The sequence below is a fragment of the Streptomyces sp. NPDC005775 genome (genome assembly GCF_042871565.1).
Taxonomy (GTDB): Bacteria; Actinomycetota; Actinomycetes; order Streptomycetales; family Streptomycetaceae; genus Streptomyces.
On record NZ_JBIAIU010000007.1, the window covers coordinates 367,346 to 422,473 of the forward strand.

Genomic DNA, 55,128 nt, shown 5'->3' on the forward strand with positions numbered 1-55,128 from the left:
TAATACGGGCCCCCCCCCCGGTTCTGGGGGGGTCGCCCCGGGTGCCCCGTCGTTACTGGCGGGGGCCCGGCCCCCGGCCGGGGGGCGGGGCCCGGGACCCCGTCATGTACGGACGTGTCAGCCGGGGATCACGCACTCGAACGCGTGGAGGTACGGGTTGACCGGCCGGATCTCACCGATGGTCAGCCCGGCGTCGGTCAGGCGGTCGACCAGGCTCTGCCGGGTGTGCTTGGCACCGCCGACGTTCAGGAGCAGCAGCAGGTCCATGGCGGTGGTGAACCGCATCGACGGGGTGTCGTCGACGAGGTTCTCGATGACGACGACCCGGGCCCCGGGACGGGCCGCCGCGATGACGGCCCCCAGCGCCCGGCGGGTGCTGTCGTCGTCCCACTCCAGGATGTTCTTGATGATGTAGAGGTCGGCCGCCACCGGAATGCCCTCACGGCAGTCACCGGCCACGATGCTCGCCCGGCCGGCGAGCGAACCGCCGTCCCGCAGCCGTTCGTCGGCCCGTGCCACCACACCGGGCAGGTCCATCAGGGTGCCGCTGACCGACGGGTGCTTGTCCAGCAGGCTCGCCAGTACGTGTCCCTGACCGCCGCCGATGTCGGCGACGACCGACACCCCGGTCAGGTCGAGCAGGGCGGCGACATCCAGTGCGGACTGCGTGCTGGACGTCGTCATGGCCCGGTTGAACACCTGGGCCGACTCGTGGGCGTCCTGGTGGAGGTAGTCGAAGAACTCCTTGCCGAACACGTCCTCGAAGACGTTGCCGCCCGAACGCACCGCGTCGTCCAGACGGGGCCAGACCTCCCACGTCCACGGCTCCGTGCACCACAGCGAGATGTCCCGCAGGCTGTTCGGGTCGTCCTCGCGCAGCAGCCGCGACATGTCGGTGTGGGCGAAGGCGCCGTCGGCGGTCTCGGTGAAGATGCCGTAGCAGGACAGGGCGCGCAGCAGCCGTCGCAGCGGCCCCGGTTCGGTCTTCACCACAGCGGCGAGTTCCTCCGCGGTGGCAGGCGTCTCACCCAGTGCGTCGGCGACTCCGAGCCGGGCGGCGGCGCGCACGGCCGCGGAACGGGCCGCTCCGAACACGATCTCGCGCAGCCGCATGGCCGGCTGAGGAGTCGGAACGGGCTGGACGGGAGTGGGGGAGGGGGTGGTGCTCACGGTGGTCATACCGTCTCGCTTCTCCTCGTGCGGGGGAACACCGGTCAGCACATCCCGGCCGGTGCGGAGGTGGTGCAGACATTGCCGGTGAAGCGGTTGCCCGTGCCGGTGTCCTGGTTGGCCAGGTCCGCCGGCTGGTTGCCCAGGACCGTGTTGTCGCTGACGGTGTTGTCGGTGTTCTTCGCCCCTACGAAGCTCTTGAAGAGCACGACGCCGCCCGAGAGCGGGGTGGCGCCCACGTTGTCGCGGATCACGTTGGACCGCACCTCGGTGGACTCGGTGCCGGTGAGGACGATCCCGGAACCCTGGATCGCGGGCAGCCGCTCGGTCGCGGCGCAGAACTTGTTGTTCTCGGTGATCCTGTTGGACCGGATGGTCATGGCACCGGCCTGCGGCTTGCCCTCGTCGCCCACGACGAACACACCGCTGCAGTTGGCGGTGAAGGTGTTGTTGTTCACCGTCAGGTTCCGTACGCGCCGGGCGGTGAAGCCGATCCGGTTGTCGGTGAGGGTGTTGCCGCGGACCCGGGTGCCGCCGGTGTCGGTGGCGCCGCCCTCCTCGTCGACGCTGTTGGCGACGAAGATGCCCGCGTCACCGTTGGAACGGGCGGTGTTGTGGCGGATGTCGGAGCGGGTGGACCGCTGCTCCGCGATGCCCCAGACGCCGTTGGACCGGGACGTCACGGAGCGGACCTCCAGTCCGTCCGTCCAGGACGCCCAGACGCCGCTCCGGGTGAAGCCGGACACGGTCAGGGACCTGATGGACACGGCGTCCACGGTGTTTTGGGCCGTGCCCAGTACGCAGATCCCGTTGCCGGCCTTCGCGCAGGCGTTCTCCGTGCGGTCCCCGCTCGCGCCCGGCTTGATGACGGTACGGTCCCCGAAGCCGCGCAGGGTCAGTCCGGGCGTGGTGATCAGCACGCTCTCGCGGTAGGTGCCGGGCCGGACGACGATGGTGTCACCGGGCTGCGCGGCGTCCACCGCTGCCTGGATCGACTGGCCCGGACGCACCACGTGGCCGCCCGCGGCGGCGGCCGGGACGGACGGCGCGACGACGCCCAGTCCGGCGGCCGAGGCGGCTGCGATGCTCACGAGGCATTTGATGTGTCGTTTCCTCATGAGCCGAAGCTATGGGCGATCACACCTCGATGCCACGCATGGTGCCCGGTTGGACACGGGCCGTGCCCGAATGGCGCACGCCGTCGTGGAGGCCCCGCGTCCGCCGCGGACGCGGGGCCGTGCACTCGGGTGATTCGCCCCGGGCCGGCCCGTGTCAGTCGGCGGCCGGGCGGGGGGCGACGACGGAGCGGGCCCACCGGTAGTCGGCCTTGCCGCTGGGGGAGCGCTGGATCTCCGGGGCGATCACCAGGTGCCGCGGGATCTTGTAGCCGGCGAGCCGGGTGCGGCAGTGTGCCTGGACGTCGTCGAGCGAGGGAGCGTCGGCGCCCTCGCGCACCTGCACCACGGCGGCGACCCGGTTGCCCCAGCGCTCGTCGGGAGTGCCCGCGACCAGTGCGTCGTACACGTCCGGATGGGACTTGAGCGCCTGCTCGACCTCCTCCGGGTACACCTTCTCGCCGCCGGTGTTGATGCACTGCGAGCCCCGGCCCAGCACCGTGACGATGCCCTCGTCGTCCACCGTCGCCATGTCGCCGAGCAGCACCCAGCGCTCGTCGCCCTTGCGGAAGAACGTTTCGGCGGTCTTGGCCGCGTCGTTGTAGTAGCCGAGCGGTACGTGACCGCGCTGGGCGATCCGGCCCGGCTCGCCCGGCGCCACCGGTTCGTACGTCGCCGGGTCGACGACCGCCGTACGGGCGTTGACCCGCAGCCGGAAGCCGTTCCGCGGGCCGGAGTCGGCGGTCGCGGTGCCGTTGAAGCCGGACTCGGAGGAGCCGAAGTTGTTCAGCAGCATCACATGGGGCACCAGTGCCTGGAACTCCGCCCGCACCGAGTCGGACATGATCGCGCCCGAGCTGGAGACGGAGAACATCGACGAACAGTCGGTGCCCTTCAGCGGCCCGTTCAGCGCGTCGATCAGCGGCCGCAGCATCGCGTCGCCCACCAGCGACACGCTCGTGACCTTCTCCTTCTCGATGGTGCGGAGCACCTCGTGCGGCACGTACTTGCGATGGACGACGACTCGCTGTCCGAAGTTGAAGCCGATGAACGCGGTCAGCGTCGAGGTGCCGTGCATCAGCGGGGGAGTGGGGAAGAAGGTGATGCCCTCCCCACCGGCCGCCACCCGCTCGGCCAGCTCCTGCGGGGTCTTCACCGCCTCGCCCGTCGGCGCTCCGCCGCCCAGGCCGGAGAAGAACAGGTCCTCCTGGCGCCACATCACCCCTTTGGGCATGCCCGTGGTGCCGCCCGTGTAGATGATGAACTGGTCGTCGGCCGAGCGGGGCGCGAAACCGCGCCCCGGGTCCCCGGCCGCCTCCGCCGAGGCGAACGCGACGGCGTCCGGGCCGGGTGTGCCGTCCGCCGGCGGCCCCACCCGCACGAGATGGCGGAGCTTCGGCGCCCGGGGGGCGGCGGCCGCGACACGCTCGTCGAACTCCGCGTCGAAGACCAGAGCCGTCAGATCCGCGTCACGGTAGAGGTAGACCAACTCCTCCTCCACGTAGCGGTAGTTGACGTTGACCGGGACGATGCGCGCCTTCACGCAGGCCAGCACGGTCTGGAGGTACTCGACGCCGTTGTAGAGGTGCAGGCCGAGGTGCTCGCCGGGGCCGATGCCCGCCTCGATGAGGTGGTGCGCGATACGGTTGGCCGCGGTGTCGAGCTCCGCGTACGTGAGCCTGCGCTCGGCCCCTGTTCCGGGATGGTCGAGGTAGACGAGCGCCTCCCGTTCCGGGACGGCGTCGACCACCGATTCGAACAGGTCGGCAAGGTTGTACTCCACCGTTCCTCCTGACCCCGGTTGCTGAGTGGCCCGGCGGTCATTAGAGCGCCGACCGGCACAAGTGGGAAGGGGGCCCGGGAGGAAAACTGACTGACTGTCAGAAAACTATTGAACTGCCTCCCCGCTTACTGCAACCTGTTCTAGCCTTGAGACGGGAGACAGACCATGGGCGGTACGGAACACCTCACCGTGCAGCGCGAAGGCGCCACACTGGTGCTCACCCTGAACCGGCCCGAGAGCAAGAACGCGCTCTCGCTGCCGATGCTGGTCGGCCTGTACGACGGCTGGCTGGCCGCCGACGAGGACGAGGAGATCCGCTCCGTCGTCCTCACCGGAGCAGGCGGCTGCTTCTGCGCCGGCATGGACCTCAAGGCCCTGGCCGGCAAGGGAATGGAGGGCGAGCGGTACCGGGACCGGATGACGGCCGACCCCGACCTGCACTGGAAGGCCATGCTCCGCCACCACCGGCCCCGGAAGCCGGTCATCGCCGCCGTCGAGGGTCACTGCGTGGCGGGCGGCACCGAGATCCTGCAGGGCACCGACATCCGCATCGCCGGCGAGAGCGCCACCTTCGGACTCTTCGAGGTCCGCCGCGGCCTCTTCCCCATCGGCGGCTCCACCGTACGGCTGCCGCGCCAGATCGCCCGCACGCACGCACTCGAGATGCTGCTCACCGGCCGCCCCTACACCGCCGGCGAAGCCGCCCGGATCGGGCTGATCGGCCGGGTCGTGCCCGACGGCGCCGCACTGGACGCGGCGCTCGCCGTCGCCGAGCAGATCAACGCCTGCGGCCCGCTCGCCGTCGAGGAGGTCAAGGCGTCCGTGTACGAGACCGCGGAGATGACCGAGACCGACGGCCTCGCCGCCGAACTGAAGCGCGGCTGGCCCGTCTTCGCCACCGCCGACGCCAAGGAGGGCGCCCGCGCCTTCGCCGAGAAGCGCCCTCCCGTCTACCGGCGGGCCTGACCGACGAGACACTGCCCAACCAAGGAGGCAACCGTGCCCGACGTCCTCAGCGCACCGCTGGTGGTCGAATTCCCCTTCACCCGCTCCCTCGGCCCCGTACAGAGCGCCTTCCTCACCGGACTGCGCGAACGCACCGTCCTCGGCGTCCGGACGGGCGACGGCAAGGTCCTGGTCCCGCCCGTCGAGTACGACCCCGTCACCGCCGAGGAGATCGGCGACCTGGTCGAGGTCGCGGCCACCGGAACGGTCACCACCTGGGCCTGGAACCCGCACCCCCGCCGCGACCAGCCGCTCGACACCCCCTTCGCCTGGGTGCTCGTCCGTCTCGACGGCGCCGACACCGCGCTCCTGCACGTCCTCGACGCACCGGGCCCCGAAGCCGTCAGCACCGGCATGCGCGTCCGCGTCCGCTGGGCCGAGGCCCGAACCGGTGCCATCACGGACATCGCCTGCTTCGAACCGTACGAGGGTGAACCGGGCGGATGCGCCCCGCACGAAGGCGAGTTCGCGGACCCGGTGACCGGCATCGTCACCCCCGCACGCCTGGACTACACCTACTCGCCGGGCCGCGCGCAGAGCGCCTACCTCGAAGCGCTCGCCGGCCGGCGAGTCGTCGGGGAACGCTGCCCGTCCTGCCGCAAGGTGTACGTCCCGCCCCGCGGCGCCTGCCCCACCTGCGGCGTCGCCACCGACGAACGGGTCGAGGTCGGGCCCCGCGGCACGGTCACCACCTTCTGCGTCGTCAACATCAAGGCGAAGAACCTCGACATCGAGGTGCCCTACGTCTACGCGCACATCGCCCTCGACGGCGCCGACCTCGCCCTGCACGCCCGGATCGGCGGCATCCCCTACGACCAGGTGCGGATGGGACTGCGCGTCGAGCCCGTATGGGCCGAGGGCAGCCGCCACCCCGACCACTACCGGCCCACCGGCGAGCCGGACGCCGACTACGACGCGTACAAGGAGCTGGTCTAGATGCGAGACGTAGCGATCGTCGCCTTCGCGCAGACCGACCACCTGCGGCGCACCGACGAACTGTCCGAAGTCGAGATGCTGATGCCCGTCCTGCACCAGGTCCTCGACGCCACCGGCCTCAGGACCAGCGACATCGGCTTCACCTGCTCCGGCTCCAGCGACTACCTCGCCGGCCGCGCCTTCTCCTTCACCATGGCGCTGGACGGGGTGGGCGCGCACCCGCCGATCTCCGAGTCCCATGTCGAGATGGACGGTGCCTGGGCCCTGTACGAGGCCTGGGTGAAGATCCAGACCGGTGAGGCGGACACCGCGCTCGTCTACGCGTACGGGAAGTCCTCGCCCGGCCAGGTGCGTGACGTCCTCACCCGGCAGCTCGACCCGTACTACACCGCACCGCTGTGGCCCGACTCCGTCGCGCTCGCCGCACTCCAGGCCCAGGCGCTCATCGACGCGGGCGATACCGACGAGACCGCGCTCGCGGCCGTCGCCGCCCGCAGCCGCGCGGACGCGTCCGACAACCCGCACGCGCAGCTCGACGGCGCGGTCCCTGCCGGTGACTACCTCGTCCAGCCGCTGCGGACCGGCGACTGCCCGCCCATCGGCGACGGCGCCGCCGCCGTGATCCTCGCCGCAGGCGACACCGCGCGGGCCCTGTGCGCACGGCCCGCCTGGATCCGGGGCATCGACCACCGCATCGAGGCCCACGGTCTCGGAGTGCGCGAGCTGACCGAATCGCCGTCGACCCGGCTCGCCGCCGAACGGGCCGGGGTCTTCGAACGCCCCGTCGACACCGCCGAACTGCACGCACCGTTCACCTCGCAGGAAGTGGTGCTGCGCAAGGCCCTCGGTCTCGGCGACGACGTCCGGGTCAACCCGTCCGGCGGCGCACTGGCCGCCAATCCGCTCATGGCCGCCGGGCTGATCCGCCTCGGTGAGGCCGCCGCCCGCATCCACCGCGGCGAGTCCGACCGGGCACTCGCCCATGCCACGTCAGGGCCCTGCCTCCAGCAGAACCTCGTCGCCGTACTCGAAGGGGAGAGCGCCCATGCCTAAGGAGCCCGTGGCCGTCGTCGGCATCGGCCAGACCAAGCACGTCTCCGCCCGCCGCGACGTCTCCCTCGCCGGCCTCGTCCGCGAAGCCGCCGTGGCCGCCCTCCAGGACGCCGGCCTGACCTGGGCGGACATCGACGCCGTCGTCATCGGCAAGGCGCCCGACTTCTTCGAGGGCGTGATGATGCCGGAGCTCTACCTCGCCGACGCCCTGGGCGCGGTCGGAAAACCGATGCTCCGGGTCCACACCGCCGGTTCGGTCGGCGGCTCCACCGCGCTCGTCGCCGCGAACCTCGTCGCGGCCCGCGTGCACCGGACCGTCCTCACCCTCGCCTTCGAGAAGCAGTCGGAGTCCAACGCGATGTGGGGCCTCTCGCTCCCCATCCCGTTCCAGCAGCCGCTGCTGGCCGGCGCGGGCGGCTTCTTCGCTCCGCACGTGCGCGCCTACATGCGCCGGACCGGGGCGCCGGACACCGTCGGCTCGCTCGTCGCGTACAAGGACCGGCGCAACGCGCTCAAGAACCCGTACGCCCACATCCACGACCGGGACATCACCCTGGAGAAGATCCAGGCCGCGCCCATGCTCTGGGATCCCATCCGCTACTCGGAGACGTGCCCGTCCTCCGACGGGGCCTGCGCGATGATCCTCACCGACCGCACGGGAGCCGACCGTTCACCGCATCCGCCCGCCTGGGTGCACGGCGGAGCGATGCGCAGCGAACCGACCCTCTTCGCCGGCAAGGACTTCGTCTCGCCGCAGGCCGGCAAGGACTGCGCCGCCGACGTGTACCGGCAGGCCGGGATCAGTGACCCGCGCCGGGAGATCGACGCCGTCGAGATGTACGTGCCGTTCTCCTGGTACGAACCCATGTGGCTGGAGAACCTCGGCTTCGCGGACGAGGGCGAGGGCTGGAAACTGACCGAGGCCGGAGTCACCGAACTCGACGGTGACCTGCCCGTGAACCCCTCGGGCGGCGTGCTCTCCACCAATCCCATCGGCGCCTCAGGAATGATCCGTTTCGCCGAGGCCGCCCTCCAGGTGCGGGGACGGGCGGGCGAACACCAGGTGGACGGGGCCCGGCGGGCGCTCGGCCACGCCTACGGCGGCGGGGCGCAGTTCTTCTCCATGTGGCTCGTCGGTTCCGAACCGCCCACGGGCTGACCCGCGAGTCCCCCGGACAGGCCGCACCACCGGCCGTGTACCGCGACCTGTTCGGGAACGCCCGCGATGGCTAGGCTCAGTCCCGGCCGCAATGACGAGCGCAAGGAGCGTACGTGGCGCGCAGAATGAGACCCCAGCCGCCCTTCGCCCGCTGGGACAGGCCGGAACTCGACCTCGGCAACGCTCGGTGGCGGTCCGGCAGCCAGGGCGTCGGCGACGTCCAGATCGCCTTCGTCGAGGGGTTCATCGCGATGCGCAACGCCGGGCGCCCGGGCAACCCGCCGCTGGTCTTCGCCCCTGCGCAATGGCGCACGTTCGTCGTGAACGCCCAGCACGGAAAGTTCGACCCGAGCTGACGGCCGCCCACCGGATCGCGGCAGCCCGGCCGGACCGGTCGCCGGGAGCGGTGCGGGGGTCGCCGTCTTGTCAGACGAGCGCCGGTGCGGGAGCGGGCAGGTAGGGAACGATGTTGCGCCAGGCACGTTCGATGTAAGCCTCCTTCTCGCCGACCGGGGCGACATAGTGCAGTGCACTTTCGGCGGCGTCGTTGCCCTCGAGGCGGGCGATGATCCAGGCGGCAAGGTAGTGCGAGGCCAGGCAGCCACCTGCTGTGGCGATGTTGTCCTTGGCGTAGAAGGGCTGGTTGAGCACCTCGACGCCGGCGGCGACCACCCAGGGCTTGGTGATCAGGTCGGTGCAGGCGGGGATGTGGTCGAGCAGGCCGAGCTTGGCCAGCACGAGCGCGCCGGAGCACTGCGCCGCGATGAGCTGGCGCGAGGGGTCCAGGCCGCTCAGGATGTTCATGATCGCCGGGTCTTCGACGACCTCGCGGGTAGCGATGCCACTGCCGATGATGACGGCGTCAGCGGCGCACGCCTCCTCAAGAGTGGCCATCTGTTCGATGACCGCCCCGTTCATCGACGTCACCTTGGGGCCGGGGGTGGCGATGGTGACGCGCCAGTCGTCGGACTTGATCCGGTTGAGTACACCGAACGCGATCAGGGAGTCGAGCTCGTTGTAGCCCTCGAAGGTGAGGATGGCGATGTGCACGGCGGCTGTCCTTCCGTATGAACGGGCGTGGGTCCAGACGGTAAGGACCCGCGAACAGGACAGTCAAAGAATTGTCATGGATACACTTCGATGCATGGCACCCTCGCGGTACAAGGAACTGGTCGACGTGCTCGCATCCGACATCCGGACGGGGCGGCTCGCCGCGGGCGCGCGGCTGCCGACACACCGCGGGCTCGCCGCTCGTGAGGGCATCGCCGTGGTGACCGCAACCCGGGTGTACGCCGAATTGGAGACGATGGGCCTGGTGAGCCGGGAACAGGGCCGTGGCACGTTCGTACGTGACATCGCGGTGCCCGCCGGTCACGGCATCGATCAGCAGGTCGTCGCCACGGATGCCGTGGACCTCAACTTCAACTATCCGTCGCTGCCCGGCCAAGCCGACCTCCTGCGGCAGGCCCTGCGAGAGGTGGCCACCTCGGGGGACCTCGACACGCTGCTGCGCTACCAGCCACACCGAGGGCGTCCCCAGGACAGAGCCTCGGTCGCACGTCACCTGAGGCGCCGGGGAATCACCACTGACGCGGATCGGGTTCTCATCGCCAACGGCGCCCAGCACGGCCTGGCCATCACCGTCATGGCCGCGCTCGACGCCGGCGACGTCGTCGCGGTCGACGCACTGACCTATCCCGGTTTCAAGGTGCTCGCGCACGCCTTTCACCTCGACCTCGCGCCCATACCGGCGACCGCCGACGGACCAAATCTCGATGCCCTCGAGAAGCTGTGCGCGACCCGTCCTGTGCGCGCGATCTACACCATGCCCACCTTGCACAACCCGCTGGGCTGGGTCATGCCGGCAACCGACCGGAACCGCCTGATCAAGATCGCCCGACAGTACGGCCCCCTCATCATCGAAGACGCCTCCTACGCCTTCCTGGTCGAGGACCCTCCTCCGCCTCTGGCCGCAACCGCGCCGGACATCACCGTCTACGTCTCAGGGCTGTCCAAGAGCATCGCCACCGGCCTGCGGGTCGGCTTCGTCGTCGCCCCGCCCTCCGTGGTGCCCTCGCTCGAACGCGCGATCCGTGCGACCACTTGGAACACCCCCGCCCTCACCACCGCGATCGCCTGTCGCTGGCTCGACGACGGCACGGTGGACCACCTGGAAGCGCGGAAACGGGACGACGCCAAGGCCCGCCAGTCACTCGCCGGACAAGAGCTGACGGGCCTGCCACTCATCGGCCACCCCTCGTCCTACTTCACATGGCTGCCACTGCCCGACGACGCACGCGCCGATCGCCTGACCGCGACCCTTGCGCGCCGGAACGTCTCGGTCACCACGGCGGAGCCGTTCACCACCTCGACGCACACACCGCAGGCGATCCGCCTCGCTCTGGGCTCGACCGATCTGGACAGTCTCCGTTCGACGCTGCGCACAGTGCGACGAGTCGTCGTCGAGGACGCCTGCACCTGAACCTCCTCGACCGGCCCGCACCGACGTCTGCGTACGAAAGCCGCTCGGCGCCGACGGAACGGTCGGCCTGCGACCCACGACCGATGAGGAAATCACCGCAGCGGCCTTCTCCGGTGATTTCCCGCAGGCCGGCCACGGTCAAAAGCTGGTGTCACATGACGAGCGGCAACGCGCGGTCGGTGGGTAGCGTGGTGGGTGTGACAGGTGAGAGCGATCTTCGCGTCCTGCTGAGCGGCCTGCGCCCCGAGCTGAACCCGGGGCGCTACGTCTACGTGACCACGTCCGACGGGGCCGTACCCGACAGTGCCCGCCCCGTCGTCACGGTCCGTGAGGCCGAAGGTCTCACGCTGGTGCTCCCGCAGGCCGAAGCCGCGGCGGCCGGGCTGCCGTACTCCTACGTGGCCGGCTGGATCACTCTCCGTGTGCATTCGGCCCTGGAGGCCGTCGGTCTGACCGCCGCAGTCTCGCTCGCCCTCACCGATGCGGGGATCAGCTGCAACGTGGTGGCCGGGTTCCACCACGACCACCTCTTCGTCCCGTACGACCGGGCTGCCGAGGCCGTCGCCGTGCTGGAGACGCTGGCGGCGGAGTCGGGTACGGGGTGACCGGGGGCGCTGCGACGGGGCGGAGCCGCGATGACCTGCCCGGGCCCGGCTCGGCGAGGCGGGCCCGGACACGTAACATGTCTCCATGTCCTTCCTCCGCCGCCGTAGCGCCGCCACACCCGCGGGCCCCGACTTCGACGTCCTGGCCATGGACCCGGGCGACTGGCCCGGAAACCTCGGCGCCGGCCTGCTGCCCGCCCCCGACGGCAGCTGCCAGGGTGTGTTCCTGCGCTACGACCTGTTCGGCGGCCGCGGCCCCGCGATGATCATCGGCAACCTCCCGGAGGGCTCGCCCGCCCGCGAGACCGAGGAGGGCCAGGTCCCCTTCGAGGTGGCCCAGCTGCTGCTCGCGCTGGAGAACGACGAGCCGGTCGAGGTCACCGGAACCGAGGACATGCCCGTGATGCAGGGGGACAACCTGCTGATCGTCCGCCGTGTGAAGCTCTCCGAGAGCCGTATCTCCTGCGTGCAGTTCGACCGCAGCGACGGTGTCCTCGTCACCATCGCCAGCTGGGACCGGCCGATCACCGACGATCTGTACACCCTCCTGAAGCCGCTGCCCGCCGAGCTCTTCCAGCAGGGCTGAGCCGGCCCCGGCCGCCGTACGGCTGCGCCACTTCCGTCCAAGTACACGCTGTCTCTGTCCAAGAGGCCGCTTTGTCATGCGTCTTGTCCGGGCAGTCGTCGGACCTCTAGCGTCGTCCGGCATGACATCCGGGATGACGCGACGTACCACTGTGAAGACGGCGATCGGTGCAACGGGGGCCCTTGCGTGGGGAGTTCCCGTCCTTTCCGGCACGGCAGCCGCCACCGGCACCTCCGATGAATCAGGGAAGGGCAAGCGGAGGGCGGAGCTGCCGAACCCGGAGCTCCACTACCGTGCGCCCGCCGCCGGCTGGGAGCGTGAGTCGCTGCCCATCGGCGGCGGGGCCCTGGGCGCGAGTGTCCATGGAACGCTCGCCTCCGAACTCCTCACCCTCAACGAGAAGACGCTGTGGACGGGCGGCCCCGGCTCGGCCCAGGGGTATGACTTCGGCAACTGGACCACCCCCAGGCCCGGCGCGCTCGCCGCGGTGCAGAACCGCCTCGACAGCGAAGAAACCCTCGGCGCCGACGCCGTGGCCGCCGAACTCGGACAGGCGCGCCGCGGCTACGGCGCCTACCAGGTCTTCGGGGAACTTCACCTGGACGTCCCCGGCGCCCCTCCCGCGCCCGACGCCTCCTACCGGCGCGCCCTGGACCTGCGTACCGCCCTCGCGTCCGTGGCCTACACGCATGAAGGGGTTGCCCACGCCAGGGAGTTCTTCGTCTCCCACCCCGGATCCGTCATCGCGGGACGGCTGACGGCGGACCGCCCGGGGCAGGTGTCCTTCACCCTGCGGTACACCTCGCCGCGCAACGACTTCACCGCCGCCGCCACCGCGGACCGGCTCACCGTCCGGGGCGCCCTCAAGGACAACGGCCTGCGCTTCGAGGCCCAGATCCGCGTACGGACCTCAGGTGGCAAGGTCACCGCCGGGGCCGACGGCAGTCTCACCGTCACCGGCGCCGACCGCGCCTGGTTCTTCCTCGCGGCGGGTACCGACTACGCGGACACCTACCCCGCCTACCGGGGCGAGGACCCGCACCGGAAGGTCGCGGCCGCCGTGGACGCCGCTGCGGCCAGGTCGTACGAGAGCGTCCGCGAGGCCCACGTGAAGGACCACCGCGCCCTCTTCGACCGGGTCGCGCTCGACATCGGCCAGGAGCTCCCCGACCTGCCCACCGACCAGCTGCTGAGCGCCTACACCGGCGGCGCGAGCGCAGCGGACCGGGCTCTGGAGGCGCTGTTCTTCCAGTACGGCCGCTACCTGCTCATCGCCTCCTCACGGGCCGGCTCGCTGCCGGCCAACCTCCAGGGCGTGTGGAACAACTCGACCAACCCGCCGTGGTCCGCCGACTACCACAGCAACATCAACCTCCAGATGAACTACTGGCTGGCCGAGGTCACCAACCTCGCCGAGACCACCGCCCCGTACGACCGCTACATCGAGTCGATGCGCGAGCCCGGCCGCAGGACGGCGAAGGAGATGTTCGGGACCGCGGGCTGGGTCGTGCACAACGAGACGAACCCGTACGGCTTCACCGGTGTCCACGACTGGTCCACCGCCTTCTGGTTCCCCGAGGCCGCCGCCTGGCTCACCCAGCAGATGTACGAGCACTACCGCTTCAGCGGCTCCACCGGCTACCTGCGCTCCACCGCCTACCCGGCGATGAAGGAGGCCGCCGAATTCTGGCTGGCCAACCTGCGCACCGACCCGCGCGACGGACTGCTCGTCGTCACCCCCAGTTACTCGCCCGAGCACGGAGACTTCACCGCCGGGGCCGCGATGTCCCAGCAGATCGTCCACGACCTGCTCACGAGCACCCTGGAGGCCGCCCGCACCCTCGGCGACGCACCGGCTTTCCGCAGCCGTCTCGAAAAGGCTCTCGACGGCCTGGACCCCGGGCTGCGCGTCGGGTCCTGGGGGCAGCTCCAGGAGTGGAAGACCGACCGGGACGACCCGGCCGACACGCATCGCCACGTCTCGCACCTCTTCGGCCTCCACCCCGGCCGGCAGATCGAGGCGGGGAGCACCTGGGCCGAGGCCGCCGAGGTCTCTCTGGAGGCCCGTGGCGACGGCGGCACCGGCTGGTCCAAGGCATGGAAGATCAACTTCTGGGCGCGACTGCGGGACGGCAGCCACGCCCACAAGATGCTCGCGGAACAACTGAAGAACTCCACCCTCCCCAACCTCTGGGACACCCACCCGCCGTTCCAGATCGACGGGAACTTCGGCGCCGCCTCGGGAATCGCGGAGATGCTCCTGCAGAGCCAGCACGACGCCGTCGAGATCCTTCCCGCCCTCCCCGCCGCCTGGCCGGACGGATCCGTGCGCGGACTGCGCGCTCGCGGCGGATTCACCGTCGACATCGCATGGGCCGCCGGGAAGGCCCGCCGTGTCGTGCTCACGGCGGGCCGCACCCGTGAAGTGACCGTACGCGGCTCGCTGTTCACGAGCGGCGAGAAGGTCATCAGGGCCCGCGCGGGACGGCGCTACACGCTGACCCCCGAGAGCTGAGCGAACAACGAGGTCACCTGCGCCGCAGATGTGCCGCGCCCCGTGGGACCGCCCAGGTGCCACGGGGCCGCGGTGCCCCGCCGCAGGTCCTCCTCGCGGTAGCGCCGGCAGCCCCGGTGCCAGATCAGAATGCCCGCGATCCAGTGCTTCAGCTCCTGGACGTAGCCGGCGAGGGTCTCCCTCGCCTCGGCGTCCAGGTCGAAGTCGTCATAGAGCACCGGAAGTTCGTGCTCGGCGACATGCAGGAACTGGCGCAGACGGGACTTCATCAAGTCGTACAGGATCTCCATCGCGGTCGGATAGTCCACTCCGAAGAAGTTCTGTACGACCAGGACACCGTTGTGCACCTCACCCTCGTACTCGATCTCCTTCTGGTACGAGAACAGGTCGTTGAGCAGCGCGGCGTAGTCGGCGGCCGCGTTCTCCAGGGAGCGCAGCGGGCCGCTCTCGTAGATCTCCGGCGGCACCTTCCTGCCGTGCCCCAGTCGGCACAGGCTCATCGTCAGGTCCGAGCCGAACGTCATGCGCCGCATCTCGACGTAGTCCACCGGGTCCGGAATCCTGTTCTGCGCCTGGTTCGCCAGCTCCCAGAGCCAGCTCGCCGTCATGTCCTCGACGGCCTTGCGGAACGCACGCCTGCCGGCGTCGTCCATCGGCGCGGAGGTGAGCTCCCAGAGATCGCCCAGCCCGCGCTCCAGCGCGTTGACGGGCTCGGGCGTCGCGCTCCCGTCCAGCGGCATGAAGAGCGACAGACGCTCGTTGGCCAGGCGGGCCCCCGCCAGGTCACGGGTCCGCCCGTGCACCACCGGGAACCAGTCGTCGCCGTAGGTCCCCCATGCCAGCCACCGTGAGGACAGGTCCAGCCCGTCCGGGGTGGCGTCCGGATGGATCCCGGCCGCGCAGAGCGGCAGATCGATCGCCCGCAGCCGTTCCTCGTCCCAGATGTGCGAGCCCGGCACCCCCGGCTGGGCCTGGAGGATCCCCATCCGGTCGGCCCACACGACCAGCCGCTCCCGGGCCCCCTCCAGGTGCGGACTGAGCGTCGTGCCGAACGGCAGGTCGAAGTCGGGCAGCAGGGACGGGCCGACGTGCTGGTGGGGCAGGTGGGTGTGGCTGCGGAGCCTGGCGGATTCCGACCGGGGGGTGAAGCGGATGGAGGCGGCGGCCATACCGAAGCCCGGCGCGGCCTGCCCGGCACCGCCGTCGTTCATGTAGCGGCTGGAGCGCATGTGCCACTCATGGCCGCCGGACTGCCAGTCCTGCAGCCCCTTGACGTACGCGAGCACCGCCGCCGTCTGCGCGGCGTCCAGACCCTTCCCCGCGCAGAGCGGGCCCAGTTCGGTCAGCGCGGTGTTCTCGAACTGCTGAAGCCTGGACGTCAGCAGATCGTTCACCGCCTCGGCGGCCTCCTGCGTCGAGCAGTCGAGGAAGCGCTCAAGGACCAGGACGCCGTTGCTGTTCTCGCCCTCGTCCTCGACCTCCCGCTGGTACGAGAACAGGTCGTTGCGCAGATGGACGCCGTCGGAGAACGCGTCGCGCAGCACCCGCAGCGCCCGTTCACCGGCCACCGCCTCGGGGACCTCGGCGCCCGCCGCGTACTCCACCAGTCCCGCCGACCACGGGGCCCCGCCGACCTTGCGGCGCATCTCGATGTACTCGACGGGGTTGGCGATGCGGCCCTCGTTGATGTTGGCGAGTTCCCACAAGGACTCGTTCAGCAGGTTCTTCGTCGCCTCGGCGAACCGCACGCGCCAGGCGTCCGACATGCCGGGTACCGTCCGCGCCCACAGATCGGCCAGCCCCGCCTCGACGGGGTTCTCCGGCTCAGGCGTCACAGCGCCCCGCTCCATCGGCATGAACGCGGGCAGCCGGTCCAGGTAGCGCTTGCCGCCCTCGCGGTCGGGGGTGCGCTTGAACAGTTCCAGGAAGTGGTCGTCGAAGAAGAAGACCCACACGTACCAGTCGGTGACCAGGGACAACGCCTCGGCCGAGCAGTCGGGGTGTGTGTAGGCGCACAGCAGCGCGTAGTCGTGGGAGTCGAGGTCCTTCTCCTCCCAGATGCCGGACCCCTCCAGCATCCCCATGGTCCGCGCCCACGTCTTCGTGTGCTGCCGCGCCTCCTCGTCGTGCGGGTTGAGGCGCGCCGGATACGGAACATAGAAGTCCGGCAGGGTGAAGGGCTGTGCCATGTGCGTCCGTGCCTTTCGACGAGCCTCCGCGTGAGCGTCACGCGGTTCGGTGGTGTCCGCGCCAGCACTACCCTTCGGCCGTTCGAGGCACGCACAGCCGCCATTAGTCACACAAGAAGTCCGCTCGTTCGAGGGATGCCGCCGGTCGTGCGGGCCGGCGCGTCCCTGCGTAAAAGTCAGGTAACGCGCCACCGCCAGAATCCCGTTGCTCCTTTCCGTCCGCAGGTCAGAGCACCTGCCAGTGGTCTGGTCCACTGGCTCGACCCGCGGTGCCCACCACACCCTTGACGTGCCATCACCTCAGGTCACAGAGTGTGCGCGCACAGCCGAACAGAGATCGGAACGCGAAGACGTCTCGATACGCACGGCTCGGGAAACGCCCAGCTCCAAGAAGGGTTGTCATGACGTCCAAGCAGAGGACCGGACGCGCACTCGCGCTGACCACCGCCGGCGCGCTGAGTGTCGCGCTGCTCAGCCCCGCGGCACACGCCGGCGCGGACGGGGTGCGGCCGGAGTGCCCGCGCGGTCTCGACTGCGACTGGGTCCCGGCCGCCTACCAGCAGACCGGCGACCCGGCTGACAAGGAGACGTACGGCAACTACGACACAGCGGACAGGCCGAACAGCAACAAGATCAAATTCATCGTCCTCCACGACACCGAGGAGGACTTCGACACCACGCTGAAGATCTTCCAGAACCCGCTGAAGCAGACCTCGGCCCACTACGTGGTGCGCTCCGCCGACGGCCATGTCACGCAGATGGTGAAGAACAAGGACGTCGCCTGGCAGGCCGGAAACTGGTACCTCAACACCCACTCGATCGGCATCGAGCAGGAGGGTGTCGCCACCGAGGGCGCCACGTGGTACACCCCCGAGATGTACCGCTCCACCGCGAAGCTCGTTCGTCATCTCGCCGCCAAGTACGACATCCCGCTGGACCGCCAGCACATCATCGGCCATGACGGGGTGCCGCCCACCAGCGCCGCCGGCACCAAGAACATGCACTGGGATCCGGGAACCTACTGGGACTGGAACCGCTTCATGGCGCTCCTGGGCCGCCCCACCGTGCCGACGGCCCACAAGGGCAGCGAACTTGTCACCGTCAGCCCGCGGTTCAAGGACAACCAGCAGGCATTCCGTGACTGCGAGAAGGGCGTCGACCTGCCCGTGCAGGGCTCCAGCGCCGTGCCGCTGCACACGGAACCCTCCGAGGACGCCCCGCTCTTCTCCGACCCGGGTCTGCACACGGACGGATCGCCCGGCACCAACTGCGCCGCCGACTGGGGCAGCAAGATCAGCGCGACCCAGCAGGCCGTCGTCGCCGACCACGCACCCGGCTGGACGGCGATCTGGTGGTACGGGAAGAAGGCCTGGTTCAGCACTCCGGCCCGTACCCGCACCACCACCCCCACGTCCGGCTACGTCGTCAGGCCGAAGGACGGCAAGGCGGAGGTGCCGGTGTACGGGGTGGCGTACCCGGAGAAGTCCGAGTACCCCGCCGGATTCGCGGACCAGCGAGTGGGCACGCCCCTGCAGTACACCATCAAGGCGGGCCAGTCCTACCCCGGCGGCGGGCAGGCTCCCACCGGCTTCTTCTACGCGCCGACGATCGACGCCTCGTACCCCCTGGACCACGCGTACTTCCAGGGCAAGGAGAAGTATGTGACGGTCCAGATCGGCCACCGCATCGCCTTCGTGAAGGCATCCGACGTGGACATCGTCCGCACACACTGACCCGGCCGGGCCCGGCCCGGCGCCGGAGCGTGTCCGCGGGGCAGCACGACAGCGCGCTGCGGTCCGGTGTGTCGGCACCGGACCCGCAGCGCGCATCCCCCGTCGGTCAGGTCAGCGAGTGCCGACCGCGGCTCGAACAGCACTCCGCGCCATGGCGCAGTCGTCATGCAGGCGACGCAGCAGCAGCCGCTGCTCCTCACCCGACGACAGGGCACCCGGACGGTCCTGGCCCGTCCTGGCCGGTGCGGTGGTGTCCCGCATGGCCCGCTGCAGGGCCGTCTCGTACGTACGGATCTCCCGTGTGAGCACGAGCATCAGATTGACGAGGAACGCGTCCCGCGCCGCGGGACCCGCGACCTGGGCCAGCTGGCTGATCTGACGCCGCGCCACGGGCGCGTCCCCCAGGACCGCCCAGAGTGTCGCCAGGTCGTAGCCCGGCAGGTACCAGCCGGCGTGCTCCCAGTCGACCAGAACCGGACCGGTGGGCGACAGCAGGATGTTGGAGAGCAACGCGTCACCGTGACAGAACTGTCCCATGCCCTGACGGCCACCGGCGTGGGCGAGCCCGTGCAGCAGCTTCTGCAGGTCGCCGAGATCGCGGTCGGTGAACAGACCGAGCTCGTGATAGCGCGCGATGCGCGCCGCGTAGTCCAGCGGGGCGTCGAACAGACCGGCCGGCGGCCGCCAGGCGTTGACACGGCTGACCGCACCGAGCACCGCCCGCAGGTCGGCCCGGGGGGGTGCCTCCGACGGGTGCCTGGTCAGTGCCGCCACCCGGCCGGGCATCCGCTCGATGACGAGGGTGCAGTTCTCCGGGTCCGCTGCGATGAGCCGGGGCACGCGGACCGGGGGGCGGTGCCGGACGAACGCCCGGTATGCCGCTATTTCGTGGCGGAACCGCTCCGACCACGCGGGGGAGTGGTCCAGTAAGCACTTGGCGACCGCGGTCGCGCGGCCGGTGGAACCGACGAGGAGTACCGAACGGCCGCTGCGCCGAAGGACCTGCACCGGATTGAACTCCGGACAGATCCGGTGCACCGAGGCGATCGCCATCCTCAGCTGCGCGCCCTGCGGACCGGACAGGTCCAGTCTTCCACTGAGCGAGGGGGCGCCCGGCCCTGCCGCGCGCCGGGGCCGGCCGATGCCGGACGCGGGGGCGGCGGCGCGGGGGTCGAGGTACGGTCCGCCACCCACGCCCAGAGGACGCAGCGGCCGGGGCGGGGCGGACACGGAGGACGATGCTGTGTACATGGGCGATACAGATCCCTTCGTGCGCCGACAAGTTGCGTGCGCCGCCCCGGCCGGCGGCCGATCGGCACCCTGGGGAGTACCTAGGGCTGCCGGGCGGGGTGGCGCATTCCTACCTGACACCGGGATGCCCATGGCAGAGAACGTGGCGACCCCTGGCGAAGGCTGGCGAATAGTCGCAGGGCATCTGACAGGGGGTTACTGTCAACACAGCCGAGAACCTGGGGGCTTGACGTGACCGGAGAACCCAACACCCGCCTTTCCGACCTGTTCGGCCTTGCCGGCTGGTCCAAGGGTGAACTCGCGAGAATGGTGAACAGGCAGGCGGCGGCCATGGGCCATCCGCAACTGGCCACCGACACCTCGCGTGTGAGGCGCTGGATCGACATGGGGGAGTCCCCGCGCGATCCCGTGCCCAAGGTGCTGGCAGCCCTGTTCACCGAGCGGCTCGGTCGTGTCGTGACCATCGAGGACCTCGGGTTCGGCCGGCGCGGGCGTGTGGGGAAACGGCGAGAGACCGGGACGGAACACAATCCCGAACAACTCCCGTGGGCGCCCGAGCGGACGGCAGCGGTCCTCACCGAATTCACGGGAATGGACCTCATGCTCAACCGACGCGGCTTGGTGAGCGCGGGTGCCGCGCTTGCCGCAGGCTCCACGATCGCCGGCCCCATGCACGACTGGCTGCACACCGACCCCGTACTGGCGGCCGACGCCCCACGCATCGACGACCCCGTGCACGCGGACCCGGCCGGCTACGACCGGTACGAGGCCGCGCCCATCGGCTCGGAGGAGATCGAGGCGCTGGAACGCTCCGTGGAGGTGTTCCGCGCCTGGGACGCCTCCCGGGGCGGCGGCCTCCAGCGCAAGGCCGTGGTGGGCCAGCTGAACGAGGTGGGCGGCATGCTCGCCTACCGCCACCCCGACCACCTGCAGCGCCGCCTGTGGGGCGTTGCCGCCAACCTCGCCGTACTCGCGGGCTGGATGTCCCACGACATCGGCCTCGAACCCACGGCGCAGAAGTACTTCGTCATCGCCGCGCACGCCGCACGCGAGGGCGGGGACCGGCCGCGGGCGGGCGAGGCGCTCTCCCGGGCGGCGCGCCAGATGGTGCACCTGGGCCGTCCCGACGACGCGCTCGACCTCATGAGACTCGCGAAGTCCGGCTCGGGCGACATGGTCCTGCCGCGCACCCAGGCGATGCTCCACACCATCGAGGCCTGGGCGCAGGCATCCATGGGCAGGGGGCAGGCCATGCGGCGCACCCTCGGCCGGGCCGAGGAGCTCTTCATCTCCGACAAGGGCGATGTGCCACCGCCCAGTTGGATGCAGATGTTCGACGAGGCCGATCTCCACGGCATGCAGGCCCTGGCGTTCCGCACGCTCGCCGAGCACGAGCCCTCGGCGGCCGTCATCGCCCAGCGCCACGCGAAGCAGGCACTGGAACTGCGGGTCAACGGGCGCCAGAGGTCGAAGATCTTCGACTACATCTCGCTCGCCTCGGCCTGCTTCATCGCCGACGACCCGGAGCAGGCCGACCGTTACGCACGGCTCGCCCTGGTGACGATGGGGGAGACCTCCTCGCACCGCACCTGGGACCGGCTGCGCGAAATGTACCGGCTGACGGGCCAGTTCGCGGGTTACGCGAAGATCGAGGACCTGCGTGAGGAGATCCAGCTCTCGTTGCCGCAGAGCACCGTCATCAAGAGGCCCAGGAGTTCAGAGATCTGATCCCTGGGCGCCCACGAAGAACGCGGTGCCCGCAGGAACAGAAGAACGCGGTGCCGCAGGAACAGGAGCGAGAAAGGCGCCGCGTGCGGAAGGCGCCGGCCCTTGCACCCCGTCGGCTACGTCCCGATACGGGCGATCATGACGCACGCGTCGTCCAGTCGCTCGGCGCCGCCGAACTCCTCGACGACGATCCGTACGCATTCCTGTGCCGTACGGGCCTCTGCGAAACGCGGTGCGAGTCCGAGCAGCGTTTCCGTGCCCGGGCGGAGACCGGCGTGCGTTCCCCCGGTGCCCCGGGCCAGCCCGTCGGTGTGCAGTACCAGCACGTCACCGGGCAGCAGGGGTACTTCGTCCTGCTCGTACGCGACCCCGGACGCCGCTCCGAGGAGAACCCCGTCCGGCGGGGGGAGCGGGCGTCCGGCTCCGTTGCGGAAGAGCAGTGGTGCCGGGTGTCCAGCCTGCGACCACTCCAGTCTGCGGGCGACGGGATCGAACCGGCAGCACACCGCGCTGCCGAGGGCGGGCTGGATCGATGTCTCCAGTAACTGGTTGAGGTGCCCCATCAGGGCGCCGGGCTCGATCCCGGCCACCGCCATGCCGCGCAGCGCACCCAGGATCATCGCCATGGCGGAGGTCGCCTGGATCCCGTGGCCGGTCAGATCGCCGACCGTGAGCAGCGTGCGGCCGTCCGGCAGCTCCATCGCGTCGTACCAGCCGCCGCCGATCAGGGCGCTCGAATCCGACGGCAGGTAGTGCGCCGCGATGTCGAGTGACCCGGGCCCGTGGTCCGGGAGGCTCAGCGAGCCCCGCCACGGGGGAAGTACCGCCTCCTGCAGTTCCACGGCCATCCGGCGTTCGGTCCTGGCGATGTGCTGCTGGCGGCGGAGTGAGTCCTGGGTCCGGTCTACCGCCTGCTGGCTGCGGCGCAGCGCGCTGACGTCGCGCAGGACCGCCCACATGGAAGCGGTGCAACCGTCCGTGTCGAGGACGGGTTCGCCCATCATGTGCAGGGTCCGAACCTGCCCGTCCTTGCGCAGGATGCGGAACTCGCCGTCTATCGGCTTGCCGTCGACCAGGCAGTCGGTCACCAGCGTGGTGAGCAGGGGCTGGTCCTCGGGCAGGAGTACGGAGGGGAGGTCGTCCAGTGACAGCGGGCCGGCCTCGGTGGCGCGCCCGAAGATCTGCAGCAGTTCGTCGGACCAGCTCACCTCGTCGGTCAGCAGATTCCACTCTGCGCTGCCCACCCGGCCGATCAGCGAACCCGGCTGTTCCCCGGCCGGCACGTCGCGGCCGGCGAGCCCAGCCGCGTCGGCAGCCGACTGGTCCGCGGCTTCCGGGGGCAGCCCCTGCCTGAGCTGTCCCAGATGTGCGCCGAGGTCGTCGAGCTGATGCACCGCGAGGTCGCACAGCGCACGCTGCCAGCGCGACTGGGGGTCGTCCTCGTCGACGAGGACGGTGTCGCGCCGCACCGCGTCCACGTCGCCGCGCAGCCGGTGCGTCCGGTTGATCAACGCGTCGACGGCATCGCGCTCGGGCGGCTGGGGGGCGGGGCGGTCCGCAGGCGGGTGGGGCGGCATGTCGTACTCCGATACAGGCGCGGTACAACCAGGTCTGAGGGTGGACCGGATACGACTGTCGCACAGCCGACAGGAGCCCGTAAGTGGTTTGGCGACACTCGATGCGTTCTTGCATCCGGCATATGCCAGCGGCTGTTCGGGGCCCGGTTCCGTCGAACACTCTTGCTGTCTGCGGGCGTTGATGCAAGTCATCCGGCGCTCGACGACGGCTGTGCGCCTGTGCGCGCCGCTTTCGCGCGGTGGGAACGGGTGGCGCCGGGGCATATGCGGGCGGAGCCCCGGCCAGGGGCCGGGGCTCCGTGAGGGCGGCTCTCTCCGAGGCCTCAGCAGAGGGCGATGCGGCCGTACGAGCCCATCTTCCACTTCCATTCGAGGGTCTCGCCGGGGGTGGTGGTCCAGCAGCTCCGGTCGGGACCGTTGTTGATCACCAGCTGGATGTGCATGTTCCGGCCGCAGTTGTTGGTCGTCCAGGCGGTCTTGTTCTGCTTGATGACCTCGCGCGCCACGCAGGCGGGTGCGGTGTCCCCGGCGGCGGCCGCCGGGCCGGCCGCGGTCAGTGAACAGGCGGCGATCATGGCGGTGGCCGCGAGGGCGGTCAGGGGGTTCTTCAGGCGCATGGCTCACGTTCCTCAGGAAGTCGGCTGCAATGCCGGGCACTGCGATCAACGAGCGTCGGGGCCCCGCGTGACGGGCGCCGCAGCGTGCTCGGAAGCCCGGTGCGGAGAGTGCCGACAGGCCGGGAATGCCCCCGGGGATGGTCGTGTTACATGACCAGAACGAAAACGAATCCCGTTCCCATCAAGGGTTCGGGATCGGTACAGGAGTCCGGAGGTGCCCATGGCCCGCAGTGAGGCCCGCCCCGTCGTCACCCTCCGCTCGACCGCCGGAACCGGTCAGAGCTATGTGACGCGCAAGAGCCGTCGCAACAACCCCGACCGTCTGGTCCTGCGCAAGTACGACCCCGTGGCCGGTCTGCACGTGCCGTTCCGCGAGGAGCGCTGAGCGCCGCCCCGGCCGATGCCGGGCGGCCCGAGCCGTCCGCCCGTTCTCGTAGTAGGGAAGGAACGCCCATGAAGTCCCGAATCCACCCCGTCTCCCGTCCGGTGGTCTTCCGTGACCGCGCCGCGGGGGCTGCCTTCCTCACCCGTTCCACCGCGGATTCCGATCAGCGGGTGACGTGGCAGGACGGCCGCAGCTACCCCGTCATCGACGTGGAGACCTCGTCGGCGAGCCACCCGTTCTACACGGGCCGCCAGCAGGTGCTGGACACGGCAGGCCGGATCGAACAGTTCAACCGTCGCTACGGCACCGAGGCGCCCGCCGGTGCGTGACGCCGCGGCCACCCCCGGGCCCACCTCCGGGCCCGGCCGTCCGTGCCCTGGATCACAGTCCGGGGTGCGGATTCCCGGGAACACGGCACGGTGATTTATCGTTCACCTATATGTGGATGACGCGCTGAGCGCCCACACCCGAGCCGCCCCGGCTGGATTCCCCCGATCCGGCCGGGGCTTCCCCTTGTCCGGGCGCGGAGAGCGAGCGCTACGCCCGGGCCGGTGCTTGGACGCCCCGCCGTCCCGCGGCTTCGACGAAAAGCGCCGCGGCTGCCAGTCCCGCAGCCGCCACGGCACCCGACGCGGGCCACAGACGCACCGTCAGCGCGGCGAGGGCCGCGCCCGCCACGACGGCGAGCAGCCGGCCGGCCACCCAGCCGTCACCGCGGCGCCACGATCCCAGGGCCAGCCGTCCGACGAGGGACGTCAGCGTCCCGGTGAAGTAGTTCGTCGGCGTGGCCCGGACGCGGCCCTGGATGCCCATCGCGAGCCCCATGACCACCAGGAGGCCCAGCCGGTCGGCGTCCGACGCGATCAAACCGCATGCCCACAGCACCGCACCCCCCGTGAGCAGCGCCACCTCGGTCAGCAGCATGACGGGCAGTCGCCACCACATCCGCTCTCCCGCCACCGCGCCCCACGCCACCCCGCATCCGTACGAGATCAGCGCGGTGGCCACGCGCAGCGCGACCCCCTCCTCACCGGCCCCCGCGGCCGCGGCGCCCAGCAGGACCAGATTGCCCGTCATCACACCGGCGAAGACCTGGCCGACACAGATGAAGACGAAGGCGTCCGCCGCCCCGGAGGCCGCCGACAGCAGCAACAGGGCCGTGTGGGGGCGGGGGCCGTCCGAGGGGGCGCGGCCCGCCGGTTCGGTGGATGCGGTGGGAGTCGGCACGTCAGCATCCTCGTCGCCGACCGGCCGTCCGGCGACGAACCGGGTACGGCGTGGCGGAGGCGGCGCGCGCGCCCGGGACCGCGCGGCACTCAGTCCAGGCCGCGCGCCCGCCTGAAGCGTGCCAGCCCGTCGGCCAGTTCCACGATCGGCTCCGGATAGTCCGGGCGGTCGCGCTCCGGCACCCGGAGCTTCCACGGCTCGTGCACGGCGGGTCCGGACACCGCGGCCAGCTCCGGCACCCAGCGGCGTACGTAGCGGCCGTCCGGGTCGTACCGTTTGCCCTGGGTCACGGGGTTGAGTACCCGGTTCGGGCGGCTGTCCGTGCCGGTCCCGGCCACCCACTGCCAGTTCAGCTGATTGTTGGCGACATCGCCGTCGACCAGCAGGTCCAGGAAGTGCTGTGCGCCGATGCGCCAGTCCACGTACAGCGTCTTGGCCAGGAAGCTCGCGGTGAGCAGCCGCCCGCGGTTGTGCATCCAGCCCTCGTGGCGCAGCTGGCGCATCGCCGCGTCGACCACGGGGTAGCCGGTGCGCCCCTGACGCCAGGCCTCGATGTCCTGCGCCGCGTCCGCCTCGGACCGCCAGTGGTCGTGCCGGGTGCGGTAGTCCTGCCTGGACGCGGCGGGCCGGGCCGCGAGGACCTGGTGATGGAACTCGCGCCAGCACAGCTGCCGGACGAAGGCCTCAGCCCCGGCCCCGCCGACGGCGCGGGCCCGGTGGACCAGTTCGACGGGGGACAGGGTGCCGAAGTGCAGATGCGGCGAGAGCCGGGACGTCGCGTCGCCGGCCAGGTCGTCGTGCCCTTCCTCGTACGCGGCGAGCCCGTGGCGCTGCCACGCGGTGAGCTGTCTGCGGGCGTGCCGCTCGCCGCCCTCGGCCAGGCCCTCCGACACCCCCGGCACCGCGCCGCGGGCGGGCACCTTCTCGGACCCCGCGCCGTGCGGGACCCGGACCGTCCGGGGCGCGGCGAAAGCCTCCCGTACCCGCTGCTCCGACCAGCGCCTGAAGTACGGGGTGAACACGGCGAAGTAGTCCGAAGCCGCCGGAGTCACAGCACCGGGTGCGACAGCGGTGACCACGCCGTCGTGGACGTGCAGCCGCCGACCGCCGGACTCCAGCGCCTTGCGGAGCCGCTCCTCACGACGACGGGCGAAGGCGCTGGCGCCGGCCGCGAGATGGACGTCCGAGGCGCCGGTCTCCGAGACGATCCGGCCCACCTCCTCGACGGCATCCCCCGAGCGGATCACCAGGCGGCCGCCCCGCTCACGCAGCCCGCCGTCGAGATCCCGCAGGCAGTCGGCGAGGAAGGCCAGCCGGTTCGGGGCGCCGAATCCGGCCTCCTCGATCGCGCTGTCCCGGACGAACAGCGGCACGATCTCGTCCGAGGAGGCAAGCGCCGCCCGCAGGGGCGGATGGTCGTGCAGCCGGAGGTCGGCAGTGAACAGGACGACCGATACGGTCATGGCACAACTCCTACGGGGGCAGAGGCCGGGAACGAGTCATGCAGCCGTCCCCTGACTGCCCGGGGTCCGGGCGGTCAGGGCGACACCGCGGCGCTCGCCGGTTCGGGTGACGCCGAGCCTGCCGCCGTACGGGCGATGTTGCGGGCCATCCCGCCGAAGACGATGGAGTGGAAGGGCCACACACTCCACCAGTACGCGTGACCGAGCAGCCCACGCGGATGGAACAGGGCCCGCTGACGGTACCGCGCCCCGCCCCGGCCGTCGGGCTCCACACACATCTCCAGCCACGCCAGACCCGGCAGCCGCATCTCGGCCCGCAGCCGCAGCAGGCGGCCCGGCTCGATCTCCTCGACCCGCCAGAAGTCGAGTGAATCGCCCACCCGCAGCCGGTCGGAATCCCGCCGGCCGCGTCGCAGACCCACCCCGCCCACCAGCCGGTCGAGCCACCCGCGCACCGCCCACGCGAGCGGGAACGAATACCAGCCGTGCTCGCCTCCGATCCCCTCGACGACCCGCCACAGAGCTTCGGGGGACGCGTCGGCCTCGCGCCGGCGCACATCCGCGTACAGGCTGCCGCCGGCCCAGTCGGGGTCGGTGGGCAGGGGGTCGCTCGGCACCCCGGGTACCGACGCGGACGACCACCTGGTCGTGACCCCGGCCTCCCGGACCCTCTGCAGCGCCAGCCGCAGCGCCTTGCCGAGGCCGAACGGCTGCCCGGGCCCGTCGGGGACGTACTGGGCGATGTCGTGCTCCCGGCACACGACCTCGTACCGCAGCGATTCCGCGAGCGGGCGGGCGATCGACCGCGGCACGGGTGTGACCAGCCCGATCCAGTGGCTGGACAGCCGGGGGGTCAGCATGGGAACGGGCAGGATCAGCCGGTGCGGAAGGTTCGCGATCTCCGCGTACCGCTGCATCATGTCGCGGTAGGTGACGACGTCGGGCCCGCCGATGTCGAAGGTGCGGTTCACCTCCGGCTCCATCCGGGCGCTGCCCACCAGATAGCGCAGCACGTCCCGGACCGCGATCGGCTGGATCCGTGTGGACACCCAGCTGGGCGTCACCATGACGGGCAGCCGCTCCGTGAGATAGCGCAGCATTTCGAAGGAGGCCGAGCCGGATCCGATGATGACGGCGGCCCTCAGCGCGGTGGTCGGGACGCCGGAAGCCAGCAGGATCCTGCCGACCTCGGCCCGCGACCGCAGATGCGGTGACAGCTCCCGTTCGGGTACGTCGGACGGGGTGAGACCGCCGAGGTACACGATCCGGCTCACCCCCGCGGCGCCCGCCTGCTCGCCGAAGACGGTGGCGGCCCGGCGGTCCGTCTCCTCGAAGCCGCCGCCGGCCGTCAGGGCGTGCACCAGGTAGTAGGCCACGTCGATGCCCCGCATCGCGGGCGCGAGGGACCGGGCGTCGGTGACGTCGCCGCGGACGATCTCCACCTCGTCGGCCCATGGGTAGTCCCGCAGCTTCTCCGGGGTGCGGGCCAGGCAGCGCACCCGGTGTCCCGACGCCAGCAGTTCGGGGACCAGCCGCCCCCCGATGTAACCGGTGGCGCCGGTGACCAGGCAGTGCGGAGGCCGGCTTCCGCGGTCGCTCCTCATGAGATCTCCGCATCGGTTTCGTCGTGGCGTTCCGGCCGGGCCGTTCGCCGCCGGCCGTCGCGACCAGTCTGGCCCGCGTCCGCCCGGGCCGCATCACGCCGGGGCGGCGGCGCCAGGTGTGGTGCGGCGGGTCGGGGGCATCTGTCGCCCATGGACGCAGAGGTGAGAAGAGACGCGCACGACAAAGGACGTCACCGGGCATGGGGCCGTGTACTGCTCCAGGTCGCCATCCTGGTGACGGCCTTCCTGGCCATGGTCGCATTCTCCGTCGTGCTGGCGAAGGTGACCCTCACACCGTCGCCCGCCTCGCGGGACCTCGTCACGTCGAACCTCCGCCCGGGACGCTCGCTGCGGCAGTACGCCGAGGACTACACCTTCCTCGCCGCCTGTAAGCAGGCCGGTGGCAACCTGGTGCTGGGGATGCCGTTCGGTGTCCTGCTGCCCTTCCTCGTACCGAGGCGGCTGCGCATGATCCGCATGGTGCTGCTGACCGTCCTCGTCATCGTCGTGGTCGAACTGGTGCAGGGAGCGCTGGTCCCCGGACGTGCCTTCGACATCGATGACGTCATCCTCAACACGGCGGGTGCGCTGCTCGGTTATCTGCTGCTGGGGCGGCGCCTGAGCCACCGCTATCACGTGCTCGCGGCCGGACCTGAGCGTGAGGCCACGCCGGCCCCGCCCCAGCGGGCGAAGCCCGCCCGGCCCCGGACGGAGCGGCGGACCGAAGGGGCGACAGCGGCCTGGACGCGGGTGCGCCAAGGGGTACGGACGGGCCTGGCCCGCAAGCGCGCCCCCAAGGGCTGAACCGGCTGCGGGTCCGGCGCCAGGATCACCACCGGGCCCCGGCCGGGCACCCGATCGGCCCGTGGCCGATTGCAGGGGACCCGGGCGGGATCCAGCGTGAGGTGACGCCGCACAGTCCCGCGAGCGTACGGATCACCCGCCGAAGGGGAGCGACATGGCCGACGCGCAGTGGAGTCCGGGGCGCAGGGCAGGGGACGCGGAGGAATTCCTGCCCGTGCTGGACCTCGTCGAGCCGGTCCGACAGCGCCGGCTCACGATCCTGTTCCGTCTCCTGCTGCTGATCCCGCACTTCGTCGTGCTGTTCCTCCTGGAGATCGCGGCGTTCTTCACCGTCGTGTTCGGCTGGTTCGCCGCTCTCGTCCTCGGACGGCTGCCCGAACCCGTCTTCCGTTTCCTCGCGGCGACCCTGGCCTACCGCACGAGGGTCGCCGCGAGCGGCATGCTCCTCGTCGACAGCTATCCGCCGTTCACGCTGGCCCAGCCGCCGGACTTCCCGGTCCGGATCGACGTCCGTCCGACGCGCCTCAGCCGGCCGGCCGTCTTCTTCCGGCTGATCCTGGTGATCCCCGCCGCCGTCGTACAGAGCCTCGCCACGTCCGGTTGGTGGGCCCTGGCGATCGTGTGGTGGCTCATCACGCTGATCCTCGGACGCATGCCCCGCCCGCTCTTCGAAGCCACGGCGGCCACCCTCCGCTACGAGATGCGCGTGTCCGCCTACGTGACGATGCTCAGCCCCGCCTACCCCAAGGGCTTCTTCGGCGAGGACGCCCTCTCCGTACCCGAACGACAGGGGCGCTCCGCGACCCGGCCCCTGGTCATGAGCACCGCGGGCAAGGCGCTGCTGGTCCTCTTCCTCGTCCTGGGACTCGCCGGCAGCATCACGACGTCCGTGACCCGCTCGTCGTCCGACGACACCGATTACGGGATGCGCGCGTAAAGGACTCGTGCGAACCGCCACCCGACCGGCATGATCGTCCGATGAAATGGACAGCACCCGAAGCCACCCGTACCGATGGTTCGCTCGTCGCGGCAGAGCGGGAGATGCTCACCGGATACCTCGGATGGTTCCGCGCCACCCTCCTCCAGAAGTGCGTCGGCCTGACGGGCGAGCAGCTCGCCGAGCGGACCACGCCCCCGTCGAACCTCTCGCTCCTCGGGCTCCTGCGCCACATGGCCAAGGTCGAACGGACCTGGTTCCGGCAGCGGTTCGCCGGTGAGGACCTCGCGCCGATGTACGACCCGCAGAAGGGCAAGGACGCGGACTTCGAGGACCTCGATCCGTCCCGGGCGGCCGAGGACTACGCCCGGCTGATCGAGGAGTGCCGCCTGGCGGACGAGATCATCGCCCGAGCGTCGTTCGACGACACGTTCGTCCACAACGGCGAGGTCTTCTCGCTGCGCCTGGTCCACGTCCACATGATCGGCGAGTACGCACGCCACATCGGCCACGCCGATCTGGTGCGCGAGCGGCTGGACGGCGTCACCGGGGCCTGAGGCGGGCCGCGGACGGTGACGGGACGTCCGTGGGAGCCGACACGTCGGCGGGCCGGGTCTTTCGGCAGCAGGCGGTGTGGAAGCCATGATGAGCGTACGCGGCCGACGAGAGCCGCGGCCGGATGCCGACGACAGGACAGCTGCCATGCCGCTTCAGGGTGAGTACGAGCCGAGCCCCCACGCCCAGGTTCGTGAACAGGTCGAGCAGTACGAGAGTTCGGGCGGGAAGGAGGGCGGGACCATGCGGGGCATGCCCGTCATCATCCTGACGACGCTGGGTGCGAAGAGCGGGAAGATCCGCAAGACACCCCTGATGCGGGTCGAGCACGACGGCTCGTACGCCGTGGTCGCCTCACTGGGCGGGGCTCCCAGCCACCCCGTCTGGTACCACAACCTCACCGCGGACCCGCGCGCCGAATTGCAGGACGGTGCGAAGCGCTGGGACATGACCGCCCGTGAGGTGACCGGGGACGAGAAGGCGCTCTGGTGGGAGCGCGCCGTCGAGGCGTTCCCCGACTACGCCGACTACCAGGAGAAGACCGACCGGCAGATCCCCGTCCTCGTACTGGAACCCGTGGCCGCCGGCCACTGAGCGGCACGGCCATGGGCGGACGGGCCGGCTGCGGCCGGCCCGTCCGCCCGCGCGGAGCCGAACCGCGCGGGCGGACGGGGACATCACGGTCACAGGCCGGTGGTCGCGTACGGGCGCGGGCAGGGCGACGGGATACTCTCCAGCACGGCTCCTGAGGCGTGGGGCCGAGCGGAAGGATGCACAACCAGATGACAGACAACTCCGAGCTGGTCGCGTTCGTCCGGGCGCGCCTCGACGAGGAAGAAGAGGTCGCACGCGCGGCCGGCGGCGACGGGTGGCGATGCCCGGCCGAAGTACCCGGCGAGATCCATGACCGGACCGGTGCCATCGCGTTCACCCTGAGGACACACGGCTACGACCACCACATCGCCCTGCAGGATCCCGCGCGGACCCTCCGGCGCATCGAGACCAGCAGGGTGCTCCTCGACGAGTACGCGGAGGTCGCCGCCCTGGACGTCGACCGCCCCCAGCGCGACTTCGCCTCGGGCCGGGCCTTCGGCCTGGGCTTCGTGGTCCGGCAGATGGCCGCGGAACACGCGGGCCATCCCGGCTACCAGGTGAAGTGGCTGCCCCGTTTCACGCAGTAGGCGCACCAGCACCGTGCCGGGGGAGACGGCTCCGCCTCCCGCGGCACGCTGAGCGCCCCAAGGGCCCGAGACCGCCGACCCGGCCCTCGTACTGCCGCCACGGGCTGCCGCCGGGCGGACACCGCCAGTGGTCAGAGCGGGTTCGTGCCGCCATCGCCCTTGGTGGACACCTGATCGCTCCGTTCCTGGAGCCGGCGCGCCTTGTCCTCGAGGCGCCGCCGCTCCTGCGGATCGGAGGAACGTTCGGCCGCCTCCTTCATCTCCGCCGCCTTGGCGCGAATACGCTCGGCGCGACCGCCGGTTTCATCCGCAACACTCATGATCACTCCTGGGTCTCGGGGGAGAGCCGACCCCACCAGCGAATCAGCGTGCCCCCACACCTGCATCTCGAACGGTCACGCGCCGCTACGGGACGCGGCGCGCAACCCGGCCGCATCGCTTCAGTTTCCGCCGCGGCGTGCCGATCTGCTCCTTCAGAGGGTTGTACTCATCGACGACGGCACAGGAGCGCACCATGGATGCTCGCTTGAACTTCTTCGGCAACGCGTCAGGGGCCAAGTTCTTGCGGTACATCAACTCGGCGGACAAGGTGGTCGTGGGTTCGACCCTGCCGGCCGCCACGCAGGAGCTGGTGAAGCTCCGGGCGAGTCAGATCAACGGCTGCGGGTTCTGCACCGACATGCACACCAAGGACGCCGCGCACGCCGGGGAGACGGCGATCCGTCTCCACCTGGTTGCGGCCTGGCGGGAGGCGACGGTGTTCACCGATGCCGAGCGCGCCGCACTGGAGCTGGCCGAGCAGGGCACCCGCATCGCGGACGCGGCCGGAGGCGTCACCGACGATGCCTGGGCGAACGCGGCCACGTACTACGACGAGGACCAGCTGGCCGCCCTGGTGATGCTCATCGCCCTCATCAATGCCTACAACCGTGTGAACGTCATCGTCCAGCAGCCCGCGGGCGACTACCAGCCCGGCCAGTTCGGATAGCCGCGCAGCGGTCGCTGCGTGAACCCGCCCGGCAGGTACGCCCGACCGCTGCGGCATCATGTGGTCGGTGATCACCATTCATCTGAAGTACGAGATCGACCCCGACCGCATCGAGGACTTCGAGGAGTACGGCCGGCGCTGGGTCGGCCTCGTCAACCGGTTCGGCGGCACCCACCACGGCTACTTCCTGCCCAGCGAGGGTGACAGCGACATCGCGTACGCGCTCTTCTCGTTCCCCGGCTTCGCGCAGTACGAGCGCTACCGGTCCGACAGCGCCACCGACCCCGAGTGCCAGGCCGCGTTCGAGCTGGCGCGCCGCACGGGATGCATCCGGCGGTACGAGCGCCGCTTCCTGCGCCCTCTCGACACCGGGACGACAGGATCTTCCGAGTGAGAGCGAAATGACCGCCGCGACGGCGCGGGTGACCGCGGTGAGCAGCGAGGGGACGTACTCCTTCAGTAAGCCGAACCGGGCGGGCATCACGCTGGTCGAGGGCCTCGGCGTCGAGGACGACGTCCATGCCGGGGAGACCATCAGGCACCAGTTCCGCATGACGTACGAACCCGAGCTGCTCAATCTGCGCCAGGTGCACCTCATGCACGAGGAGCTCTTCGACTCACTCGCGGGAAAGGGTTATGCCGTCGCCGCGGGCGAGCTGGGAGAGAACATCTCCACCCGGGGGATCGACCTGCTCGGACTGCCCACAGGCGCGCTGTTGCACCTGGGCGAGGAAGCGATCGTGGAAGTCACAGGTCTGCGCAACCCGTGCTCGAAGATCAACACCTTCCGGCCGGGTCTGCTGAACGAGATGTTCGAGATCGATGTCGCGACCGGGGACTTCACCTTCAGGTCCGGGATCATGGGTGTGGTCCGGCGCGGAGGCAGGGTGCGACCCGGCGACGCGATCGGTGTGGTCCTGCCCGGCGGTCCGCACCGGCCTCTGGAGCGCGTCTAGCGGGTGCGAGGCCTGGTGAGCCGACCGGTTCGGCGAGGCACGGTGCTACTTGCCCAGCTTCTCGGCGACGGCGGCCCGCCGGGCGAACATCTCGTCCTTGGACGCCGCCATCTCACGCAGGGCCGCCTTTCGCTCCCGCTGGGCAAGCCGGTCCAGATACAGGTGACCGCGCAGGTGGTCGGTCTCGTGCTGAAGGCATCGCGCGAAGTACCCCCGGCCCTCGATCACCACCGGTTCACCGTTCCTGTCCCGGCCGTGGACGACGGCACGGTCGAGGCGGGGCACCACCCGGTAGGGACCGGGAACGGACAGGCACCCTTCGGATTCCTCGACCAGGCGGCGCTCCCCGGCCGGTACGTCCACCAGGACCGGGTTGGCGAGGTGCCCGACGTGGCGTACTCCCCACTCGTCCGTGATGTCCCACACGAACAACCGCAGGTCCACGTCGACCTGGTTGGCGGCCAGCCCCGCACCTTCCGCCACCTGGTTGGTGGCGAACATGTCGTCGATGAGCTGCGACAGTTCCGGCGTGCCGAACCGGGTGACCTCCCGGCACCGACGCCGCAGGATCTCCTCCCCGACGACGGTGATGCGGCGCACCGCACCGCGCTCGGCCTCGGGTGCGAACCGCGGATACGCATCCACGGGCTCTCCCAGCACACGCACCCGGCGGTCCTGCGCGGTGTTGTCGAACCGACCCGTCATGGAGCACTCACGCCTTCCACACATTCCTCGGACGGCCGAGGCCGGCGTTGGCGCGGCTTGACCGAATGCTTTGCAAAGTAGCACTCTTTGCAAAATGAGCGACGAGAACCGCCAACTCCCCTGTGTGGACCCCCTGGCGCACCGCGCCCGCGCGCGTCTCCCCGATCACCCGGTGCGTCTGGCTCTCCTGGACCTGCTCGCCGAGGTCGGCACGGTCACGTCCACCCAGGCCGCCGCCCGTCTCGGCCACAGCTCCGGCCTGTGCTCGTTCCATCTGCGCCAACTCGCTCGGCACGGCCTCATCGAGGAGGCACCGCACGACGGCGGCCGGGCGCGGCCGTGGCAGCTGCGATGGGCGCCCGCGGTGGGGTCGGACGGGCGGGACGGGCCGGATGCGAAAGCGGCGGAGGAGTTCGCCGTGCAGGCCCGCGGACTGGAGGACGAGAGCTACCGGCACTGGCTGGCCCATCGGGCACAGGCGCCGAGCGAGTGGCAGCAGGACGAGTCGTTCAGCGCCGTGGTCCACCTCACCCCGGCGGAGACGGCCGAACTCGGCGCGTCCATCCGCCGCCTGTTGGCCGGCTACCGCGACCGGGACCAGGGGCCCGCCACCCGTCCGGCCGGGACGGTGGCCGTGGCAGCGATCACCCGGCTATTCCCTCTCCTCGGCCAATGAGGCCGGGCGCCGTGGCACGCAACTGTGAGATCCGGCCCGCAGTTCCTGACCGGCGACACGCTACGAGAGGCCGCGACGACTGTCCCGCGCCGGCGCGACGGCCAAAACCGACTCGCACGCGGCAGGCGCCTCAGCGGGTGCTGCTCCCCGGCGGGCGGCGGCGCATCAGCTCCGAGAGCGTACGCCGCGGTGGCCGGGCGGTGATGTCACCGCCGCGGGACTGCCCGGTCAGCTGCACGTGCAGGGTGGCGGGAGCGCCCGGACCGGACTCGGGACGAATCCTGATCTCGCCGCTGCCGCGCACCAGACCGTCCGTGTCGACGACGATCCCCGGCCTGGTCACCAGAATGAGGTTTCCCCCGACCCGCCGCCGGCGAGAGCGATCCGCGTGACGTCAGGCGAACAGCCGACTGAGGTGGGAAGCGCGACGTTCGACCCGGTCAGGGGCGGAGGCCGGTCACGTGCGGACGTCTGACCACGGTTCAGGTGCGAGGGCCACAAGGTCGTACTGCGGGCACGGCGTCGTGATGCATTGCTTGGGTGCGGGCACACAGACGTAGCCGACGGGCGCGGTGACGGCGGCGCACGGGGCCGCCTGTGACGGGATGGAGCCTTCCGCGGCGTTCGCCGGACCGGCCAGGGCGAGGGGCAGGGCGGTCAACGCGACGGTCGAAGCGGCGCGTAGCAGGTGATTGATCACGAGGACAGGCTAAGGGCTGTCCCGCAATTCCTGGCGGGCGCGCGACGACAGCTACGGCACCTCGCCGCGTTGTCGGAACGCCCGAATACATCCAGTATTCGGGCGTTCCTCCGCCTTGCGATGCACCGCATCTGACGCCGCGCGCTGATCCACCAGGAATTGCGGGACAGCCCTTAGCCGCGGTTCAGCCCGTACGGCAGTCCACGGCCGCCCGAGTCACCCGCCTGGGCGGACGGTTTCCCCACGGAGAGGTGCGCTGCGGCACGGCTGCTCCTTCCGCCATATATCCGTCCCCCAGGTGTGCCGTTCCGTAGCGGGCCGGGTTCAAATGCTGCCGAATCGAGCAGGTGAGGGATATGAGTTCACTCTCGCGCACCACCCCGGAACCGTTCGCACCGTCGCACCGGCCGTGGGGAGGGCCGGCAGCCCAAAGGGCTCGCAGACTCCGCAGGTGTGTGGTCGTCCCGGTGGCGATAGCTTCGATCGCCCTGGCGGCAGGCGGTTGCGGCGGTACGCCGGCTTCGGCCGGACCGTCCGGGGCGACCGGTTCGGTGCCGGACGCTTCCGCTCGGGACAGTGAAAGCCCCTCAGGAGGGGGCCCCACTTCCCCTGCCACGGGTACGGGCGGCGCCGGTGAACCTGCAGACCAGGACGAGGCCGGCAGCGCTGCCGCCAGTGCCAGTGCCAGTGCCAGTGCCAGTCCCGGCTCCGGAGCCGTTTCGGGTGCCCGGCGCTGCACCGCCGACAGCCTGACCATGCGCCTTGGCCGTGCCGACGCCGGGGCGGGTCAGATCTACTACCGGCTCACCTTCGTGAACAAGTCGTCCACCGCGTGTGCGTTGCGGGGCTTCCCGGGTGTTTCCCTGATCAAGCGCGACGGCAGCATGATCGGCGTCCCCGCCGAGCGGGACGGCGCGATGCGGGAGCAGGCGGTGATCGACCCCGGCAGGACGGCAGAGGTCACCCTGCACACCCTGAACCAGGGCATCAAGGACTCGGGCTGCTGGAGCCCGCCCGACTACCTCCGGGTCTATCCACCCGGTTCCAAGGATGCCCTGACCCTGCGCACCTCACTGCTCCACATCTGCGGCGACCGCTTCACGACCACGGCGGTGGGCGGCTGACAACGTAGGAGCCGGGCACGTGGGCGCCTCGCGGAAGGACCGACATGGACGCCATCGCGACCACACAGCAGGGCCGGGTCCGGGGCCGCGTCCAAGACGGGGTCGCCGCATTCCTCGGCATTCCCTACGCCGCCGCGCCCTTCGGCGTCCACCGCTTTCGCGCGCCTGCGCCCGTCGAGCGCTGGGAGGGCCTGCGCGACGCGCTCGACTACGGGCCGACCGCGCCACAGCGCCCCTACCGGCCGCCTCTCGATCAGTTGCTCCCTGACGTGGACATCCCGGGGGAGGAGTGCCTCAACCTCAACATCTGGACGCCGGACACCGGTGGCGGGCCGCTGCCGGTGATGGTGTGGATCCACGGTGGATCCCTGCGGAACGGCTCGGGAGCCGTTCCGCTGTACGACGGCCGGGCCTTCGCACGCGATGGCGTCGTCCTGGTCACCGTCAACTACCGGCTCGGTGTCGAGGGATTCGGGGTGTTCCCCGACGCACCCGACAACCGGGGTCTGCTGGACCAGATCGCAGCCCTGACCTGGGTGCGGGAGAACATCGCCGCCTTCGGCGGGGACCCGGAGAACGTCACGGTGTGCGGTGAGTCCGCCGGGGCCGTGAGCACCGCCGCCCTGATGACCAGCCCTCGCGCGGCCGGCCTGTTCCACCGGGCGATCCTGCAGAGCGGCGCGCCGCAGACGGTGCCGCGCAGCAAAGGGGCGAAGACCGTACGTGCGATGGCGAAAGTGCTACGGGTGCCCGCCACGGCTGAGGCGTTCGCGCAGGTGGACCCTGCCCTGCTGCTGGACGCACAGACCGATGTGGTCGGCGGAGCCGACCCGATCAGTGGAGGGCCGGGATTTCACCTCGTGGTCGACGGTGACGTGGTTCCGGACGGTCCTGCGCTGCCCGTGGTCGATCTCCTGCTGGGCTGCAACCGGGAGGAGTACCGCTTGTGGTTCGTGCCCAGCGGGATGGTGGAGCGCGTCAGCGGCCTCACTCTGCGTCTGGCCCTGCTGAAGCTCCGGATCCCCGGGCGGGTCGCCCGGCTGTACCGGGCGGCCAGACCGGGCGCGAAGCCCGGGGTGATCCTCGGCGAGATGGCCACGGACCTGCTGGTGCGGGGACCGCTCAACCGGCTCGCCGACGCGCGGCCGGCCCGGACCTTCCTGTACGAGTTCGCCTGGCGCTCGCCCGTTCTGGAGCTGGGCGCGTGCCATGCGCTGGAGATCGGTTTCGTCTTCGACAACCTGGTCCACGGGAAAGGGCTCACCGGGCCGGACGCTCCTCAACCGCTGGCCGGCGTCATGCACCGGGCCTGGGTCGCCTTCGCCTCCTCGGGAGACCCGGGCTGGCCGGCCTGGGACACGAGCCGACCGGTCAGGATCTTCGATCACCCCGACCCCGGTGTGGTCCTCGCACCGCGCCACGAGGAACTGCGCGCCTGGCTCCAGTAGTTGTGACTGCGCCGAGGCCAACTCCCGCACATCCGGCAGCACGTGAAGAACGCGCTTGCTCCTTGCGTTCCACTCCGTGTGGGCCGGGCCCCGGGGCTCCGCACCCCGCCCTGCCGCGTCGCCTATTCACCTCTAAATGCAGCAAACATAGGGCAGTTGGCGAACGACATTGAGCGGTTTACCTCGCGGGGGCGTCCAGAGCCTTGCCAGCCCGACGGAGGCAGTTCTATTCTCACGACCAGAAAGCGCTTTCCGTTTCATGAGCTCCGTTTTGTGGGCTCCGTTCCGGTGACTGCGGAGTCGCGGCGTCAGCCGCGTCTCCACGGGCGAGCCGCCAGGGGATCCGGTTCGGGGCCGCAACCGCGGTGCCGACACGTCATGGCGTCCAGGACGCACGCCTTGGCGGCGCGGCGTCGCGTCCTCCTTCACGGTTTCGAAGGCGACGGGCCTCCCGCAGGGGCGGCGGCGGTGATCCCGCGGCAGACACCTGCGTACGTACAGCTCCGGGCCGCAAGGGCGCGGCTCAGTCGATCGCACCGAAGCAGAGCACTCACCATCACGCCGATCGAGGCGTGTCCAGCGAGAAACCGGCGGTCCGCCGGTCATCGAGTGACATGGGCATGCCATTTTGTTGGCCGGTCCGGAAGACGAACAGGGAGAAACAGCATGAAAAGACGAGTCGCACTGCGCCTGTACGCGGCGCTCACCACGGCCGCTCTCGCCGCCGCGACCGGCGCCGTCGTGTCGATGCCCTCGGCATCGGCCGCGACCGTTGGCGCCACCGGCTACGCGACGCAGAACGGCGGGACCACCGGCGGCGCCGGCGGGCAGACGGTCCGGGCCACCACGGGCACGGCGATCCACCAGGCCCTGTGCAGCCGGGCCAGCAGCAGCACCCCCATCACCATCGAGGTCGAGGGGACCATCAACCACGCCAACACCGCCAAGGTGTCCGGCGACAGCTGTAACACCGCAGCCGGTGTGATCGAGCTCAAGCAGATCAGCAACGTCACGATCGTCGGCGTCGGCAGTGGCGCCGTCTTCGATCAACTGGGCATTCACATACGCCAGTCCAGCAACATCATCATCCAGAACGTGACCGTCCGGAACGTCAAGAAGTCGGGGTCGCCCACATCCAACGGCGGTGACGCCATCGGCATGGAGAGCGACGTCCGCAACGTCTGGGTCGATCACAGCAGCCTGGAGGCGTCGGGAGGCGAGTCGGAAGGGTTCGACGGCCTCTTCGACATGAAGGACAACACGCAGTACGTGACGTTGTCCTACAGCACCCTGCGCAACTCCGGCCGCGGCGGCCTCATCGGGTCGAGCGAGACCCAGCTCGACAACGGCTTCGTCACGTTCCACCACAACCTGTACGAGAACGTCGACTCCCGCACCCCGCTGCTGCGCGGAGGCATCGCCCACATCTACAACAACTACTACGTGAAGCTCAACAAGTCCGGGATCAACTCCCGGGCCGGGGCCCGCGCGAAGGTGGACAACAACTACTTCAAGGACTCCAAGGACGTCCTGGGCACCTTCTACACGGACGCGGCCGGGTACTGGCAGGTCAGCGGCAACACCTTCGACAACGTGACGTGGTCCGCACGCAGCAGCGAGAACAACCCGGCCGGGCCCGACCCGAAGTCCAACACCACCGTCAGCATCCCCTACGCCTACAGCCTGGACGCGGCATCCTGTGTGCCCGGCATCGTGGCCCAGACGGCGGGCGCCAACAAGGGGCTGAAGGTCTCGGACGGCAACTGCTCGACGCAGACGCCGACCCCGGACCCGACCGACCCGACGCCCGACCCCACCGATCCCACTCCGGACCCGACGGACCCGACCGACCCCACCGGTACCAACCTCAGCATCGGCGCCGGCTCCGACGGGTCCAGCAAGGCCGACGGGACGAGCTACGGCAACGTGCGCGACGGTGACCTGAGCACCTACTGGTCGCCCGCCGGAGCCACCGGATCGATCTCGGTCAAGTGGGGCTCCGCCACCGCAGTCTCCTCCGTCAACATCCGGGAGGCGTCCGGCTCCGGCGGCAGCATCGGAACCTGGAAGGTGCTCAACGGCGACACCGGAGCCGTACTGACCTCCGGCAGCGGGGCGGGCGTCATCAGCTTCGCGCAGACGTCCTTGCGCAAGATCACCTTCCAGATCACCGGCTCGACCGGCACGCCGAAGATCGCCGAGTTCGAGACCTACGCGGGTTAGGGCCTCTCGTCCGGATCATGCATCCGGACGAAAGACCCCAGCCGTACGCCGCCGCGGGGGCGGGGGCGGCCCCCCCCCCGCCCCCCCCCCGGCGGGGGGCGGGGGGGGGGGGGCGGGCCCCCGGGGGGGGCCGGCCCCGAGCGGCCCCGGGGGCGGGGGGCGGGGCGGGCCCCCCCCCCCGGTGCCGGCGGAGTGAGCCACCCCGGGGGTTTGGGCCCGCCCGCCGGCCCCCCCCCCCGGCGCCCCCACCCCCCCCCCCCCCCCGCGGGGCGGGGGGGCCCGCCCCCGCCGCCCCCGCCCCCGCGGCGAGAGGCGGCGCAGAGGGGCCGTCCACCTGGGCGGGGCAGGACCGTAGCGGCCGAGTGGCCTGTCGTCGGTCCGGCACGACCACCGTGGTGGCCACCGAGCCGGTGTCACCCACGCGTGAGGACGACGAGCCGCTGGGTCGCGCGGGTCATCGCGACGTAGCGGTCGACCGCTCCTTCGATGCCCGTGCCGAGAGCTTCCGGGTCGACGAGGACGACCAGGTCGAACTCCAGCCCTTTCGACAACGCCGGGGTCAGTGAACGGACCCGGGGCGTGGCCCGGAACGTGGGATCGCCGATGACACAGGCGATCCCGTCGGCGTGCGCGGTGAGCCAGGTGTCGAGGACCGTGTCGCGCTCGCCGGCGGAACCATGGGTGACCGGAATGCCGCTGCTGCGTACGGAGACCGGCACATTGGCGTCGGGAAGCGCGGCCCGGATGACCGGCTCGGCCTCCGCCATGACCTCCTCCGGCGTCCGGTAGTTGATGCTCAGGGAGGTCTGGCTGATCCGGTCGAACCCGACCCGCTCCAGCCGCTCCTGCCAGGATTCGGCGAAGCCGTGTCTGGCCTGGGCGCGATCGCCGACGATGGTGAAGCTCCGGGAGGGGCAGCGGAGCAGCAGCATCTGCCATTCCGCGTCGGTCAGTTCCTGGGCCTCGTCCACGACGATGTGCGCGAACGGCCCGGCGAGCAGGTCCGGTTCGCCGACCGGCACGGACGATCCGTCGACGAGGGTCTCCTTGAGGTCCTGTCCACGCAGCATCGTGACCGCGCCCTCGCCGTCGGCGTCGGCTTCGAGCAGGGTGTCGATGACGTGAGACATGTGCTCGCGTTCGGCCGCGACGGCGGCGTCGTGCCTGCGCTTGTGCAGCGACATCTCCGGGTCACCGAGCCGTCGGCGTGCCGCGTCCAGGAGCGGCAGGTCCGGCACCGTCCAGGCCTGGGCGTGCGCGCGCTGCAGCCGTGACACGTCGTCGCGACTCAGCCAGGGAGCGCAGATGCGCAGATAGGCCGGTACCGACCACAAGTCTCCGACGAGGTCGGCGGCTTCGATCAGCGGCCACGCACCGTCGAAGGCCGCGAGCAACTCCCGGTTCTGCAGGAGGGATGTGCGCAGCAGTGCGTCCGGAACGTCGCCGTCGTGCCGGTCCACCAGGATCGTGACCAGCTCTTCCAGGACCTGGTCACGCGCCTCGTTGTGCGGAGTGCCCGGGGCGGCTTCGAACGCCACAGCCCAGTCGCCCGCGTGCAGCCGGACGTCGGACCACGGGGTGGTGACCGTCATCCCCTTGGCGGGAGGCTTCTCGTAGAACCCGACGGCAGCCTCGATCGCCTTCACCAGATCCGCGGACGACTTCAGACGGGCCACGTCCGGATCGGTCTCGGCCGCTGCCGCGGCTCCCTCGGTGACGAGGTCGCGCAGGGTGCAGGTCTGCACGCCCTCCTCGCCCAGGCTGGGCAGGACGTCGCTCACGTAACCCAGGTAGGGCTCGTGCGGACCGACGAACAGCACGCCGCCGCGACGGTGGCCGAGGCGAGGATCGGAGTAGAGGAGGTACGCGGAACGGTGCAGGGCGACGACGGTTTTCCCGGTGCCCGGACCGCCGTCGACGACGAGCGCGCCACGGGACCCCGCTCGGATGATGGCGTCCTGATCGGCCTGGATGGTGCCGAGTACATCGCGCATACGCGGCGACCGGTTGCTGCCCAGGGTGGCGATGAAGGCGGACTGGTCATCGAGCGCCGCGTGGCCGGCGCCCCCGTCAGGGGTGAAGACCTCGTCCCAGTAGTCACTGACCCGGCCGCGGGTCCAGCGGTACCGGCGACGGCGCGCCAGCCCCATCGGCTGGGCGTGGGTGGCCGCGAAGAACGGCTCGGCCGCGGGAGAGCGCCAGTCGACCAGCAGTCGGCGGCCCGTACTGTCCGTGAGGCCGAGCCGTCCGACGTACACGGGCTCGGCGTCCTCGGTGCCGACCATGTGGCCGAGGCACAGATCGAGGCCGAACCTGCGCAACGTGCGCAGCCGGGTGGTCAGCCGGTGGATCTCGATGTCCCGGTCCATCGCCTGCCGGCCCACACCACCGGGCGACCTGCGCTCGGCGTCGAGGCGCGCGGACAGTTCGGTGAGGGACTGCTCGAGGCACTCGGCGATCGCCTCGAAGTGCCGCTCGTCGCCCGCGATCAGATGAGGGTCGGCCTTGGGGGCGAGGCGGCCGGGAAGGTCGAACGCGCTGGTGGTCAGGGGATTCATGTCATCGGCTCCGATCCGCGGTCGCGTTCGGGCAGTCCGTCGGTGCGCATTTCCGCACCCCGGTAACCGGCAAAAACATATGCACTTGGTGAATCTCCCGTTTCCGCAGCTTCTGGCCTCGGCGAGTGATTCTGCGGCATGTGGGGGGCCTTGCGGCAAGCCCCCCACTGCGCTATAAGTTAAGAGTGGCGAGAGGTGGGTATCCCCTTACGCCTTGGCTCAATGGCTCTCGGCCCACCGGATGAGGTGGACGAAGAGCCGCATGACCTCATCGAGCAGACGGGCCGAGATGTTCGCCGACGCCGGGTCCGGCCGTCGGTCCAGCGCCTCGTCGGCCTCGTTCACCTACATCACCGCAGGCCGGCTCCGGGCTCGACGGCCGCCGCCTCATCCCGGACGACCGGGGCCGTCGCCTGCTCGGGTATCCACGGCGTCGTTCCCGCCACGACGCACGTCGCGCGGCGCCGGTAGACGTGGGGCGGTACGCCGACGAGTTCGGTGAAACGCGCACGGAAGACACCCGGCGAAGGGCATCCGACCGCGCGGCGGATCTCAGTGACGCCGAGGTCACCGTGGAGCAGCAGGACCGCCGCCCGCTCGATGCGGCGGGCCGTCAGATAGGCGTACGGACTCGTGCCGTAGGCCAGCCGGAACTGGCGGCTGAGATGCCCGGCCGGCACGTTCACGCCGCGGGCGAGCGCTTCGACGTTCAGCGGCCGCGCGTACTCCCGGTCGATCCGGTCGCGCACGCGGCGCAGTCGGGCGAGGTCACTCAGGCGCTGCGCCGCCATGCGCGCGCGCCCCCACGCGGGATGACACATACGAGCTCCGTTTCGTCGACAGCGATGCGTACCGGGAGTGCGTGGGCCGGACGGTTCAGCGAAGCTCCTGGATGCGCACCAGGTTGCCCGCGGGATCGCGGAAGGCGCAGTCGCGGATGCCGTACGGCTGCTCGGTCGGCTCCTGGACGACCTCGGTGTCGCCCGCCTGCACCTTCTCGAACGTGCCGTCGAGGTCCGGGGTGGCCAGCAGGATCCATCCGTAGGTGCCCTTGGCCATCATCTCCGTGATGGTGCGGCGCTCGTCCTCGGTGATGCCGGGGTCGACGGCCGGCGGCGCCAGCAGGATGGACGTGCTGGGCTGCCCGACGGGACCGACCGTGATCCAGCGCATCCTGCCCTGGCCGACGTCGGTGCGGACCTCGAAGCCGAGAACGTCACGGTAGAAGGCCACCGACGCGTCCGGGTCGCTGTGCGGAAGGAAGCTGGTGTGAATGCTGATGTCCATGACGACGATGCTAGATCCGCCGCTGTGACGCGCGCTTCTCGATTCCTGATCGATTCCGCCGGTCCCGTGGCCGGATTCTCGACCACCGCGGCTACTCGCCGCCTTTCCGCACGGGCTTCTCGAGAAGAGTGAACGCCTTGCGCGCTCCGCCCGGTTGCGGCTTTCCCTCCTTGTGCCCGACAACCCGGTATCCGGCATCGAGGTAATACGCCTCGAGAGACGCGTTGCCGGCCAGGCAGTCCAGACGTACCAACGGTCGGCCCGTCCCGGCCACGCGGCGTTCCGCCTCGCGCAGAAGCTGCCGGCCCGTCCCGGGCGGGACGCTGCGGTGATCCACCATTAGCCGGTGCACATACCCGGCCGCCGAGGACTGCGGCCCCCAGGCGTCCTCGTCCGCCCACCACAGCTCCCAGGCCCCGACGATGCGCCCGGCAGCCTCCGCGAGCCACACCTCCCCGGTCTCCATGATCCGGCGGAAGTGATCCCCGCCCAGCTCACCCGGCTGCCACTGGCCCGTGACGCCCCGCGCGAGCATCCAGCGCGCGGCGTCGTCGCGCAGCCCCACGACAGCGGTGAGGTCGGCGTCATGGGCAGGACGGAAGCGCAGAGCGTTCATCTCGCGATCTTCGCACGGGTGTTCCGCCGTCCGGGGCCTCAGCGATGGCATCCCGGCCGAGGCTGAGGTAACCGGACCCCCTGTCGCGTTCAGCCATGGCGCGATTTTGCCGGAGCCGCGTACGGCCCGGCTCGCCCGGCCCGGTCGGGGCCGTGCGCCCCTGGTCAGTCCAGGCGGGTCAGGTCCGGTCTCAGCCGTTGCCAGACCGGATGGCGCAACCGTCCGGCCCTGGTCCACTCCGACGCGGTGACCTCCGCGACCAGCCGCGGTTCGACCCAGTGCGCGCCGGCCACGTCGACCGGGTCGGCGAACGGGGACGTGGATCGTGCGATGACCGCGAAGTACGCCATGAGTTCGCTCTGTTCACGCTCGGACATACCCGATCCGACCGATCCCGCATACCTCAGCCCGGTGGGCCCGGTGACGCCGACGAGTACCGCCCCCGGCACACCCACGGCGGAGCCCCGGCGCTGGGTCCAGCCGCCGATGACCACGTCCAGCGTCTGCACCAGCTTGGTCTTGCGCCAGTGAGCCGATCGGGTGCCGGGCGTGTACGGGGAGGAGAGTCTCTTGGCGACCACGCCCTCCAGTCCCTCACGGACCACGGCCTCCCACACCTGCGCCCCGCGTCCGTGTACGTATGAGGGTGCCGACCAATGGGCCCCGGTCAGCGCGAGGGCGGACAGAGCCTCGCGGCGTTCGCCGTACGAGGCACCGAGCAGGACCCCGCCGTCGACGTACAGGACGTCGAAGATCATCAGATGGGCAGGACAGTCCAGCGCGAGGCGGGCGGCGCGCCGTGCGTCGACCACGCCCATCCGGCTCTGGAGCCGGCCGAAGTCGGACCGTCCGCGAGCATCCAGGGTCACGAGTTCCCCGTCCAGGACCACTCCCCGCCCGCGCAGCTCACCGCCCAGTGCCCGCAGCTCCGGATAGGTCACCGTGATGTCGTTTCCCGCGCGCGAGGTCAGCCGCACCGATCCGTCGCCCGTCGTGCTCAGGATGCAGCGGACACCGTCCCACTTGGTCTCGAACGCCCAGTCCGAGTCGGGCACGGGGAGCGGCCCCGGCACAGCCAGCATCGGTGCGATCGACGGCGGCGACCAGAGGGTGCCGGGAGGAATCGGAGCCATGGTCCCGATGATCGAACGTCCGGCAGAACTGTGCAGGCCGGCGGGCGGACGCACGACAGACGACCGCGCTCCCCGCAACGGGCCCGTGGGCCTCAGCCCGCCCCAGGGAGCCCGAACGTCCCCCGCCACGCCCGGCGACCCTGCACAATTCTGTGGTGATCAACGATGACCCGTACCTGTGGCTCGAAGACGTCGAGGGCGAAGCCGCGCTCGCCTGGGTGGCCGAGCGGAACGCCGAGACGGAGGCCGCGCTGGCGTCCGGCGCCGGATTCGCCTCCCTGAAGGAACGCCTGCGGGAGGTCCTGGACGCGCCGGACCGCATTGCCTACGTCTCGCGCCACGGAGAGTTCCTCTACAACTTCTGGCGGGACGCCGCGCATACGCGTGGTGTGTGGCGGCGCACGACACCGGAGGAGTACCGCACGGACGCCCCCCGGTGGGAGGTCCTCCTCGACGTCGACGCGCTCGCCGCCGAGGAGGGCGTGAAGTGGATGTGGGCCGGTGCGCGGGTACGCCGTCCCGACTGCGACCGAGCCCTGGTCCGTCTCTCGCGCGACGGCGGTGACGCCGTGGTGGTCCGCGAGTTCGACCTCAACGCCCGGAGCTTCGTCGAGGACGGGTTCCAGGTGGCGGAGTCGAAGACACACATCGGTTGGATCGACGCCGACACCGTCTTCGTCGGTACGGACTTCGGGCCGGGCTCCCTCACCGAATCCGGCTATCCGCGGACGGTCCGCAGATGGCGCCGCGGTACGTCCCTGGCCGAGGCCCACCCCGTCTTCGAGGGAGAACCGCGTGACGTGGCCGTCGCGGGCCGGCACGATTCCACACCCGGCTTCGAACGGGACTTCGTCGTGCGGTCGATGGACTTCCACCACAGTGAGACCTATCTCCTCACCGGCGACGCCTCGCTGGTGAGGCTCGACGTCCCGGACGACGCCACTGCGTACGCCCATCGCGAGCATCTGATCGTGCACCTGAAGTCCGACTGGCTCGGGCACCGGGCGGGCTCGCTGCTGGCCTTCGACTTCGACGCCTTCCTGGCCGGCGACCGCACCCCGGAGGCGCTGTTCACCCCCGACGCCGGGACGGCTCTTGCCGGGCACGCGTGGACCCGTCACCACCTGATCCTGGAGACGATGCACCACGTCAGCACCCGCATCGAGGTGCTCACCCCCACCTCCGGCTCCGGATGGGCGCGGAAATCGCTCGCGGACGTCCCGGCGCTGTCCGCCGTCACCGTCATGGACACGGATCCGGACGTCTCCGACGAGTTCTTCCTGGACGTCTCGGGCTTCCTGCAGCCGTCGACGCTCTATCACGGGACGATCGGGGGCGATACGGAGATCCTCAAGGAGGCGCCGGCCCGCTTCGACGCGGCCGGCCTGACCGTGCGGCAGTTCTTCGCGCTCTCCCAGGACGGCACGGAGGTGCCGTACTTCGTGATCGGCCCCGACCACGCCCCCACCGGCCCCGGCCCCGCCCTCCTCTACGGCTACGGTGGCTTCGAGGTCTCACTCACACCCTTCTACGGTGCGGTGACCGGCCGGGCCTGGCTGGAGCGCGGTGGCACCTACGTGATCGCGAACATCCGAGGCGGCGGTGAGTACGGACCGGGCTGGCACCGCGCCGCGCTCGGTGCGGAACGGGCACGAGCCTTCGAGGACTTCGCTGCCGTCGCCGCCGACCTCGTCGCACGGGGTATCACCACCCCGGCCATGCTGGGTGCCGCGGGCGGCAGCAACGGGGGGCTGCTCATGGGCGCGATGGTCACGCGTTACCCGGAACTGTTCGGAGCGATCGTCGCGCAGGTCCCCCTGATGGACATGCTCCGCTTCCACGAGCTCCTCGCCGGTGCGTCCTGGATCGCCGAGTACGGAGACCCGGACAGTCCGGCCGACCGCGAGCACCTGCGCGCGCTGTCCCCGTACCACCGGCTTGCCGCCGGTCCCGACTATCCGCCACTGCTCCTGACGACCTCCACCCGTGACGACCGCGTCCACCCCGGCCACGCCCGCAAGACGGCCGCACGGCTGCGCGAACTCGGCCACCGCGTCCTGCTCCACGAGAACACCGGTGGTGGTCATGCGGGCGCCGGCGACAACGAGCAGTCCGCCCACAACAACGCCCTGCTGCACACGTTCCTGTGGAACCACCTCTCGCCACAGACCCCACCGGATCCCACGGTCCACCCCTGCTGACCCGGCGGGGGTGGCCACGGTCCCGGGCCGGCGCTACCGCGCGCAGGCTTCAGCGATCGACAGGCTGTTCTCGTAGAGGTGGTGCCGGGTGACGCGGCCGTCCTCGACGGTGAGGTGGAGTGCGAACGGGCCCGCGAAGGACTTGCCCGTCGCCCGTACGGTTCCCGACAGGTGCCCCATCAGGACGGCTTCCGTGCCGTCGACCAGGAAGGTGTCGACGGACGCACGCGCATCCTCGGGCACCGTGTGCGCCGCCAACTCAGCCGACTGGGCGGCGCATTCGGCGGCCGTGGACCGTGGGCGGATCCACGGGGCCCCGGGGTTCTCGGCCAGCAGCCAGTCGACCTCGTCGGCGAACAGCGCGACCATCCGCTCGGTGTCCCCGGCCAGCCGGGCCGCGAGGAACGCCCCCACGACAGCGCGGGTGGCCTCGGCGACGGCACCCGCACCCGCTCCGCCGGTCGGACTCTGCTTTTCGGTGGCGGACTTGACGGCCATGGCGCTCCTCGCGGCTGCATCGGGGCTACGGCTGTCCCCGTCGTTGTGCCCGATCCTGCCGAAGGAGGGGAGCGCGGTCCATTACCCCAGAGGTAAACGACCCGGCGCGCAGGTCCGGGCCCGCCCCTCGGCGCCCCCTGTCGCCCCTCGGCCCGCGGGCCGCCGAGTCAGCCTCGGCTCGCCGCACCGCCTGATTCCACAGCGACGTATTCGCAGCTGGGGCCGCAACGCGACGCCCGGTCCCGTCGTGCGGGACGCCTGTCCGAAAGGTACGGTGCCCGGACCGGCACGGAGGAGGAATGGGACATGGCCAGTACGGTGACCGAGGGGCTGCCGCACATACGCGAGGACCTTGTCGACTTCTATCGGGACCTGCACCGCCACCCGGAGCTGTCACTGCAGGAGACGCGGACCGCGGCGCTGCTGGCTCAACGACTGCGGGCCGCGGGCTTCGACGAGGTCGTCGAGAAGGTCGGCGTCACCGGGGTGGTGGGGGTCCTGCGCAACGGGGACGGTCCGGTGGTGATGCTGCGCGCGGACTTCGACGCGCTGCCGGTGGAGGAGAAGACCGGACTGCCGTACGCCAGCACGGTGCGTGCCGTGGACGGCGACGGCCATGAAGTGCCCGTGATGCACGCCTGCGGGCACGACATGCACGCCGTCTGCCTGACCGGCGCCGCCGCCCTGCTCGCCCGGGCCCGCGAGCAGTGGAGCGGCACCCTGCTGGTCGTGTTCCAGCCGGCGGAGGAACTGGCGGTCGGCGCCCAGGGAATGGTCGACGACGGGCTGTTCGAACGCTTTCCCAAGCCGTCCATCGTCCTGGGCCAGCACGTCGGACCGCTGCCGGCCGGATTCATCGGCTACGGCGACGGACCGGTGATGGCGGCCGCCGACTCGGTGAACATCACACTCCACGGCCGTGGTGGCCACGGATCCAGGCCGGAGGCGGCCATCGACCCGGTCCTGATGGCGGCGAATGTCGTCACCCGGCTCCAGGGGATCGTCGCCCGCGAGGTCCCGCCGGCGGAGACCGCCGTGGTGACGGTGGGGCGCCTGAAGGCCGGCACCAAGGAGAACGTCATCCCGGAAACGGCCGAGCTGGGTGTCAACATCCGCGCTTTCACCCCGGCCGTACGCGACCTGGTGCGCAGCGCGGTGGAGCGCATCGTGGCGGGGGAGTCGCGGACCAGCGGTGCGCCGGAGCCGCCGGACTTCACCTGGTTCGCAGCCGCACCCGCGCTGGTCAGCGAACCGGAGTCCACGAGGACGACGGTGGCTGCGTTCACCGAACACTTCGGTGCACAGCGTCTTCTGCCGATGCCGCAGGTGAACGCGAGCGAGGACGTGGGTGTGTACGGTGAGGCGCTCGGCGTGCCGACGGTGTTCTGGTTCTGGGGCGGGCTGGACACGGAGTCGACGATCGCCGCCTACACCGAGGGACGCATGGACGAGCTGCCGGGCAACCATTCCGCGACCTTCGCGCCGGTCATCGAACCGACGCTGAGCACCGGTGTGGAAGCGCTGGTCGTGGCGGCGTTGACCTGGCTCGGGAAAGCCTGACAGCGGCAGACACCCCCCGGGTGCGTGCCTGCGGTGCCGCGCCCCTCTCTGCCCGACACCGGCGTTCATCGAGACGTGCTGCCGCTGCGGTGGTGTGGGTGCGAGCACCGGATCCGGCTACGACACGCGCCTTTCCTTCTCTGCGCTGGATGGAGCAAGGCCGGCGCGCGGGTTGCCGGGCGGAGGACGAAGCTGGGAGATCCACCGAGCTCACGCCTCAGGAGTCCTCCCGTGCTGTCCTACGGCTCCCCGCTGGTCCGCCTCTCCCTCGTCGCCGTGCTGGCCGCCGCCTGCACGGCCGGTCCGGTGTTCTCCCCGGCCCACGCCGCCGATGCCCCCGTCGACCACGACCGAGCACTGCGCAGGCAGTTGCGGGAACTGACCGACGCGCCCGGCGGACCGCCCGGCGTGATCGCCGTCCTCAAGCGCGGGCTCCGCACCGAGGTCGTCCGTGCCGGTGTCGCCGAGACCGGCACCGACCGTCCGATCGAGGCAACCGATCACATGCGGATCGCCAGTACGGCCAAGGCGTACAGCGGCGCGGTCTCCCTCCAACTCGTCGACCGCGGAAAACTGCGCCTGAACCACACCATCGGCCAGGTGCTTCCCCGATTGCCCCGCGCCTGGCACCGGGTCACGCTGCGCCAGCTCCTGAACCACACCAGCGGACTGCCGGACTACTCCGCGGACCCGCGATTCCTGGCCCTCCTCACCGCGGACCCCCGGCGCCACTTCGACTCCCGCCGGCTGCTGGACTTCGTCGCCGGCGACCCGCTGATGTTCCGTCCGGGAACCCGCTACGCCTACTCCAACTCCGACAACATCGCGGTGGCCCTGATGGCGGAGGCGGTGACAGGACGTCGCTACGAGGATCTGCTCGCCCAGCTCGTGTACCGCCCGCTCCGGATGCGAAGCACCAGTCTGCCGCAGGGCTACCGGATGCCCGAGCCGTACATGCACGGCTATGACGTGACCCCTCCGGCTCCGCCCGAGGACGTCAGTGAGGTGTTGAGTGCGTCGGGCGTCTGGGCGTCGGGCGGGATCATCTCGACACCGAAGGACATGACGGCTTTCATCCGTGGCTACGCCGGGGGAAAGCTCATCTCCGACCGGACCCGCCGGCAACAGCTGGACTGGGTGAACGGTGCCTCCGAACCCGCGGGCCCGGGGCAGAACAAGGCGGGTCTGGCGCTCTTCCGCTACACCACCCGCTGCGGCGTGGTGTACGGCCACACGGGCAACTTCCCCGGCTACACCCAGCTGGTCGCGGCCACCCCGGACGGCAAGCGCTCGCTGTCCTTCTCCCTCACCACGCAGGTGAACAAGACGAACAAGCCCGCACTGCTGAAGCGGCTGCGCACCGTGCAGGAGAACTTCGTCTGCGCCCTGCTGCGCAAGCAATAGGCCCGGCGGGCGAGCCTCGGCCGAACAAACCTGCGGGCGTACCCGGCACAACCATCCCCGCCGTCCATGAGTCCTGCCAAGTAGGAGTAAATCGCTCCTGGTGATACAAGGGGGATATATGAGAAGCATGCGTAATGTCGGGCTGGCCGGGGCGCTGGGCGCACTGGTGGCGGGTGCCGCGCTCCTGGGCGCGACCGCTGCCTCCGCCGCACCCAACGTCACACCGCAGGGCGTCTGCGGCAGTGCCTACCGGACCGTGAACTCGGCACCCGTCGGATCCCTGGGCACCGTCTACCTGACGTACAACCCCGCGAACGGGAAGAACTGCGTCGCGACCATCCGTGCCAACCCGGGCACGGCCAAGGCCATGGCCACCTACGTCTACGTCCCCGACACCGACGAATGGGCCGGCGACTCCGGGAACTACACGTCGTACGCGGGTCCGGCCTACGTCTACGGCAGGGGCCACTGCGTCAGCTGGGGCGGCAACATCGCCAACGTGTACGTGTCGGTGGACAACTCCAACTGTGCGGCACTCAAGGAGCACCGGGTCACAGAGGTTCGCTGATCCGGGCGTGCCCAGCCGGCCCGCTGCCTCGCACCTCTCGGCCGACGAGGTGCGAGGCAGCGGTGGCGACCCGGCGTGGGACCGCCTTCCCGGGGACTCCTTTTCCCGGAGCGGTCCCCTTCTCCGGGCCGGCCCCCTCGTGTCCGGCCCTGCTACAACTCGCCCCCGAATGCCTCGGCCAGCGCGCGCCATTCGGCCAACGGCAGACCGGCACCGCCCTGTTCGGCGGTGAGCACCTGGAGCGCGACGTGATCGGCGCCGGCGTCAAGGTACTGCCGGGTCCTCGCCAACACGTGCTCGGTGTCGCCCAGCGCGAAGAGGGCGTCGAGGAGACGAACGCTTCCGCCACCATCGAAGTCGCTCTCCGCGAATCCCAGACGCAGCAGGTTGTCGGTGTAGTTGGGCAGCTGCAGGTACATCGCCAGCATGTTCCGCGCAGTGGTGCGGGCCCGGTCGAGGTCGGTGTCGAGCACGACGGAGAGTTCCGGGGCGAGCAGAGCGTCGGGGCCGAGGGCCTCACGCGATTCCGCCGTGTGCTCGGTGGTGACGAGATAGGGGTGGGCACCCAGCGCCCGGTCCGTCGCGAGCTTCAGCATCTTGGGGCCGAGCGCCGCCAGCACCCGATGTCCGGAGTCCACCGGTGGGTTGGCGGAGTCCAGCGCGTCGAGGTAGGCGACCATCGCGCTGTACGGCTTCGCGTACTGCGGCACCATCGGGCCGTGGCTGACACCCAGGCCGAGGACGAGTCGCCCGCGGGCACTCGCGTCGAGCGTCGCGATACGGGCGGCCACGTCCGCCGCGGAGTGGTCCCAGATGCTCAGGATGCCGGTGGCCACGGTGACCGAACGGGTGTCGGCGACGACAGCGGCGGCGTCCTCGGGCGAGGGGCTGCCCCCGATCCAGAGCGTGCCGTATCCCAGCTCCTCGAGCTCGGTGACCGCCTCCGTGATGGCCGCCCTGCCCGCGTCGTCCACCCGCGACCGGTGCAGGGCGCTGCTCCAGATGCCGACCTGCCCGAATGTCTCACGCGTCTCAGAAGTCATGGTGTGATCAACAGCGCCGCGCTCCCACTATTCCCGTGCGGTGAGCGGTTCGGCCGTTCGGCCGAGTGCGGGACGGAAAGGAGGCGTCTTTTCTGCCCCCAAGTGTTTTCGGGGCGAAACCGGCCCCGAAAAAAGGAGAGCGCGAGCAGTAGGAGCGGACGCGGCGCCGCAGCCGTCAGGAGGTGTTGTTGGCGAGGGCCAGCAGGCGGCCGCTGTCGCCGCTGAAACGGTCGCGGTCCACGGCGCCCGAGATGCCGCTCACCGATCCGGAGTCGGTGTACTGCCAGAAGGTCCAGTACGGGAAGCCGCTCGGGATGGAGGGACTGGACGCGCTCGTCCAGTGTGCGACGAACAGAGGACTCCGCGTGGACATCCCGCTCCATCCGCCGGTGCAGGTGTTCCACCAGCTCGGGCTGGTGTAGATGACGACGTCACGGCCGGTCTTCGCCTTGTACGTGTCGTGGAAGTCCAGAATCCACGACCGCATGGCCGATGTCGACTTGCCGGAGCAGCCGCCTTCGAGGTCGAGCATGCCGGGCAGTGTCAGGTTGTCCCGGGACCAGCCCCCGCCGTTACTGGCGAAATAGGTTGCCTGGCTCGCGCCGCTGGAGAGATTGGGACGCGCGAAGTGGTACGCCCCCCGGATCACCTTTGCGTTGTGGGCATGGAGATAGTTGGCATGGAAGGTGGGGTCTTTGTAGTTGGTTGACTCCGTTGCCTTGATGTAGGCGAACTTGATGCCCGCAGACTTCACCGATGACCAGTTGATCGTTCCCTGGTAGTGAGATACGTCGATGCCGGGGAGGGAAGCCGGAGTGGACGCACTGCCTTCGGCGCCGAACTCGATCTGGCGCGTATCGTCAGTGAATTCCTCACCGTCCGCGAGGTATCCGGCCCCCATGTATCCGTCCCCGAGGGGGATGGTGCGGCCGGACGGCAGAGGCGCGGCTACGGCCGCGCCCGTAGAAACTGTGGGGAAAAGGGCCGTGACGAGGCTGAGGGCGCCGGCGGCAACCAGCGTGTGCCGCACGGATCCGGAGCGGTGAATTCGAGATGACAACGCATTCCTCCTGGGCGACGGACTACCGGGCTGTTCCGGAATGGTCCCCCGTTTCGGGGGCGAATCCGGGGAGCCGCACGGCCCGATTTCTGCGCGCCGCCGTCTCGCCCTGCTGCAAAGGGAAACGAGCCGGGAGAGTTTCGTCCCCCGGCGCGGCGGGCGGTGGCGGCCGACGTGGTATTCGGGTGACCGTGCGTGCGGATGCCCTCGGAACGAAGGAGGCGGGCGGTGCCCGGATCAGTCCGCCGGATGTCCCGGTGAGATGTCGGGGCCGTGCTTCAGGAACATCAGACGCACGCCGTCGCCCCCAGGGTGCTGCGCCGCCTCCGGGGCCAGGAGGAATCCGCAGTGGTCGCCGCCGTCGAAGCGGCTCTGGACGCGGCCGACGAACCAGACGGGCGCCTCGTCGAGGACCGGGACCCCACCGGGGCCCGGATGCCAGGCGGTCCGGGTGAACTTGTCGGTCGTGTCACCGGTCGCGCCGCCGAAGAGCCGGGCCAGGTGATCCTGGTCATGGCCCAGCAGGTGCACCGCGAGGCGATCGGCGCGGGCAGCGACGCGATAGGTCCGGTTGGCCTTCGACAGCCACACGATGAACCGGGCGGGGCGGATCGAGCACTGGGAAGCGAACCCGACCAGGCAGCCGGCCCGCTCACCGGCCGCCGTGGCGGTCACGACGTACAGCGGACAGTCGAGCGCGTCGGTGAAGGGATCCAGGGC

54 protein-coding genes (1 of these 54 running past the window's edge) are annotated in these 55,128 nt (G+C 70.6%); 29 read left to right on the top strand and 25 right to left on the bottom strand.

Going from position 1 to position 55,128, the window contains the following annotated elements; translation table 11 throughout:
- Window positions 1-117 precede the first annotated feature (117 nt).
- From ACFYPA_RS19275 to ACFYPA_RS19285, 3 genes are all read right to left on the bottom strand, one after another.
- Entirely contained in the window at window positions 118-1,179 is a 1,062-nt protein-coding gene (locus ACFYPA_RS19275; protein ID WP_359086840.1) for a methyltransferase, read from the bottom strand.
- Between the two features lie 35 nt (window positions 1,180-1,214).
- Window positions 1,215-2,288 carry a right-handed parallel beta-helix repeat-containing protein gene (locus ACFYPA_RS19280; protein WP_359320818.1) on the bottom strand — a complete coding sequence of 358 codons (1,074 nt, stop codon included), beginning with the start codon at window positions 2,286-2,288 and terminating at the stop codon, window positions 1,215-1,217.
- Window positions 2,289-2,442: 154 nt separating this feature from the next.
- A complete protein-coding gene (locus ACFYPA_RS19285; RefSeq protein ID WP_359320815.1) occupies window positions 2,443-4,068 on the bottom strand; it encodes an acyl-CoA synthetase in 1,626 nt (541 codons plus the stop codon).
- Between the two features lie 165 nt (window positions 4,069-4,233).
- Here ACFYPA_RS19285 and ACFYPA_RS19290 point away from each other — a divergent pair, with 165 nt between their 5' ends.
- The 5 genes from ACFYPA_RS19290 (at window position 4,234) to ACFYPA_RS19310 (ending at window position 8,577) form a co-directional block, all read left to right on the top strand.
- Entirely contained in the window at window positions 4,234-5,034 is an 801-nt protein-coding gene (locus tag ACFYPA_RS19290) for a crotonase/enoyl-CoA hydratase family protein (protein ID WP_359320812.1), read from the top strand.
- 33 nt (window positions 5,035-5,067) lie between these two features.
- Window positions 5,068-6,009: an OB-fold domain-containing protein gene (locus ACFYPA_RS19295; RefSeq protein WP_359086832.1), complete on the top strand. Its 942-nt coding sequence runs from the start codon at window positions 5,068-5,070 to the stop codon at window positions 6,007-6,009.
- The gene (locus tag ACFYPA_RS19300; protein WP_359086830.1) at window positions 6,010-7,062 is read left to right on the top strand and encodes a thiolase domain-containing protein; all 1,053 of its coding nucleotides are present in this window, start codon (window positions 6,010-6,012) and stop codon (window positions 7,060-7,062) included.
- The gene (locus ACFYPA_RS19305) at window positions 7,055-8,221 is read left to right on the top strand and encodes a thiolase domain-containing protein (protein WP_359086829.1); all 1,167 of its coding nucleotides are present in this window, start codon (window positions 7,055-7,057) and stop codon (window positions 8,219-8,221) included. The genes ACFYPA_RS19300 and ACFYPA_RS19305 overlap by 8 nt, the downstream gene beginning before the upstream one ends.
- Window positions 8,222-8,346: 125 nt before the next feature.
- Window positions 8,347-8,577 carry a DUF397 domain-containing protein gene (locus ACFYPA_RS19310; RefSeq protein ID WP_359086844.1) on the top strand — a complete coding sequence of 77 codons (231 nt, stop codon included), beginning with the start codon at window positions 8,347-8,349 and terminating at the stop codon, window positions 8,575-8,577.
- Between the two features lie 70 nt (window positions 8,578-8,647).
- Here ACFYPA_RS19310 and ACFYPA_RS19315 read toward each other — a convergent pair whose 3' ends face one another.
- Window positions 8,648-9,271 carry a DJ-1/PfpI family protein gene (locus tag ACFYPA_RS19315; RefSeq protein WP_359086828.1) on the bottom strand — a complete coding sequence of 208 codons (624 nt, stop codon included), beginning with the start codon at window positions 9,269-9,271 and terminating at the stop codon, window positions 8,648-8,650.
- 94 nt (window positions 9,272-9,365) lie between these two features.
- Here ACFYPA_RS19315 and ACFYPA_RS19320 point away from each other — a divergent pair, with 94 nt between their 5' ends.
- The 4 genes from ACFYPA_RS19320 to ACFYPA_RS19335 all read left to right on the top strand — a co-directional run bounded on the left by ACFYPA_RS19320 (window position 9,366) and on the right by ACFYPA_RS19335 (window position 14,409).
- Complete coding sequence (locus ACFYPA_RS19320) at window positions 9,366-10,703, top strand: PLP-dependent aminotransferase family protein (RefSeq protein ID WP_359320809.1); 1,338 nt, start codon at window positions 9,366-9,368, stop codon at window positions 10,701-10,703.
- A gap of 197 nt (window positions 10,704-10,900) precedes the next feature.
- Window positions 10,901-11,308 (top strand): ACT domain-containing protein, encoded by a 408-nt coding sequence (locus ACFYPA_RS19325; protein ID WP_359320806.1) that lies wholly within the window; start codon window positions 10,901-10,903, stop codon window positions 11,306-11,308.
- 85 nt (window positions 11,309-11,393) lie between these two features.
- Window positions 11,394-11,894 (top strand): hypothetical protein, encoded by a 501-nt coding sequence (locus ACFYPA_RS19330; RefSeq protein ID WP_018550733.1) that lies wholly within the window; start codon window positions 11,394-11,396, stop codon window positions 11,892-11,894.
- A 133-nt stretch (window positions 11,895-12,027) separates the two neighbouring features.
- Window positions 12,028-14,409: a glycoside hydrolase family 95 protein gene (locus ACFYPA_RS19335; protein WP_359320803.1), complete on the top strand. Its 2,382-nt coding sequence runs from the start codon at window positions 12,028-12,030 to the stop codon at window positions 14,407-14,409.
- Here ACFYPA_RS19335 and ACFYPA_RS19340 read toward each other — a convergent pair.
- Window positions 14,385-16,598, bottom strand: a complete 2,214-nt coding sequence (locus ACFYPA_RS19340) for a germacradienol/geosmin synthase (RefSeq protein ID WP_359086821.1) — start codon at window positions 16,596-16,598, stop codon at window positions 14,385-14,387. The two genes, ACFYPA_RS19335 and ACFYPA_RS19340, sit on opposite strands and share 25 nt — an antisense overlap.
- A 401-nt stretch (window positions 16,599-16,999) precedes the next feature.
- Here ACFYPA_RS19340 and ACFYPA_RS19345 point away from each other — a divergent pair, with 401 nt between their 5' ends.
- The gene (locus ACFYPA_RS19345) at window positions 17,000-18,331 is read left to right on the top strand and encodes a peptidoglycan recognition family protein (RefSeq protein WP_359086819.1); all 1,332 of its coding nucleotides are present in this window, start codon (window positions 17,000-17,002) and stop codon (window positions 18,329-18,331) included.
- 111 nt (window positions 18,332-18,442) lie between these two features.
- On the opposite strand, the gene ACFYPA_RS19350 is transcribed toward ACFYPA_RS19345, so the two are convergent.
- Window positions 18,443-19,582: an aminoglycoside phosphotransferase family protein gene (locus ACFYPA_RS19350; RefSeq protein WP_359086817.1), complete on the bottom strand. Its 1,140-nt coding sequence runs from the start codon at window positions 19,580-19,582 to the stop codon at window positions 18,443-18,445.
- A gap of 231 nt (window positions 19,583-19,813) precedes the next feature.
- Between ACFYPA_RS19350 and ACFYPA_RS19355 the strand changes: the two genes are divergently transcribed.
- Window positions 19,814-21,310 (top strand): hypothetical protein, encoded by a 1,497-nt coding sequence (locus tag ACFYPA_RS19355; protein ID WP_359320800.1) that lies wholly within the window; start codon window positions 19,814-19,816, stop codon window positions 21,308-21,310.
- A 116-nt stretch (window positions 21,311-21,426) separates the two neighbouring features.
- Here ACFYPA_RS19355 and ACFYPA_RS19360 read toward each other — a convergent pair whose 3' ends face one another.
- Together ACFYPA_RS19360 and ACFYPA_RS19365 are read right to left on the bottom strand one after the other, a co-directional pair.
- Window positions 21,427-22,887 (bottom strand): SpoIIE family protein phosphatase, encoded by a 1,461-nt coding sequence (locus ACFYPA_RS19360; protein ID WP_359320797.1) that lies wholly within the window; start codon window positions 22,885-22,887, stop codon window positions 21,427-21,429.
- Window positions 22,888-23,210: 323 nt separating this feature from the next.
- Window positions 23,211-23,504: a hypothetical protein gene (locus tag ACFYPA_RS19365; protein ID WP_359086811.1), complete on the bottom strand. Its 294-nt coding sequence runs from the start codon at window positions 23,502-23,504 to the stop codon at window positions 23,211-23,213.
- Between the two features lie 220 nt (window positions 23,505-23,724).
- On the opposite strand from ACFYPA_RS19365, the gene rpmG reads away from it, so the two are divergent.
- Window positions 23,725-23,889: a 50S ribosomal protein L33 gene (gene rpmG, locus ACFYPA_RS19370; RefSeq protein ID WP_359086809.1), complete on the top strand. Its 165-nt coding sequence runs from the start codon at window positions 23,725-23,727 to the stop codon at window positions 23,887-23,889.
- A gap of 68 nt (window positions 23,890-23,957) precedes the next feature.
- Window positions 23,958-24,218, top strand: coding sequence for a type B 50S ribosomal protein L31 (locus ACFYPA_RS19375; protein WP_359320794.1), 261 nt, complete (start codon window positions 23,958-23,960; stop codon window positions 24,216-24,218).
- Between the two features lie 208 nt (window positions 24,219-24,426).
- On the opposite strand, the gene ACFYPA_RS19380 is transcribed toward ACFYPA_RS19375, so the two are convergent.
- The 3 genes from ACFYPA_RS19380 to ACFYPA_RS19390 form a co-directional block, all read right to left on the bottom strand.
- Window positions 24,427-25,116 carry a YoaK family protein gene (locus ACFYPA_RS19380; protein WP_359320791.1) on the bottom strand — a complete coding sequence of 230 codons (690 nt, stop codon included), beginning with the start codon at window positions 25,114-25,116 and terminating at the stop codon, window positions 24,427-24,429.
- 89 nt (window positions 25,117-25,205) lie between these two features.
- Window positions 25,206-26,579: a deoxyribodipyrimidine photo-lyase gene (locus tag ACFYPA_RS19385; protein ID WP_359320788.1), complete on the bottom strand. Its 1,374-nt coding sequence runs from the start codon at window positions 26,577-26,579 to the stop codon at window positions 25,206-25,208.
- 74 nt (window positions 26,580-26,653) lie between these two features.
- The gene (locus tag ACFYPA_RS19390; protein WP_359320785.1) at window positions 26,654-28,183 is read right to left on the bottom strand and encodes an SDR family oxidoreductase; all 1,530 of its coding nucleotides are present in this window, start codon (window positions 28,181-28,183) and stop codon (window positions 26,654-26,656) included.
- Window positions 28,184-28,345: 162 nt separating this feature from the next.
- Here ACFYPA_RS19390 and ACFYPA_RS19395 point away from each other — a divergent pair, with 162 nt between their 5' ends.
- The 5 genes from ACFYPA_RS19395 (at window position 28,346) to ACFYPA_RS19415 (ending at window position 31,660) form a co-directional block, all read left to right on the top strand.
- Window positions 28,346-28,987 (top strand): VanZ family protein, encoded by a 642-nt coding sequence (locus tag ACFYPA_RS19395; RefSeq protein ID WP_389133102.1) that lies wholly within the window; start codon window positions 28,346-28,348, stop codon window positions 28,985-28,987.
- A gap of 154 nt (window positions 28,988-29,141) precedes the next feature.
- A complete protein-coding gene (locus tag ACFYPA_RS19400; protein WP_359086799.1) occupies window positions 29,142-29,924 on the top strand; it encodes a DUF4389 domain-containing protein in 783 nt (260 codons plus the stop codon).
- 41 nt (window positions 29,925-29,965) lie between these two features.
- Entirely contained in the window at window positions 29,966-30,481 is a 516-nt protein-coding gene (locus tag ACFYPA_RS19405; protein ID WP_359320782.1) for a DinB family protein, read from the top strand.
- A gap of 145 nt (window positions 30,482-30,626) precedes the next feature.
- The gene (locus ACFYPA_RS19410; protein WP_359086795.1) at window positions 30,627-31,073 is read left to right on the top strand and encodes a nitroreductase family deazaflavin-dependent oxidoreductase; all 447 of its coding nucleotides are present in this window, start codon (window positions 30,627-30,629) and stop codon (window positions 31,071-31,073) included.
- Window positions 31,074-31,261: 188 nt separating this feature from the next.
- Window positions 31,262-31,660: a DUF6221 family protein gene (locus tag ACFYPA_RS19415; RefSeq protein WP_359086653.1), complete on the top strand. Its 399-nt coding sequence runs from the start codon at window positions 31,262-31,264 to the stop codon at window positions 31,658-31,660.
- A 131-nt stretch (window positions 31,661-31,791) separates the two neighbouring features.
- Here the strand turns inward: ACFYPA_RS19415 and ACFYPA_RS19420 are convergent, their stop codons facing one another.
- The gene (locus ACFYPA_RS19420) at window positions 31,792-31,980 is read right to left on the bottom strand and encodes a DUF6381 family protein (protein ID WP_359086655.1); all 189 of its coding nucleotides are present in this window, start codon (window positions 31,978-31,980) and stop codon (window positions 31,792-31,794) included.
- Window positions 31,981-32,174: 194 nt separating this feature from the next.
- On the opposite strand from ACFYPA_RS19420, the gene ACFYPA_RS19425 reads away from it, so the two are divergent.
- The 3 genes from ACFYPA_RS19425 (at window position 32,175) to ACFYPA_RS19435 (ending at window position 33,604) form a co-directional block, all read left to right on the top strand.
- The gene (locus ACFYPA_RS19425; protein WP_359086656.1) at window positions 32,175-32,648 is read left to right on the top strand and encodes a carboxymuconolactone decarboxylase family protein; all 474 of its coding nucleotides are present in this window, start codon (window positions 32,175-32,177) and stop codon (window positions 32,646-32,648) included.
- A 67-nt stretch (window positions 32,649-32,715) separates the two neighbouring features.
- Window positions 32,716-33,042 carry an NIPSNAP family protein gene (locus ACFYPA_RS19430; protein WP_359086657.1) on the top strand — a complete coding sequence of 109 codons (327 nt, stop codon included), beginning with the start codon at window positions 32,716-32,718 and terminating at the stop codon, window positions 33,040-33,042.
- A 7-nt stretch (window positions 33,043-33,049) separates the two neighbouring features.
- Window positions 33,050-33,604, top strand: coding sequence for an MOSC domain-containing protein (locus tag ACFYPA_RS19435; RefSeq protein ID WP_359086659.1), 555 nt, complete (start codon window positions 33,050-33,052; stop codon window positions 33,602-33,604).
- Window positions 33,605-33,649: 45 nt separating this feature from the next.
- Here ACFYPA_RS19435 and def read toward each other — a convergent pair whose 3' ends face one another.
- The gene (def, locus tag ACFYPA_RS19440) at window positions 33,650-34,309 is read right to left on the bottom strand and encodes a peptide deformylase (RefSeq protein WP_359320778.1); all 660 of its coding nucleotides are present in this window, start codon (window positions 34,307-34,309) and stop codon (window positions 33,650-33,652) included.
- Between the two features lie 94 nt (window positions 34,310-34,403).
- Between def and ACFYPA_RS19445 the strand changes: the two genes are divergently transcribed.
- Window positions 34,404-34,985 carry a helix-turn-helix domain-containing protein gene (locus ACFYPA_RS19445; protein ID WP_359320775.1) on the top strand — a complete coding sequence of 194 codons (582 nt, stop codon included), beginning with the start codon at window positions 34,404-34,406 and terminating at the stop codon, window positions 34,983-34,985.
- A gap of 130 nt (window positions 34,986-35,115) precedes the next feature.
- Here ACFYPA_RS19445 and ACFYPA_RS19450 read toward each other — a convergent pair whose 3' ends face one another.
- A complete protein-coding gene (locus ACFYPA_RS19450; protein WP_359086664.1) occupies window positions 35,116-35,328 on the bottom strand; it encodes a hypothetical protein in 213 nt (70 codons plus the stop codon).
- A 114-nt stretch (window positions 35,329-35,442) separates the two neighbouring features.
- Entirely contained in the window at window positions 35,443-35,685 is a 243-nt protein-coding gene (locus ACFYPA_RS19455; protein WP_389133111.1) for a hypothetical protein, read from the bottom strand.
- 356 nt (window positions 35,686-36,041) lie between these two features.
- Here ACFYPA_RS19455 and ACFYPA_RS19460 point away from each other — a divergent pair, with 356 nt between their 5' ends.
- The 3 genes from ACFYPA_RS19460 to ACFYPA_RS19470 all read left to right on the top strand — a co-directional run bounded on the left by ACFYPA_RS19460 (window position 36,042) and on the right by ACFYPA_RS19470 (window position 40,480).
- Window positions 36,042-36,809: a DUF4232 domain-containing protein gene (locus ACFYPA_RS19460; RefSeq protein WP_359317954.1), complete on the top strand. Its 768-nt coding sequence runs from the start codon at window positions 36,042-36,044 to the stop codon at window positions 36,807-36,809.
- A 44-nt stretch (window positions 36,810-36,853) separates the two neighbouring features.
- Entirely contained in the window at window positions 36,854-38,257 is a 1,404-nt protein-coding gene (locus ACFYPA_RS19465; RefSeq protein ID WP_359317957.1) for a carboxylesterase family protein, read from the top strand.
- A gap of 666 nt (window positions 38,258-38,923) precedes the next feature.
- Complete coding sequence (locus tag ACFYPA_RS19470; RefSeq protein WP_359086667.1) at window positions 38,924-40,480, top strand: polysaccharide lyase family 1 protein; 1,557 nt, start codon at window positions 38,924-38,926, stop codon at window positions 40,478-40,480.
- Window positions 40,481-40,893: 413 nt separating this feature from the next.
- Here ACFYPA_RS19470 and helR read toward each other — a convergent pair whose 3' ends face one another.
- The 6 genes from helR to ligD form a co-directional block, all read right to left on the bottom strand.
- Window positions 40,894-43,038 (bottom strand): RNA polymerase recycling motor ATPase HelR, encoded by a 2,145-nt coding sequence (gene helR / locus ACFYPA_RS19475; RefSeq protein WP_359317960.1) that lies wholly within the window; start codon window positions 43,036-43,038, stop codon window positions 40,894-40,896.
- A gap of 219 nt (window positions 43,039-43,257) precedes the next feature.
- Complete coding sequence (locus ACFYPA_RS19480) at window positions 43,258-43,383, bottom strand: hypothetical protein (protein WP_359086670.1); 126 nt, start codon at window positions 43,381-43,383, stop codon at window positions 43,258-43,260.
- A gap of 5 nt (window positions 43,384-43,388) precedes the next feature.
- Window positions 43,389-43,859, bottom strand: coding sequence for a helix-turn-helix transcriptional regulator (locus ACFYPA_RS19485; RefSeq protein WP_359317963.1), 471 nt, complete (start codon window positions 43,857-43,859; stop codon window positions 43,389-43,391).
- A gap of 55 nt (window positions 43,860-43,914) precedes the next feature.
- Window positions 43,915-44,325 carry a VOC family protein gene (locus tag ACFYPA_RS19490; RefSeq protein WP_359317966.1) on the bottom strand — a complete coding sequence of 137 codons (411 nt, stop codon included), beginning with the start codon at window positions 44,323-44,325 and terminating at the stop codon, window positions 43,915-43,917.
- 91 nt (window positions 44,326-44,416) lie between these two features.
- The gene (locus ACFYPA_RS19495; protein WP_359317967.1) at window positions 44,417-44,941 is read right to left on the bottom strand and encodes a GNAT family N-acetyltransferase; all 525 of its coding nucleotides are present in this window, start codon (window positions 44,939-44,941) and stop codon (window positions 44,417-44,419) included.
- Between the two features lie 164 nt (window positions 44,942-45,105).
- A complete protein-coding gene (gene ligD / locus ACFYPA_RS19500) occupies window positions 45,106-46,074 on the bottom strand; it encodes a non-homologous end-joining DNA ligase (protein ID WP_359086678.1) in 969 nt (322 codons plus the stop codon).
- 155 nt (window positions 46,075-46,229) lie between these two features.
- Between ligD and ACFYPA_RS19505 the strand changes: the two genes are divergently transcribed.
- Window positions 46,230-48,275, top strand: a complete 2,046-nt coding sequence (locus ACFYPA_RS19505) for a prolyl oligopeptidase family serine peptidase (protein ID WP_359317969.1) — start codon at window positions 46,230-46,232, stop codon at window positions 48,273-48,275.
- Between the two features lie 33 nt (window positions 48,276-48,308).
- On the opposite strand, the gene ACFYPA_RS19510 is transcribed toward ACFYPA_RS19505, so the two are convergent.
- Window positions 48,309-48,773: a nuclear transport factor 2 family protein gene (locus ACFYPA_RS19510; protein ID WP_359317971.1), complete on the bottom strand. Its 465-nt coding sequence runs from the start codon at window positions 48,771-48,773 to the stop codon at window positions 48,309-48,311.
- A 306-nt stretch (window positions 48,774-49,079) separates the two neighbouring features.
- Here ACFYPA_RS19510 and ACFYPA_RS19515 point away from each other — a divergent pair, with 306 nt between their 5' ends.
- From ACFYPA_RS19515 to ACFYPA_RS19525, 3 genes are all read left to right on the top strand, one after another.
- On the top strand, window positions 49,080-50,333 hold the full coding sequence (locus tag ACFYPA_RS19515; RefSeq protein ID WP_359317973.1) for an amidohydrolase: 1,254 nt from the start codon (window positions 49,080-49,082) through the stop codon (window positions 50,331-50,333).
- 231 nt (window positions 50,334-50,564) lie between these two features.
- Window positions 50,565-51,737 (top strand): serine hydrolase domain-containing protein, encoded by a 1,173-nt coding sequence (locus ACFYPA_RS19520; protein ID WP_389133119.1) that lies wholly within the window; start codon window positions 50,565-50,567, stop codon window positions 51,735-51,737.
- Window positions 51,738-51,855: 118 nt separating this feature from the next.
- Window positions 51,856-52,305, top strand: coding sequence for a spore-associated protein (locus tag ACFYPA_RS19525; RefSeq protein ID WP_359086685.1), 450 nt, complete (start codon window positions 51,856-51,858; stop codon window positions 52,303-52,305).
- Window positions 52,306-52,457: 152 nt separating this feature from the next.
- Here the strand turns inward: ACFYPA_RS19525 and ACFYPA_RS19530 are convergent, their stop codons facing one another.
- The 3 genes from ACFYPA_RS19530 to ACFYPA_RS19540 all read right to left on the bottom strand — a co-directional run.
- Window positions 52,458-53,348, bottom strand: a complete 891-nt coding sequence (locus ACFYPA_RS19530; protein WP_359317975.1) for an LLM class F420-dependent oxidoreductase — start codon at window positions 53,346-53,348, stop codon at window positions 52,458-52,460.
- A gap of 175 nt (window positions 53,349-53,523) precedes the next feature.
- A complete protein-coding gene (locus ACFYPA_RS19535) occupies window positions 53,524-54,378 on the bottom strand; it encodes a GH25 family lysozyme (protein WP_389133124.1) in 855 nt (284 codons plus the stop codon).
- A gap of 267 nt (window positions 54,379-54,645) precedes the next feature.
- Window positions 54,646-55,128, bottom strand: partial view of a flavin reductase family protein gene (locus ACFYPA_RS19540; RefSeq protein ID WP_359318204.1) — the 3' portion only. It continues 6 nt past the right edge of the window; only the last 483 of its 489 coding nucleotides appear in the window; its start codon lies beyond the right edge, outside the window — the gene reads right to left on this strand; it ends in the stop codon at window positions 54,646-54,648.

What these genes read in the sequence shown, in the direction of transcription:
- ACFYPA_RS19345 (WP_359086819.1), top strand. Translation starts at nt 17,000, where the DNA reads ATGACGTCCAAGCAGAGGACCGGACGCGCACTCGCGCTGACCACCGCC.
- ligD (WP_359086678.1), bottom strand. Translation starts at nt 46,074, where the DNA reads ATGGCTCCGATTCCTCCCGGCACCCTCTGGTCGCCGCCGTCGATCGCA.
- ACFYPA_RS19495 (WP_359317967.1), bottom strand. Translation starts at nt 44,941, where the DNA reads ATGAACGCTCTGCGCTTCCGTCCTGCCCATGACGCCGACCTCACCGCT.
- ACFYPA_RS19330 (WP_018550733.1), top strand. Translation starts at nt 11,394, where the DNA reads ATGTCCTTCCTCCGCCGCCGTAGCGCCGCCACACCCGCGGGCCCCGAC.
- rpmG (WP_359086809.1), top strand. Translation starts at nt 23,725, where the DNA reads ATGGCCCGCAGTGAGGCCCGCCCCGTCGTCACCCTCCGCTCGACCGCC.
- ACFYPA_RS19400 (WP_359086799.1), top strand. Translation starts at nt 29,142, where the DNA reads ATGGCCGACGCGCAGTGGAGTCCGGGGCGCAGGGCAGGGGACGCGGAG.
- ACFYPA_RS19410 (WP_359086795.1), top strand. Translation starts at nt 30,627, where the DNA reads ATGCCGCTTCAGGGTGAGTACGAGCCGAGCCCCCACGCCCAGGTTCGT.
- ACFYPA_RS19515 (WP_359317973.1), top strand. Translation starts at nt 49,080, where the DNA reads ATGGCCAGTACGGTGACCGAGGGGCTGCCGCACATACGCGAGGACCTT.
- ACFYPA_RS19360 (WP_359320797.1), bottom strand. Translation starts at nt 22,887, where the DNA reads ATGCCGCCCCACCCGCCTGCGGACCGCCCCGCCCCCCAGCCGCCCGAG.
- ACFYPA_RS19300 (WP_359086830.1), top strand. Translation starts at nt 6,010, where the DNA reads ATGCGAGACGTAGCGATCGTCGCCTTCGCGCAGACCGACCACCTGCGG.
- def (WP_359320778.1), bottom strand. Translation starts at nt 34,309, where the DNA reads ATGACGGGTCGGTTCGACAACACCGCGCAGGACCGCCGGGTGCGTGTG.
- ACFYPA_RS19445 (WP_359320775.1), top strand. Translation starts at nt 34,404, where the DNA reads ATGAGCGACGAGAACCGCCAACTCCCCTGTGTGGACCCCCTGGCGCAC.
- ACFYPA_RS19405 (WP_359320782.1), top strand. Translation starts at nt 29,966, where the DNA reads ATGAAATGGACAGCACCCGAAGCCACCCGTACCGATGGTTCGCTCGTC.
- ACFYPA_RS19350 (WP_359086817.1), bottom strand. Translation starts at nt 19,582, where the DNA reads ATGTACACAGCATCGTCCTCCGTGTCCGCCCCGCCCCGGCCGCTGCGT.
- ACFYPA_RS19490 (WP_359317966.1), bottom strand. Translation starts at nt 44,325, where the DNA reads ATGGACATCAGCATTCACACCAGCTTCCTTCCGCACAGCGACCCGGAC.
- ACFYPA_RS19290 (WP_359320812.1), top strand. Translation starts at nt 4,234, where the DNA reads ATGGGCGGTACGGAACACCTCACCGTGCAGCGCGAAGGCGCCACACTG.
- ACFYPA_RS19485 (WP_359317963.1), bottom strand. Translation starts at nt 43,859, where the DNA reads ATGTGTCATCCCGCGTGGGGGCGCGCGCGCATGGCGGCGCAGCGCCTG.
- ACFYPA_RS19425 (WP_359086656.1), top strand. Translation starts at nt 32,175, where the DNA reads ATGGATGCTCGCTTGAACTTCTTCGGCAACGCGTCAGGGGCCAAGTTC.
- ACFYPA_RS19530 (WP_359317975.1), bottom strand. Translation starts at nt 53,348, where the DNA reads ATGACTTCTGAGACGCGTGAGACATTCGGGCAGGTCGGCATCTGGAGC.
- ACFYPA_RS19305 (WP_359086829.1), top strand. Translation starts at nt 7,055, where the DNA reads ATGCCTAAGGAGCCCGTGGCCGTCGTCGGCATCGGCCAGACCAAGCAC.
- ACFYPA_RS19310 (WP_359086844.1), top strand. Translation starts at nt 8,347, where the DNA reads ATGAGACCCCAGCCGCCCTTCGCCCGCTGGGACAGGCCGGAACTCGAC.
- ACFYPA_RS19320 (WP_359320809.1), top strand. Translation starts at nt 9,366, where the DNA reads ATGGCACCCTCGCGGTACAAGGAACTGGTCGACGTGCTCGCATCCGAC.
- ACFYPA_RS19365 (WP_359086811.1), bottom strand. Translation starts at nt 23,504, where the DNA reads ATGCGCCTGAAGAACCCCCTGACCGCCCTCGCGGCCACCGCCATGATC.
- ACFYPA_RS19385 (WP_359320788.1), bottom strand. Translation starts at nt 26,579, where the DNA reads ATGACCGTATCGGTCGTCCTGTTCACTGCCGACCTCCGGCTGCACGAC.
- ACFYPA_RS19510 (WP_359317971.1), bottom strand. Translation starts at nt 48,773, where the DNA reads ATGGCCGTCAAGTCCGCCACCGAAAAGCAGAGTCCGACCGGCGGAGCG.
- ACFYPA_RS19460 (WP_359317954.1), top strand. Translation starts at nt 36,042, where the DNA reads ATGAGTTCACTCTCGCGCACCACCCCGGAACCGTTCGCACCGTCGCAC.
- ACFYPA_RS19390 (WP_359320785.1), bottom strand. Translation starts at nt 28,183, where the DNA reads ATGAGGAGCGACCGCGGAAGCCGGCCTCCGCACTGCCTGGTCACCGGC.
- ACFYPA_RS19420 (WP_359086655.1), bottom strand. Translation starts at nt 31,980, where the DNA reads ATGAGTGTTGCGGATGAAACCGGCGGTCGCGCCGAGCGTATTCGCGCC.
- ACFYPA_RS19525 (WP_359086685.1), top strand. Translation starts at nt 51,856, where the DNA reads ATGAGAAGCATGCGTAATGTCGGGCTGGCCGGGGCGCTGGGCGCACTG.
- ACFYPA_RS19415 (WP_359086653.1), top strand. Translation starts at nt 31,262, where the DNA reads ATGACAGACAACTCCGAGCTGGTCGCGTTCGTCCGGGCGCGCCTCGAC.
- ACFYPA_RS19470 (WP_359086667.1), top strand. Translation starts at nt 38,924, where the DNA reads ATGAAAAGACGAGTCGCACTGCGCCTGTACGCGGCGCTCACCACGGCC.
- ACFYPA_RS19280 (WP_359320818.1), bottom strand. Translation starts at nt 2,288, where the DNA reads ATGAGGAAACGACACATCAAATGCCTCGTGAGCATCGCAGCCGCCTCG.
- ACFYPA_RS19340 (WP_359086821.1), bottom strand. Translation starts at nt 16,598, where the DNA reads ATGGCACAGCCCTTCACCCTGCCGGACTTCTATGTTCCGTATCCGGCG.
- ACFYPA_RS19275 (WP_359086840.1), bottom strand. Translation starts at nt 1,179, where the DNA reads ATGACCACCGTGAGCACCACCCCCTCCCCCACTCCCGTCCAGCCCGTT.
- ACFYPA_RS19335 (WP_359320803.1), top strand. Translation starts at nt 12,028, where the DNA reads ATGACGCGACGTACCACTGTGAAGACGGCGATCGGTGCAACGGGGGCC.
- ACFYPA_RS19465 (WP_359317957.1), top strand. Translation starts at nt 36,854, where the DNA reads ATGGACGCCATCGCGACCACACAGCAGGGCCGGGTCCGGGGCCGCGTC.
- ACFYPA_RS19375 (WP_359320794.1), top strand. Translation starts at nt 23,958, where the DNA reads ATGAAGTCCCGAATCCACCCCGTCTCCCGTCCGGTGGTCTTCCGTGAC.
- ACFYPA_RS19435 (WP_359086659.1), top strand. Translation starts at nt 33,050, where the DNA reads ATGACCGCCGCGACGGCGCGGGTGACCGCGGTGAGCAGCGAGGGGACG.
- helR (WP_359317960.1), bottom strand. Translation starts at nt 43,038, where the DNA reads ATGAATCCCCTGACCACCAGCGCGTTCGACCTTCCCGGCCGCCTCGCC.